The organism is Ruegeria lacuscaerulensis (assembly GCF_013031245.1).
Lineage (GTDB): Bacteria > Pseudomonadota > Alphaproteobacteria > Rhodobacterales > Rhodobacteraceae > Ruegeria > Ruegeria lacuscaerulensis_C.
In genome coordinates this window covers 1-55,444 of the sequence record NZ_WPZL01000011.1, presented here as the reverse complement: position 1 = coordinate 55,444, position 55,444 = coordinate 1, and the positions used below count along the sequence as shown (strand labels likewise).

Genomic DNA, 55,444 nt, shown 5'->3' with positions numbered 1-55,444 from the left:
TTTCAACCTCGGCCTTGTCCAGATCCTTGGCCACGCTGATTTCCGCGCGGCGCTTGCCGTTGATCTGGATCGGCAGGATGACGGTATTGTCAACAAGCATCGCCTCGTCAGCCACCGGCCAGGGGGCAACGGCCACCAGACCTTCACCACCCTGATGGGCCCAGATGTCTTCGGCAAGGTGCGGCGTCATCGGCGACATCAGTTGTGCCAATGTCTTGATTGCCTGCTTCTGGGCTGCGGCAGCGGCTTTGGATTTGGCAAGCGTATTGGTGAACGCATAAAGCTTTGCGATGGCTGCGTTGAAGCCAAAGCTTTCGACCCCGAGTGTAACGTCGCGAATGGTCTTATGCATCTCGCGCAGCAGGTCCTCGTCGCCTTCGCCTTTTGCATCAGGGTCCACGGCCCCGATCTTGTCACAGAGATTCCACACCCGGTTCAGGTGTTTATAGGCGGCCTCTGCCCCTGCGGCGGTCCATTCCACGTCCCGCTCGGGCGGCGAATCGGACAGTACGAACCAGCGTGCCGTATCGGCGCCGAAGGCCGAGATGATGCTGACAGGGTCCACCACGTTTTTCTTGGATTTCGACATCTTGGCCGACGGGATGACCTCGACCTCGGTGCCATCGGCCAGTTTGCCGTCGGTCACATCCTCGGGCAGGTGATAGACCGGGCGGCCTTTGTCGTCGCGGGTCTGGTAAATCTCATGCGTGACCATGCCCTGCGTGAACAGTGCGTCGAATGGTTCGATGGCTTTTTTCGGCAAATGACCGGTGATGTTCATCGCCCTTGCGAAGAACCGCGAATAAAGCAGGTGCAGAATCGCATGTTCGATACCGCCAATATACTGGTCGACATTCATCCAGTATTCGGCCTCGGCCAGGTCGGTGGGCGTTTCGGCGTGTGGAGCGGTGAATCGGGCAAAATACCACGACGAATCGACAAACGTGTCCATCGTGTCGGTTTCGCGCCTGGCCGGAGCCCCGCAGGATGGGCATTGGCAATCCCGCCAGGTCGGGTGGCGATCCAGAGGGTTGCCAGGGTTGTCAAAGGTAACGTCGTCAGGCAGGCGGATCGGCAGATTCTCTTTCTTTTCAGGTACCACGCCGCAGGTACCGCAATGCACAACGGGAATCGGGCAGCCCCAGTAACGCTGGCGCGACAGGCCCCAATCGCGCAGACGGTATTTGGTGACGCCCTCACCCCAACCCGCCTTTTCGGCGAAATCGACTGTGGCATCGATTGCCTCATCGCCCGTGGCTTCGGTCAGGCCCGCAAAATGGTTCACCCAGCGGACGTTTTCAGTCTTCGGGGGGACAAAGGCGATCTTGTCGACCGGCGTGTCATCATCCAGCGCAAAGAAGGTGTCGACTACGGGCAGGCCGTATTTGCGGCAGAAATCCAGGTCGCGCTGGTCATGCGCAGGGCAGGCGAAAATCGCGCCGGTGCCATAATCCATCAGGATAAAATTCGCGATCCAGACCGGCAGTTCCCAGTTGGGATCAAGCGGATGCTTTACGCGGATGCCAGTGTCATAACCCAGCTTCTCCGCCGTTTCGATGGCTTCTTCAGTTGTGCCACCCTTGCGGCATTCCGCAACGAATTCCGCGACTTCCGGGTTCCCGGCCTCCAGCATTTTGGCAATGGGATGGTCTGGTGAGATCCCAACAAAGGACGCGCCCAGCAGCGTGTCGGGACGAGTCGTATAGACCGTGATCGGCTCTCCATCATCCGTTCGTTCAAAAGCGAATTGCAGTCCGCGCGATTTGCCGATCCAGTTTTCCTGCATCAGGCGCACTTTGGCAGGCCAATTGTCGAGCGTGTCAAGCGCCTCGAGCAGTTCCTCGGAGAAATCCGAGATTTTAAAGAACCACTGCGTCAACTCGCGGCGCTCCACCAACGCGCCCGAGCGCCAGCCGCGCCCGTTTTCCACCTGTTCATTGGCCAGAACGGTCATATCGACCGGGTCCCAGTTCACCACGGCGTTCTTGCGGTAGACCAGTCCTGCGTCGAGCATGTCCAGAAACAGCGCCTGTTGCTGGCCGTAATATTCTGGGTCGCAGGTGGCAAATTCGCGGGACCAGTCGATCGACAGGCCCAGCGGCTTCATTTGGCCGCGCATGTCGGCGATATTGCCGTATGTCCAGTCTTTTGGATGGCCGCCGATGGCCATTGCGGCGTTTTCCGCAGGCATCCCGAAAGCGTCCCAACCCATCGGGTGCAGAACGTTGTGCCCGGTCGCCAGCTTATGCCGCGCGATCACGTCACCCATCGTATAGTTGCGTACATGCCCCATATGAATGCGGCCCGACGGGTAGGGGAACATCTCTAGCACATAGTATTTCGGCTTGTCCGCCTTGTGGCTGGCGGCGAAGATTCCGGCCTTGTCCCAGGCTTCTTGCCATTTTGCTTCGATTTCGGTGGCCGAGTAGCGAGACATCGTACGGTCCTTCGTGAATGAAAACGCCGGGTGAGAACCCGGCGTGGTAATATTGTGATTTTCGGCGGGTTGCTAGAGTTTGTTGTCCGCAATGCGTAGTTGACGCGCACGGGACAGGATCGCGTCCTCGACCGCACGTGTCGTCGCGGCACTCACCGGAGAGCCGCCGCTTGTTTGCAGCGAAACCGACAACGAGCGTGCTGCCAGCGCCGGGTCGCTGATGTGAACCGTCGCGCGATACTGCCGTCCTCCACCCGGTGGCGTGCCGTAACCCGTTACGATAACACCGGTAAACGGATCGACTTCCTGCACGGGCAGGAAATTCAGAACGTCCAGCGACGCCGCCCACAGGTACCGATTCACATTTGTGATCTGCTCGGCGTTGGCGTTGTCGAACACATCCCAGATGGTCGAGCGATTCGGGTCGTTCAACTCGCGCTCTTCGGTGCGGGTGCTGTCAGTATAAAGCAAATCGGGATTCGGCGCGGCGCCTCGATTTTGTCCGCAGGCCGATACGGCGGCAGTGATTATGATCAAACCGAAAATCGTCTGCAGGCGCATTGTCGAATGGTCCTATTTCACGTGGTTTAGCTTGTTAAATGCTACTCCTAGACAAGGTCCAGTTCCGCAACAACCCTATTAATGTCACATAAGGGTGGGCTTGCCAGCAGATCAGGCCACAAACGGACTGTGGCATCCTTGCACCAATTTGCCGTCAATGCAGACAACAGACCTAAGCCAAGCTTGCGTGAGGGGGGCAAAAAAAGCGAAACGGTTCCCGTGCTGAGACATGTGCTGAGGCATGTGTCGAGTAGAAAAACTTTGAAACCGAGGGAAACGAGGGAAACACCATGAAAAAGGTTCTCTTCGCATCGACCGCTCTGATCGCAACCGCAAGCGTTGCCGCGGCCGACATTAAATTCAGCGGCTACGGCCGCTTTGGTCTTGGCTACCTGGAAGACCGTTCCACCAGCCGTCCGGTAACGGCTACCACCACTTTGACCACCGCAAGCGGTGCGACAGTTACCGTAACCGCCACAGCAAACGTGTCCGACCCCAACCCGGATGACACCATCCTGGTTTCGCGCTTCCGCCTGAACATCGACGGCACCGCGGAAACCGACGGTGGTGTTGAGTTCTCGGCGCGTGTTCGTCTGCAGGCTGACGAAAACAGCAACGGCGAAGCCAACTCGGCTGGCCTGAACGGCGCACGTTTCTCGGTCATCTACGGTGGTCTGCGTGTTGACGCGGGCAACGTTGCCGGCTCCTTCGACAACCTGGCAAACTACTACGGCAACGAAGTTGGTCTGGAACTGTTCGCGGGTCAGTACTCGGGCGTGAACTATGACTTCCTGGCCTATTCGTCGACCGGTTCGGGCGCGAACGCCGTGTTCTTCCAGTACGCTGTTGGCGACTTCTCTTTCGGTGCGTCGTATGACCAGGCGCGCGTAGCGTCCAGCACCGGTGGTGTAATTTCCTTCGCGGACGGCGACCGTTGGGACATCAGCGCGACTTACGTCTTCAACAACATCACCGCGGCTATCGCTTATGGTCAAACCGACGGCGGTACGGGCAGCGACCCAAGCCTGACCGTTCTGACCCTGGGTGGCGAATGGGGTGACTTTGGCGGTACTCTGTTTGTTGCAGACGACGCCACCGAAGTAGCCTCCACCGACGGCACCGCATGGGGTCTGTCGGCTTCCTACAACCTGGGCGCTGCAACCACCCTGCTGTTCACCTACGGTGACGGTAACGCTTCTGCTGACAAACAGCAGATTGCAATCGGCGGCATCTACGACCTGGGCGGCGGTGCATCGCTGCGCGGTGGTATCGGCCGCAACGACTCCGACGCTGGTACGGACACGATCCAAGCCGACTTCGGTGCTCAGTTCAACTTCTAAGTTGATCTGAACCGCGAGGTTTAAGGGCAGGTCTTCGGACCTGCCCTTTTCTTTTGTGCCGGGATGTTGTTTTTCTGCGGGCAAAGCAGATTGAGGAACCCTATGTCGTTGCAAGAAATCAATGCCCGCATCGCCAACGCCGAAACCGCCGCAGGGCGGCCTGCGGGGTCTGTAAAGCTGATAGCAGTTTCAAAAGTGCAGCCGAATGAGCGTGTGCGGGACGTTCTGGATCAAGGGCATCGGTGTTTCGGCGAAAACCGGGTTCAGGAGGCTGCTGGCAAATGGCCGGGCTTCAACGCGCAATATTCAGATATTGATCTTCACCTGATCGGCCCCTTGCAAACCAACAAAGCCCGCCAGGCAATGGAACTGTTCAGTACGATCCACTCGGTAGACCGGCCCAAGCTGGCGAAAACACTGGCACGGCTGGCGCAGGAGGTTGGCACCTGCCCGGATCTGTTCATTCAGGTCAATACCGGGGAAGAAGAACAGAAAGCCGGAATATTACCTGACGATGCTGACACGTTCATCGCCGAATGCCGGGCACTGGACCTGCCGATTCATGGCTTGATGTGTATCCCTCCGGTCGACGAAGAACCCTCTCTACATTTTGCATTGCTGGCCAAAATTGCCGGCCGCAACGGATTGCAGGGCCTGTCGATGGGGATGAGTGGCGATTTCGAGAAGGCAATCGCGCTGGGCGCAACCCATGTGCGCGTGGGATCTGCGATTTTTGGCGAAAGGGTCAAGCCCGAGGGATAACCAGGCGTGTCCCCGGGGATACTCTGCCGGCGATCCAGAGAAGGTGGTCACGGCGAAAGGCAACGCAACCTTCTGTCGGGTATCCGGGACGCCTCCATTGATGGATAAAGACAGCCGATCCGCGACCGGGCACGGAATTGGGCCAGTTCCAATCCGTAATTAGCACCAGGTCATACAAAGGATCCGCACGGCGCAACTTTTCATGGCTGAAAGTATAGGGTGCGCTGACCATGTGGTTATAGTGAGTATCGCTGCTGTCATCCGACCAGAGATCGCCCGGACCAATCGGAATGGCCCAAGGGGCTGGCTTCTTGATCCGGTCCGGCCGGTACAGCATACCGACGATATGGTGCAGGCCGGTTGGCGTCGCACCATCTCCTTCGCGCTTGTCGTCGCTAAGCCCACCTTTACCGATAGAGCAAGGAAATAACCGTCCGGCAAAACGCATGCCGCACGGGGTCAGAACAAGATCATCAACGGTCACAGCAGGTGACCCGACTTGGCCGCCTTGGTTGCCAGATACCCCCGGTTATGCGCTGTCTCCCCCACTTTCAGCGGTACGCGTTCGGTCACCGCGATCCCCGTCTTTTCCATCATTGCGATTTTCGCTGGATTGTTGGTCAGCAGTCGAACCGAACTGAAACCCAGTGATTTCAGAATGTCCGAACCCAGCCGGAAATCGCGCTCGTCATCCTCGAATCCCAGCCGGTGGTTGGCTTCGACGGTGTCAAACCCCTGGTCCTGCAGGAAATACGCGCGCATTTTGTTGGCCAGACCGATACCACGGCCTTCCTGATTGAGATACAGCAGTACGCCCGCCCCTTCCGACCCCATCTGGGCCAGCGCGCCCCGCAACTGGGGACCGCAATCACATTTCAGACTGCCCATCAGATCGCCGGTGAAACAGGCCGAGTGCAGCCGCGCCAGAACCGGTTTATCGCGATCCGGGCGCCCGATTTCGATGGCGTAATGTTCCTCGCCGCCATCTTCCGGGCGAAAGACGTGCAACCGCCCGGCCTCGGACACCTCCATCGGCAGGCGCGCGGCAACAACCGCGTGCAAGGCGCTGCGGTCCGCCAGATGCGGCGCTGCGCGCGTGTGATCAATGCAAGTCAGTTCATTTGTTGCTGCAAAACCACGGCCATCCTCGATCGGAACAACCACGGCCGCGGGCAGCAAATGTGCCGATTTGGTCAGAGCGATGGCAATGCGATGCAGGTGCGCATTGCCCTGACGCTCAGTCATCAGGGGCCCTTTCATCGGCGTGTTCAAATCATCCGATGGATCGGCCACGGCCTGCACCCAGGCTATGTCAGCGTCCGCCGGGATGATCACGCGCGCAAGATCGCCGTCATAGGCCCGCGCCTTGAGTGTTTCGGCCCGCCGCACGGTGACCGCAACCACCAGTTCTCCCCCGAGACCACGCAAATCCGCAAGCCGTTGGGCACTGAGCGTTTCCGTCGCGATGGCCAGCACGCTGAACCCCCTGTCATCCGTCAACGCAACCGGAACCCCCATGCGCAGATCCGCGCGGGCCCGTGCCAGCAATTCTGAAATATCCGGGATAAGGCTCATCTATGTTACCCTGTAACGTTCAGACTTTCTCCTAGCCTGATCAGACGGAAATGTGAAACATTTCCTCAGCGTCAGACACGAGGGCGTGAAACGGCTGCAGTAAACCTTGTTGATTGCATATTCCGCGCGCAAGTGGTGGAAAAGGCTTAGGAGGACCGGATCATGGCTCAGCTCAAGAAAATCCTGCTGGTGGATGACGATGAAGACCTGCGCGAGGCGCTCAGTGAGCAACTCGTGATGACCGAGGATTTCGACGTGTTCGAGGCGCATGACGGTCAATCAGCGATGGAGCGCGCCCGTGAGGCGATCTACGATCTGGTGATTCTGGACGTCGGCCTGCCGGATACGGACGGACGAGAGCTGTGCCGCCTAATGCGCAAGCAGGGCGTCAAAAGCCCGATTCTTATGCTGACCGGCCATGACAGCGATGCGGACACGATTCTGGGCCTGGATGCGGGCGCTAACGATTATGTTTCAAAACCTTTCAAGTTTCCGGTTCTTCTGGCTCGCATCCGCGCCCAGCTGCGCCAGCACGAACAATCCGAGGACGCGGTCTTTGTACTGGGCCCGTATACCTTCAAGCCTGCCATGAAGATGCTGATCACCGAGGAGGATCGAAAGATCCGCCTGACCGAGAAAGAAACCAATATTCTCAAGTTCCTATACCGGTCCGCCGATGGTGTGGTCGCGCGCGATGTGCTGCTGCACGAGGTCTGGGGATATAACGCCGGTGTCACTACGCACACGCTGGAAACCCACATCTATCGCCTGCGCCAGAAGATCGAGCCCGATCCGTCCAATGCGCGCCTTTTGGTCACAGAATCGGGTGGATATAGGCTGGTTTCTTAACTGGATGTGGATTGACTTGGATCAAAGTGATACCCTGTAGTCATCATTAGGTTACTCCCAACCCGCGCATGTCCGGGTTATGACATGCACCTCCCTGTTGGACTGCCGGGCCTGATGGCCCGGCCTTTTTTTGGCGCAAAGCGGTTTGGGGCGTAAATTAACCCGTTGGTCTGAAATTGTCGGATGCTTGGGTGCGCAAATCCGGTATCCATATCTGCGGTCCCAATTCACAGGCTAGCTGGTACCGTCGTTCTCCAACACGGTGCTATAAGTGAGGCCACTGCGCAGGCTACGGAAATCGGCATAGATCTTGCCATCTTCAAAGGTTGCATCGATCAATCCGTTGACCTGGCGTTTTTCCCCGACACGGCTTTCGACCATGGCAATTGAGCCGGATCCATCGCTACTGATTGTTCCCGTCACCTGGCCTTCATTCCACCTGTCTGAGTCGGTGCGGCTCCACTTGCTGGTTCCCCAGAACGCATTGTCCTGTTGTTCTTTTATCTCAAGAACCCATTCGGATTGGTTAAAACGCGGAGCACCATCGCTGTGTTCGTTAGGCAAGGCTGCAACGGTGTGGGTGCCGCTCCATACACCGCGCAAATCGGGTGTGTCTTCAGCAACAGCGTGGGTGGCAAAGGCAAGGGTGCTGGCCAGAGCGGCGGCGCCAAGTGTCTTTAGTCTGGTCATGGTTTCCTCCTTATTCCATGCCTTAAATGTTGGCAGCCAAAGGGGTGATTTCCATATTCACCGCGGTTCATTAAGTGGAATTCACCTGTGCTTCATGTGCAGAACGTTGCAGCCGAAACCAACCACGCCACCAAGCAAATCAAAACAAACACGCCAGAATTCTTTTCCCATGGTGCCGCGCCAATCGTCGCGCTAGGTTGCGCAAATCGCGACAGAGGAATCCCATCCCATGCCCTTTACCCTTGCCACCTGGAACATCAACTCGGTCCGCTTGCGCGAGCCTATCGTGCTGAAATTACTGCGGGAAGAGGCACCGGATATTCTGTGTTTGCAGGAATGCAAGTCGCCGGTCGAAAAGATCCCGACCGAAGGGTTTGCCGAACTGGGTTACACCCACATGATCGCGCGCGGACAAAAAGGCTATAATGGCGTTGCCATCCTGTCGCGCCTGCCGATGGAAGAGGTGGGCGACAAGGATTTCGCCGGACTGGGTCATGCGCGTCATATCGCTGGGCGGTTGGCGAACGGCGTCACCATCCACAACTTCTATGTGCCGGCGGGTGGCGACGTGCCGGACCGCGACAAGAACGTGAAGTTCGGCCAGAAACTCGATTACCTGACCGACATGCGCGACTGGTTCCATGCGGAAAAGCCGGAAAAGTCCATTCTGGTCGGTGATCTGAACATCGCTCCGCGCGAGGATGACGTGTGGTCGCACAAGCAGTTGCTCAAGGTTGTGTCACACACACCCATTGAGGTTGATCACCTTGCCGAAACGCAGGATGCAGGTGGTTGGGTCGACATCACCCGCCAGGACATCCCCGAAGGACAGCTCTATAGCTGGTGGTCTTATCGCGCGCGCGATTGGGACGCAGCGGATAAGGGACGGCGGTTGGATCACGTCTGGGCCACACCGGATATTTCCAATTCCGGCCATTCCAGCCGCATCCTCCGCGATGCGCGTGGGTGGGAAAAACCCAGCGATCACGCACCGGTCTTTGCAAGTTTCGACCTGTAATTCCACAACTCGGCCCTTGGTTTCTGCCCGCAGCAGTTGCATATAGGGCGCGAGTTCGAACGAAAGAGTGAATGCAATGGATCTTCTGAACGCTGCAGCCGGCCCTGATACCACTGACCTGATCAAAGACGGGTCCGAGGCCACGTTCATGGCCGATGTCGTCGAGGCTTCGCAGGAAACCCCGGTCATCGTGGATTTCTGGGCGCCGTGGTGCGGCCCATGCAAGACCCTTGTGCCTTTGTTGGAAGAGGCCGTGACCGCCGCCAAAGGCGCGGTGAAGATGGTCAAGATCAACGTGGACGAGGCGCAGATGATCGCGGCACAAATGCGCGTTCAGTCCGTCCCGACCGTGTATGCGTTTTTCAAAGGCCAGCCAATCGACGGATTCCAGGGCGCTGTTCCGGGGTCCGAAATCAAGGCGTTCGTGGACCGAGTTATTGAAGCCGCAGGCGGCGAAAGCCCCGGTGGTCAACTGGAAGAAGCGGTGCAGGCCGCCGAAGAAATGCTGGCCGAAGGCGCAGCCGTGGACGCGGCGCAGACCTTTGCCGCCATTCTGGGCGAAGACCCAAATCATGCTGCTGCTTATGGCGGGCTGGTCCGATCCCATATCGCTTCGGGTGATCTGGAACAGGCCGAGGCCATCCTCAATGGTGCTCCGGCAGAGATTTCCACCTCGGCCGAGATTGAGGCTGCCCATGCTCAACTGGAACTCGCCAAACAGGCGGCGGATGCTGGCCCGGTTGCAGAACTGACCGCGGCGGTTGAGGCCGAGCCCGACAACCATCAGGCCCGGTTCGATCTGGCCCAGGCGCTGCACGCGAATGGCGACGTTGAAGAGGCTGTTGCGCAGTTGCTGGACCTGTTCCGCCGCGATCGTGAGTGGAATGACGGTGCTGCCAAAGCGCAATTGTTCACGATCTTTGATGCGCTCAAGCCCAATGATCCGATCGTTCTGAACGGTCGTCGCAAGCTCAGCTCGATGATATTTGCCTAATTTCCGATCAGAGCTACACTCGGATACATGATGCATCCCGCTGACCTGCCGGAAACGGTATCCGTTTTTCCATTGCCCGGGGCGCTGTTGTTGCCCCGTTCACGCCTGCCGCTGCATATTTTCGAGCCGCGATATCTGCAGATGCTGGACGACGCCCTGAAAACACGGGAACGGTTGATTGGCATGGTCCAGCCCAACCCCTGCCAAAGCGATGAGGACAAGCTGCACCAGATCGGCTGCGCGGGACGTGTCACGCAGTTTTCTGAGACAGAAGATGGCCGCTACCTGATTACGCTGACCGGGATTTCCCGGTTCCGCATCAAATCGGAACTGGACGCCTTTACCCCTTATCGCCGCTGTTCGGTTACGTGGGATGGCTTTGACCGCGATCTGGGCAAGGCGGAACATGATGACGGTTTCGATCGGGACGATTTCCTGCATTTGCTGGAACGGTTCTTTTCCTCGCGCCAATTATCCACTGATTGGGACACGCTGAAGGATGCGGATGATGAGTTGCTTCTGAACTCGCTGTCGATGCTGCTTGATTTCGACCCCGAGGAAAAACAGGCCCTGCTGGAGGCACCGTGTCTGCGCACAAGGCGCGAGACATTGGTGACATTGATTGAATTCGCCATGCGCGGCGGATCGAATGAGGAAAAACTGCAATGAGCGACCCTGAACACACCTTTGACCGTCACATGCTTGAGGCGCTGATTTGCCCGCAGACGCATACCACGCTGCATTATGATGCTGAAAAGCAGGAACTGGTGTCCAAGGCCGCAAACCTGGCTTTTCCGATCCGCAACGGCATCCCGGTGATGCTGGTGGATGAGGCGCGCGAACTGGATTAAATCGCGCGGCCTTGCAGCAGTTTCGGCAGGTCTCCGGTCAGGCCGGCGGCCTCACGTACGAACCCTCGCCGCAGACCTGGCAGTGAGCCGACGATTCCCATTCCGATGTCACGCCCGATCCGCAGCAGAGGATTGTCGTTGGAAAACAGCTTGTTGAACACATCCGTCGCCATTGCCAGCGCCGCTGTGTCGAACCTCCGCCATTCCTGATAGCGTTCCAGAACCAATATTGAAGCGATATCTTCGCCGCGCCGTCCTGCAAGCGTCAAAACCTCGGCTAGCGCGCCGACGTCCCGCAGGCCCGCGTTCAGGCCCTGCCCTGCGATGGGGTGCATGCCGTGCGCGGCGTCCCCGACCAAGGCCATTCGATCGCCGATGAAGGAATTGGCGATGGTCAGGTTCAGCGGATAGGTGAAACGGTCACCCTGCAGGCGGATATCGCCCAGAAAATCGCCGAACCGGGGGCGAAGCACCTGCAGATAGTCTGCTTCGGGCAGGGCATTGATGCGGTGCGCCATCTCGGTCCGCTCGCTCCAGACGATCGAGCTGCGATTCCCGGTCAGGGGCAGAATCGCCAGAGGGCCGGGCGGCATGAAGAACTGATGTGCGACACCGTGATGGGGCAGGTCATGCTCGATTGCGCAAACCAGAGCGGTTTGCCCGTAATCCCAGCCAGACCGTTTGATACCCGCACGGGCGGCGGTGCCGCTACGGCGCCCGTCGCAGCCGACCAACAGGTCGCCTGTCAGGGTGGAGCCATCGTTCAGTGTCAGGGTCACACCGGCCGCGTCAGCCTCCTGCGCGACAACGGTCTTGCCGCTGACCTGTGTGATGCGGTTTTCCTCGGCCATCGAATCCAGAAAGGCACGGCGCAGATGGCGGTCTTCGACCATATAGCCCATCGGACCTTCTTCGATCTCGGCGTGGTCAAAATGCATGAAAAACGGTGACGGACCTGCGCCTGCGTGCCCATCGGTGACCTTGATTTCCAGCATTGGCTGGGCGTGCTCAGCCACGCGGGTCCAGACCCCGATCGCATCCAGCAAACGTTGCGAGGCCAGTGCCAGCGCATAGGCACGCCCGTCGAAGGCAGCGTTTTTGCGCACTTTCTCGGCCAGTGCGTCGATCACGGTGACGGAATGCCCTGTCTGGGCAAGGGCCAAGGCCAGGGCCGGGCCGTTCAGGCCGCCGCCAACGATCAGGATATCGGACTTCTGTTCCATGACCCGCAATATGCGCGGCTATTCGGGATTGTCCATGCGCGGACCTGTCGCTACCGTCCAACACAGCACAATTTTCCAGAAGGGGGCAGGGATGCAGGATTGGCTGACCATGACGGCATGTGATCTGGGTCGGGGCATCGGCATGGGGCGGATCGATCCGGTTGAGTTGACTGAAACTTACCTTTCCGCCATCGACGCGCACCCCCACCTGGACCGAATCTATGCCCACGTTACCCACGACCGAGCCCGCGCCGAGGCCGAGGCCGCGCAAGAGCGGGCCAAACTGGGCCTGCGCCGGTCGCTGCTGGACGGCGTGCCGATCAGCTGGAAGGACCTGTTCGATACGGCCGGTACCGCAACCGAGGCCGGATCGGCCCTGTTGAAAGGCCGTGTACCCGAGGCCGACGCAGTCGTGGTGCGCAACGCCACCGCAATGGGAACCGTGTGCCTGGGTAAAACGCACATGAGTGAACTGGCCTTCTCCGGGCTGGGCCTGAACCCGATTACCGGAACGCCGCCTTGCATCGACGATGAAGAGGCAGTGCCCGGCGGGTCATCCTCGGGCGCTGGAGCGTCGGTGGCGTGGGGCCTGGCGGCGTGCGGGGTCGGATCGGACACGGGAGGATCGGTGCGCATTCCGGCGGCCTGGAACAATCTGGTTGGATTGAAAACCACAGCTGGCCGCGTCAGCCTTGAGGGCACCGTGCCATTGTGCCTGCGGTTTGATACGGTTGGCCCTTTGACCCGGTCGGTTGAAGATGCCGCCCATATGCTGGCGTTGCTGGAAGGGGGCACGCCGGCCGATCTGCGTGGTGCGAGCCTTAAGGGTCGGCGGTTCGCCGATCTTCAGAACGTGGCCAAAGACGATCTGCGGGACGTTCCCCGCAAAGCCTTCGACGACGCGCTGGACCGGCTGCGCGAAGCCGGGGCCGAGATCGTCCCTCTCGAAGTGCCCGAACTGAACGATGCGATGGGCCTGTCCGGCCTTCTTTATACAACCGAAGCGTATGGCCTGTGGCGCGATGTGATCGAGGCAAATCCGGAAGCCATGTATCCCGAGATTCTCGAACGGTTCCGTGCGGGCAAAAACAACTCCGGCCCCGACTACATCGCCGCCTGGTCCAAGCTGAAGACGTGTCGGGGTGCGTGGGATGCAGCCACCGCCGGATTCGATGCCGTTCTCGCGCCGACGGCCCCCATTATGCCGCCGAATCTGGACCGGCTGATGAACGACCACGACTATTACGTGACCGAAAACCTGCTGGCGTTGCGCAATACGCGAATCGGCAACCTGATGGGGCTGGCCGCGCTCACATTGCCCACCGAAACGCCCGGCTGCGGGTTGATGATGATGGGGTATCCGGGCTCGGAAGAGGCCCTGTTGCGGCTTGGATCAGCGGCCGAGGCTGCGTTGGCCTGAATGCCACAATCCCCTGATTCGGCACCTCTTTGTCTGGACGTAAGTCGGTGCCGACGATATTCTGCCAAAAAAACGGGGCGAAAATGACCCCGATATTGAGGCAGCTATTATGAAATTCCCCGAGCGGTTTTCGAACCTACCGGCTTATGCATTCCCGCGTCTGCGCGCCCTGCTGGACCACCATCAGCCGGGCGGAGACGTGATTCACATGACCATTGGCGAGCCAAAGCATGATTTTCCTGCCTGGGTAACTGATGTGATCATGGAAAACGCCGCCGGGTTTCAGGGCTATCCGCAGAACGAGGGCACGCCTGAGCTGCGTGGTGCGATTACTGACTGGATTGCGCGTCGCTACGGCGTGACGATGGACCCGGAAATCAACGTAATGGCGCTGAACGGCACGCGTGAGGGCCTGTACAACGCCGCTATGGCGCTGTGCCCGGAGCAGAAAAACGGCCAGAAGCCGGTTATCCTGTGCCCGAACCCGTTCTATCAGGTCTATATGGTTGCCTCGATTTCGGTTGGGGCCGAGCCGGTTTTTGTGCCTGCAACCGCCGCCACAGGCCATCTGCCCGATTATGCCGGTCTGCCCGAGGACGTGCTGAACCGTACTGCCGTGGCCTACATCTGCTCGCCCGCCAATCCGCAGGGGGCCGTTGCGTCGCGCGATTACTGGGCCGAGTTGATCCAGCTGGCCGAAAAGTACGATTTCCGTATCTTTGCCGATGAGTGCTATTCCGAGATTTACCGCGACGAGGCGCCGGCCGGCGTATTGACCGTTGCGCAGGAACTGGGGGCCGATCCCGAACGGATCACGCTGTTCAACTCGCTGTCGAAGCGATCGAATCTGGCCGGTCTGCGCTCGGGTCTGATTGCTGGCGGGCCAGAGACGATCAAACGGGTCAAGCTATTGCGCAGCTATGCGGGTGCGCCTTTGCCCGCGCCGTTACAGGCGGCCGCGGCAAAGGTCTGGGTGGACGAGGTTCATGTTGCCGAGAACCGCGCACTCTATCAGGAAAAATACACGATTGCCGATGAGGTATTTGCCGGCGTTCAGGGCTATATGCCGCCCGAGGCCGGGTTTTTCCTGTGGCTGCCGGTCGAAGACGGCGAAGAAACCGCATTGAAGCTGTGGCAGGAGACCGGGGTTCGGGTCCTGCCGGGCGCATATCTTTCACAAGGTGATCCGGGGCAAAACCCGGGCGAACAATTTATCCGGGTTGCGATGGTGGCCCCAAAAACTGAGATGAAGCGCGGTCTGATCACACTCCGCGACTGCATCTATTCGTGAGGTACGAGGGCAAAATGGCATCATATAACGCGCGCAACCGCGATCCATTGCTGGACAGCACGACTCAGGCCGCCATCGAACGGCGCAGCAAGGAACTGATCGGGATCGCCCTGATCCTGCTGGGTCTGGCAGCCGCCACGATGATCTGGTCCTACACGCCGGATGATCCGAACTGGATGGTCTCGACGGACGCGCCGGTACAGAACTGGATGGGTCGGACCGGTGCCTCGATCGCGGCGCCGCTGTTCATGATCGTCGGGTGGGGTAGCTGGAGCATCGCGCTGGTGCTGATCGGCTGGGGTGTACGTTTCGCCGGGCATTTTGGCGAAGAACGCGCGGTTGGTCGCCTGATCTTTGCGCCGATCTGGATTGCTGTTGTTTCTGTCTACGCGGCCACACTGGTACCGGGTGAGGCGTGGCGTACCACCCATAGCTTTGGTCTGGGCGGATTGTTTGGCGATACGGTGATGGGCGCATTGCTGACGCTGCTGCCGATTTCCTCGCATTTCATGGTCAAGCTGATGTCTCTGGCCATGGCCACCGGGATGCTGGCGCTGGGTGTGTTCGTCCTGGGCTTTACGAAAGGGGACGTTCGTAAAGGGTTCCGCGCTTTCCTGCTGGGTCTCGTCATGTCTTACGATATCCTGATGAACCAGCTGGGCCGCGGCGCCGCCGCCACAGCGCAAGCTGCGCGCGAACGCCGCTCGCAGTGGGACGAGCGCAAGGCCGCACGCGCTGAGGCTTCCGAGGCCGTGTTCGATGACGATTTGGCCTATGCGGACCCGGTTTTCGAAGATCCTGATTTCGATGAGCCCGAGCCTGCAAAACCCGGTCTGCTGGCGCGGATGCCCAGCCTGATCCGCCGCCCGGATCCGATGCCCGAGCCCGAACTGATCGATCGGGAGCCTGTGGCCGGGTTTGACGAGATGCCGGGAGAGGACCGTATCCGTTCCAAGATTTCCGCCGCCGTGCGCAACCGCAAGGTGGCAACAGGCGAGGTGACGCCTGAGCATGATCCGAACCTGCCTCTGACCAAGGGGCGAGGTCGGGGACCCGACCCGCTGATCCTGAACTCCGGCCCCGCCGGAGATCTGCCGCCCGAACCACCGATGACTGCGACCGGATTGCCGCCCGAGCCTATGCTGACAGGGGAACCTGCGCCCGAATGGCAGGAACCGCTGCATCAGGATTTTGCGCCCGAGTCCGATTACGTGGATGAGGCGGTGTTCGAGGACGCACCTGTTCCCGAACCAGCACCGCAACAGCGCCCCGCGATGAAAATCCCGGTCGCTGAGCCGCGCAAACCAGTAGTAGCGCAGCCTGTACGCCGTACCCCGCCGCCCTCGCGCCGGGCGCAGGCCGAGGCGCAGCCTGCGCTGTCATTCGAGGAAAGGCACTCGGATTTCGAACTGCCGCCGCTTGGTCTTCTGTCCAACCCGGCCAGCATTCAGCGTCATCACCTCAGCGATGAGGCGCTGGAGGAAAACGCGCGGATGCTCGAAAACGTGCTGGATGACTATGGCGTCAAGGGTGAGATCGTCAGTGTGCGCCCCGGCCCGGTCGTCACAATGTACGAACTGGAACCGGCCCCGGGCCTGAAAGCCAGCCGCGTGATCGGTCTGGCGGACGATATCGCGCGGTCAATGTCGGCTCTGTCGGCGCGGGTTTCGACCCTGCCGGGCCGTTCGGTGATCGGGATCGAATTGCCAAATGAAAACCGCGAGATGGTGGTGCTGCGCGAGATTCTCGCCAGCCGCGACTTTGGGGATGGCAACCATGCGCTGCCTTTGGCCTTGGGCAAGGATATCGGTGGTGAATCCGTCGTGGCGAACCTTGCCAAGATGCCTCACTTGCTGATCGCGGGGACCACCGGTTCCGGTAAGTCGGTGGCGATCAACACCATGATCCTTTCGCTGCTGTACAAGCTGACGCCGGATGAGTGCCGCCTGATCATGATCGATCCCAAGATGCTGGAACTGTCTGTTTATGACGGCATCCCGCATCTGTTGTCGCCCGTTGTGACCGACCCGAAAAAGGCGGTTGTCGCCCTGAAATGGGTCGTGGGCGAGATGGAGGATCGTTACCGCAAAATGTCCAAAATGGGCGTCCGCAACATCGCCGGCTACAACGGCCGCGTAAAGGACGCTTTGGCCAAGGGCGAGATGTTCAGCCGCACGGTGCAGACCGGATTTGACGATGAAACCGGTGAACCTATGTTCGAGACCGAAGAATTCGCGCCCGAAGCGATGCCCTATATCGTCGTGATCGTCGATGAAATGGCCGACCTGATGATGGTTGCGGGCAAAGAGATCGAAGCCTGCATTCAGCGTCTGGCCCAGATGGCGCGGGCCTCGGGAATCCACCTGATCATGGCGACGCAGCGACCTTCGGTTGACGTGATCACCGGTACGATCAAAGCGAACTTCCCGACCCGGATTTCGTTCCAGGTGACGTCAAAAGTCGACAGCCGCACGATTCTGGGCGAGATGGGCGCCGAGCAACTGCTGGGGCAGGGCGACATGCTCTATATGGCCGGTGGCGCCAAGATCACCCGTTGCCATGGCCCGTTTGTCTCAGACGAAGAGGTCGAAGAAATCGTCAACCATCTGAAACAGTTCGGTCCGCCGGACTACGTGAGCACTGTATTGGACGGCCCGGCCGAGGACAAAGCCGACAATATCGATGCCGTTCTGGGTCTGAACACCGGTGGCAATACCAACGGAGAAGACGCTCTTTACGATCAGGCGGTGGCGATTGTGATCAAGGATCGCAAATGCTCAACCTCGTACATTCAGCGGAAACTCGCCATTGGTTACAACAAGGCTGCGCGGCTTGTTGAGCAAATGGAGGACGAAGGCGTTGTTTCGGCGGCAAATCACGTCGGTAAGCGGGAAATCCTCGTCCCCGAGCAGTAGGATATTTAATAACAAGGGCAAAGCGCTTATCTGGTTCCTCATGAAACAGATTGCTTTTGCCCTTGCTTTGACACTGGCCGCGCCTGCGGCCTGGGCCGCTGATAAGCTGCCGCTGTCGCAAATCTCCAACTATCTGAATGGTCTCAAGACCGTTGAGACCACGTTCACGCAGGTCAATGATGACGGCTCGCTCAGCACCGGTAAGTTGTGGATGGAGCGGCCCGGAAAGATGCGGTTCGAATATGATCCGCCCAACAGCGCCGTTGTTCTGGCGCGGGCCGGAACCGTTCAGATATTCGATCCGAAATCCAATCAACCGCCCGAGCAGTACCCGCTGAAGCGCACGCCGCTGTCACTGGTGCTGGCGCGGAACGTCAATCTGGAGCAGGCGAATATGGTGGTCGGCCATGATTTCGATGGTACCGCCACGGTCGTTACGGCTCAGGATCCGAAGAACCCCGACTCTGGGCGGATCGAGCTGATGTTCACCGGAGATCCGATCGAGCTGCGCAAATGGGTCATTCACGACAACGCAGGCAATCAGACAACCGTGCTGCTGGGTCAGCTGAACAAAGGTGGAAACCTCAGTAACGATCTGTTTTCGAAATCGAAAAGAAGCGGGTCAGGCAATCGCTGACCCGCGGATCGTTCAGTAGCGGCAACCGGACAGTTGCGCCTGATACAGCTTAGCGCGCGCATCCACGTCGTTAGCGACATTCAGCAGCCAGGTCTTGCCGTAATGGCTGCCGCGGGCATAGCCGGTATGGCCTTCGTGGTAGGCCAGATACTGGTTGCGCGTGTCGCTCGGGTGAATGCCGTTCCGCTCATAGCTTTTGTTCATGTACCAGCCAATGAAATCCGACGCGTCGCGGATACGGTCGCGCTTGGCGCGGCGTTTACCGGTTTCCTTTTGGTACTGATCCCAAGTTCCATCCAACGCCTGGCTGAAACCATAGGCGCTGCTCTGCCGGCCCATCGGGATTACGCCCAATACGTATTTGTGCGGGGTCCGTGCATCGTGCTTGTAGCGGCTTTCCTGATAGATCGTTGCCATCTGAACATGGATTGGTACGCCCCACTTACGCTCAGTGCTTTTGAACGCCTTCATGTAATCGGGCCGTTCGCGCGCAATGCTGCACGCGTCATTCAATTTGCTGGGCGGTTGCTTGGATCCGCCCCCACAGGATGCCAAAAGCAGCACCCCGAAGAGTACGATAAGAATTCTGCTCATGTGCCTCGTGCCTTTTTTCTTTATTCTAGCGCAGATTGAGCCGCGAGGAAATCACAATCGTTACAGAACAATAGCTAGAATTAGCGGTAACGCGCCCACGGCCAAGGCGGTCGAGACCATAACCAGCCCTGCCACCGCGTCCGTATCCGCGTCAAAGCGTTCGGCCAGCAGATAAGAGGTAACGGCAACCGGCGTGCACATCTGCAGGACCATGACACCAAAGGCGGTTTTATCCAGTCCGAACAACAGTGCGAAACCCCAGCCCAGAACAAAGCACACGAGGAGTTTCAGGAGCGACAGCCAAACGGCCTGACCAATCTTGCGCGGCGTCAGGCGGGCGATTGCGACGCCAACCGTTATCAACATCATCGGAATGGCCATCTGACCCAGCAATTCCAGTGTGTTGGTCAGAAATACCGGCGTTTCCCAGCCACGCCACAGGAACAGAGCCCCCAACAACGTGGCCCAGACCATCGGTTCCCGTGCCGCCTTGCCGAACCCACCTTTCCCGGCGACCAGATAGATCCCGTAAGTGAAAGAAAACAATGCGGTTACGGCTAGAAAAATCACCGCAAACCCCAGCCCGGCCTGCCCAAAGGCAAATATACACAGCGGCAGGCCCAGATTGCCGGTGTTGCCGAAAATCAGCGGTGAAAGATATGTTCTCCGGTCCAGTCCCTTAAGCCGTACGAACGCTTCAAAGACGATGGCAAGCCCGACATGCCCGGTGATCGCAGCCAGCGTGAAACGGGTCAGCTCTCCTGCCGGAATTTCGGTTTGCATCAGCGCAACAAAGATCAGACTGGGGACCGCAAGGGTCACAGCCAGCCGTGTCACAAACTCCAGCCGGTACTCAAACCCAAGCTTAACCCACGTAAAACCGATCGCCGCAAGCAGAAAGACCGGAGCCACGATTTCGAACACTGTCAGCAAGAGGTTCACAGACTGTTTCCCTGATTTTCAGATCAATGATTGGCATTTCGGCCCGGAAAGAGGTAGTAAGATCCTTGGGGGCAATAAAATGTTGAAGACACACGCCAAGTACCGGCTGGGCCAGGTGGTCCGCCATAAAAAACATCCCTTTCGAGGGGTGATCTTTGACGTGGACCCGGAATTTTCAAACACGGAAGAATGGTATCAGGCCATTCCCGAGGACAGCCGCCCGATCAAGGATCAGCCGTTTTATCATTTGCTGGCAGAAAACGACCAATCCTTCTATGTAGCTTATGTTTCTGAACAAAATCTGGTTGCGGATCAATCCGGTGAGCCGGTTGAGCACCCCGATATTCCTGACATGTTTGGTCCTTTCGAAAACGGGGCATACCCGCTTCACTTTCATCTGAACTGACTTAACGAACTGGCACCTCATTCCTTAGTATCCAAGCGCACATCCGTCCTTTCGGGGGTCGCTTGCGCCCTCTAAAACGCCATTCTCACGGATTCGTATCGCCTGTGCTCCGCCCAGTGGTGTTTCCGGAATCTGAACGTTGTGACCTATTTCGGATAATTGTTGAGAAACTACTGGCGAAATACCGCGTTCCAACTTCAATACATCATTGTCGGCAAAAGCACGGGGTGCATCGATTGTGGCCTGCAGGCCAAGGCCATGGTCGGTCAGGTTGGACACAAACCGGGCGTGCCCGGTCGGTTGAAATGCGCCGCCCATTACTCCAAATGGCATCAGAACCCGGCCATTCTGTTTCAAAACTCCGGGAATAATCGTGTGCATGGGGCGCTTGCCGGGGCCAAGCTCGTTCGGGTGGCCGGCTTGCAGGGTAAAGCCGGCCCCGCGGTTCTGGAGTAGAATTCCGTATTTTTCAGACGCGATTCCTGACCCGAAGCTGTGAAAAATGGAATAGATCAGCGACACAGCCATCCTGTCGCGGTCAACCACCGTGATATAGACGGTGTCCTTGTGGATGGCCTCGGTCAGCGATGCAGCCGCGGGCATGGCACGTTTCGGGTCAATCAACGCGGCCAATTTATCGGCCACAGACTGATCCAGAAACCGATCAGCGTGCGTCGTATGATCGGGGTCGGCAATGAACCGGTTCCGCGCGTCATAGGCGAGTTTCGAGGCTTCGGCTTCGATGTGAATGCGTTCGGCCCCGAAAGGATCCATGCGTGCAATATCGAAGTTCTTGAGGATGTTCAGCAGCAATATGGCGGTCGCGCCCTGTCCGTTCGGCGGATGCTCAACAAGGTCGATACCCTGATAGATACCGCTGACGGGCCGGGTGTCAGTGCATCTGGTGGTTTGAAAATCTTCGGATGTATGCGCGCCGCCCAATTGGGTCAAAGCTGCGATCATGTCCTCGGCGATGTCACCGGTATAGAACGCATCCCGCCCTGTCCGGGCGATCTGGCGCAGAACTTCGGCTTGACCGGGTGCCCGAAAGACTTGCCCGGTTTCTGGCGCCGCGTCGTTATCCAGGTAAAAAGCGCGTGCTGCCCCCTGCAGGGTTGCAGCCCCTGTTTTCCAGTCAAATGCTACCCTTGGTGCAACCGGCACGCCGGTCTCTGCGTAGTGAATGGCGGGTTGCAATATGGCGTCCAGCCCCAGTTTCCCTTCGGTTTCCGCCAAATGGCAAAACGCATCCACAGCGCCGGGTACGGTCACCGCATCCGGGGTGTTCAGAGGAACTTCCGTCAGTCCCCGCTCTCGTAGTTTACTCGTATCGGCAGCAGCAGGCGCGCGGCCCGAGCCATTCAGGGCGCGGATATTGGTCTCACCCGCACGGTTAAACAAAACAAAGCAATCGCCGCCCAATCCGGTCATTTGTGGTTCGCAAATGCCCAATAGAACCGCTCCGGCAATGGCCGCATCCATTGCGTTGCCGCCTTGCGAAAGAATATCCACTGCAACCTTCGCGGCCAGAGGATGAGACGTTGCGCACATCCCTTCTGTCGCAAGAACTTCGGACCGGCCTGTTGTGTGAAAATCCCGCATTGCTTTGCCTTCCCAATCGAACGCGGAGAAGGTATCGCGCGCCCTGAGGTTGTCCAGTCAAATCAATGGGAAGATCCTCGGCGCCGCTCACTGGGTGGGGGCTGTGACATATGGCGCCGAGGGAAGCTATCTGAGCTACAAGGAAATGTATGCCCCTCGTTTGGGGCGCGACAATGGTTCGATCTGGGCGTTAATGTGACCATTTCTTGCCGCTAGGTCATTTCGGGGAAATCGAAACGCAGGGACAGCCTGTTGCAGCCGTCACTGCGCTCATAGCGGATATCACTGGTAAGCTCATGTATCAGAAACCAGCCAAACCCGCCTTCGGGCAACTCGTCAACGGATGATCCCAGCGGCGCGGGAACCCCTTCCGGAACGCGAAAACCCGGCAACGGATTGCCGGTGTCAGAGATTAGAATAACAAGCCAGTTCCGGTGCAGACGACACCGCACCTTGACCTTGGCAGGGGTGACGCCGGCATAGGCGTGTTCCACCACATTGTTGATGGCTTCTGCCAAAGCGATCTTCACATCGCTGGCTTTGTGAGCCGGAAGCCCCTGTGCCGCCAGGCACCTGCTGAGTTGAGCGATGCCGATACTGGCCTCGGACTCGGTGGCTGCGAAGCTCAAATCTAAACACTTGCCGTTACACATGGGCGACGCGCCTATTCAGATGTTCCCAGGGGTCATTCCGCAGTCGCCGACATGGCGTCATCCAAAGTCGGGTACAGCTTGAATACCGTGTCCATGCGCGTCAGTCGAAACACCTTTTCAACGAAAGGATGCAACCCGGCCAGATCCAGTCTGCGGTCGTTGCCAAGCTGTTTCATAGAGGCGACGATTGCACCCAAACCACTCGAATCGATAAATTCGACCCCCGTCAGGTCCAGCACCACCCGAGTGGCCCCGCCGTCAGCTTCACTGCGCATGTCTTCTTTGAATTGAATGGCCATTGCGGCATCAATCCGGTCGGAATGAACTGTTATAATCTGGGTCGCGTCGGTTGTAGTGCTGGTCAAGGCCATGCGCCACGGTCCTTTAAACTGAAATTCACTGGTAGAAATACGCTAGACGGCAATTCTTACCATTCGGTATCCATCAATCAGGAAAAGAGGAGGAGCATCCAGATGAAGCAAGTTGTGATCGCCGGCGCCGCGCGCACCCCTATGGGTGGGTTTCAAGGGATGTTCGACGGCGTGGCCGCAGCCGAATTGGGCGGAACCGCCATCCGCGCCGCATTGCAGGGCGCCGGAGCTGAAACAGTGGATGAGGTTCTGATGGGTTGCGTTTTGCCTGCGGGCCAGGGTCAGGCGCCCGCGCGTCAGGCCGGGTTTGCGGGGGGGTTGGGCGAAGAGGTGCCGGCGACAACTCTCAACAAGATGTGCGGTTCGGGGATGAAGGCAGCGATGATGGCCTTCGATCAGATTGCCCTGGGGCATGCGGACACGATGATCGCGGGCGGCATGGAGAGCATGACAAATGCACCCTACCTACTGCCGAAAATGCGCGGAGGTGCGCGGATCGGGCATGGGCAGGTGGTTGATCACATGTTTCTGGACGGGCTTGAGGACGCCTATGACAAGGGTCGTCTGATGGGAACATTCGCCGAGGATTGCGCCGAAGCCTATCAGTTCACGCGAGAAGCGCAGGACGAATACGCGCTGCAGTCTTTGTCCAATGCTCTTTCGGCGCAAGAAAACGCAGCGTTCGACAGAGAGATTGCCCCGGTCGTGACACGAACCCGCAAGGGAGAGGTTACCTTTGCCGAAGACGAACAACCGAAATCCGCGCGGCCTGAAAAAATCCCGTCGCTGAAACCGGCCTTTCGAAAGGATGGCACTGTAACGGCCGCCAACTCTTCATCGATCTCCGACGGAGCCGCCGCTCTGGTACTGGCGTCTGCCGAGGCGGCCGAGGCGCAAGGTTTGACCGTTCGCGCCCGCGTATTAGGTCATGCCAGCCACGCGCAGGCTCCCGGTCTTTTCACCACCGCCCCGGTTCCAGCGGCGCAGAAGCTGTTGACCAGTATCGGATGGTCCAATGACGATGTGGACTTGTGGGAGGTCAACGAAGCCTTCGCCGTTGTGCCGATGGCCTTCATGCATGAGATGGGCCTGCCGCGCGACAAGGTCAACGTGAACGGCGGGGCCTGCGCGCTGGGCCATCCGATTGGCGCATCAGGCGCGCGGATCATGGTCACGCTGCTGAATGCCTTGGAAAAGAGGAACCTCAAACGTGGCGTGGCTGCGATCTGTATCGGGGGTGGCGAAGGCACAGCAATTGCGATCGAACGTGTTTGACGCTTAAACCGTTTCCAAATACTCCGGGGCAGACTTTTGCCAGAGAGTATGACCATGACCGCCGACTATGACACGCTTGCCAAAACCATCGCCGCGCTGACGGAAGGCGAAACCGATGAGGTCGCATTAATGGCGACGGTTGCTTGCGAGGTGCATCACGCGGATGATCGGTTTGACTGGACAGGTTTTTATCGCGTCACCGAACCGGGCCTGTTGAAAATCGGGCCGTATCAGGGCGGTCACGGCTGCCTGGTGATTCCTTTCGAGCGCGGCGTCTGCGGCGCTGCCGCGCGGACGGGTAAGGTTCAGCTGGTGCCGGATGTCGACGCATTTCCGGGACATATTGCCTGTGCCTCGTCCACGCGATCCGAACTGGTATTGCCGGTCAGCAACGCGTCCGGCGAGATCATTGCGGTATTCGACATCGACAGCGACCGGCCGGATGCGTTTACGGCGGTTGATGCTGAAAACCTGACTGCGATTTTGTCGAAGACGTTCGCGAGCGCGTAGTTCACGCGCAAGCGGTGCTGGGTTGCGATCTGACGCGCTTGCCTCAGATTTGTTAGGGTCGGGTTATCGAAAAGGTGCGGATGCAGACATGATACCAGACCGTTTTGCCACTCAGCGGCTTTCCGTCAGCGATTGGCGCCCCGAAATCGCTGACCAGCGTCTGCGGCGTACGCTGGAAGTTGATTTGACAAAGGTGTTGACCCCAGCGGTCTTAAAGCCTTTGCCGCCGTCCATGCAGTTGGAGGGCCAGCTGGAAGGTGTCACGGCGTGGATAGATGCGCGCCATGCTGAAAGCGACGTACTGCTTGTCCGCCAACAACAAGATAATCAGTTGATCGGGTTGATGATTTTGGCCCGCAGCCCTGATGCAATGGATTCGCTGACAATCCATATCGGCTATCTGTTTGCGGAATCGGCGTGGGGTTTTGGCTATGCAACTGAGCTGCTGAACGGATTTGTCGCCGCGTGCAGCTTTGATCAAACTCTTCGCCTTGTTGCCGGAGTCGAGCACGACAATCCCGCCTCTGCCCGTGTGCTGCAGAAAACGGGATTTATGTTGCTGCCTGAACAATCTTCTGAAAGCACTGAAATGTACTTTAGGGACATTGTATAGCTGGGCCTCGGGCGCAGCTATTCGGCTTTAACCAGATCGCAATTCTGCGCTTGCGTTGTAGCGACCTAAGCCTGCCCCAGCTTGTTCATTGTTCCGAAGATGCCGACAACCGTCAGGCTTGGAGGATCTTGGCCTTTTGCGCAGCAAATTCCTCGTCGGTCAGAACGCCTTTTTCCTTTAGCGCTGCAAGTCGTTCCAATTCATCTGCCGCCGATACGTTCGCCACCGAGCGGATATACTCTTTCTGGGCGTTTTCGATCTGATTCATGGTCTCGACACTGTGCTGGTGCATTTTTTCCCCGCGCACAATCAGATAAGCCAGAACGCCCATCCAGGGAATCAGGATTACGAAAGCGATCCACAGCGCCTTGCCGCCACCGCTCAGGTCCTTCGAGCGAAAAACGTCGGCGACAACCGATATCATCACCCAGAACCAGGCCACCATCAGGAACAGCCAGAAGATCGACCAGACTATATCGAAGAAACCAATCCCATTGTCCATTTTCATCCAACCCTTTGCTAATCTGCGAGAAATTCCTGCAACGGAAACCATGCAATTGTAACAGGCGGTTTTCGACTTGGTTAGATTTATTTCACGCGTGGCATTTCGTTCATGAAATGCCGGGAAGGACTTTTGTGACCAGCAGGTAAACCAGAACCGTCTGAGCACCAAAGATTGCAAACAGATACAGGGTAAATCGACGCTTGCGCGTTTTGTGTCTGAACATCCAGCGCCCTAAAATCGCGCCGGGGCTGCCGCCCAGCAGCGCAAGCAACAGCAAACGCCGCTCAGAAACCCGGCGTTTTCGCCGCCTTGCACCCAGCTTGTCCCATCCAAAAGCCAGCAATGTCAGGCCGTTGATGGTCCAAAGATATATCACTGCAATCCACATGGCGGATGGATAGCCAAACCCAGCGAAACACCCAAGTGAAAAAATCCTTGGTTTTTTCACCGATTCGGGGCATCGTGAAAAACAGAGGATAAATTTCACGGCAATCGGGGGCAACCAGTGAACAGCCAGGCACCGCACAGCGCATCACTCGGGGCGGATATCCGTGCCTTGCGCAAGGCACGTGGGTTGACGCTGACCGAGATTGCAGAACGGCTGAACCGGTCGGTTGGGTGGCTCAGCCAGGTCGAGCGCGATATGTCCGACCCTTCGATCTCGGACCTGCGCCAGATTGCCGAGTGCCTGGGCGTGCCGATGTCGATGCTGTTTGCCCATTCGGCGGCGCCCGCAGATGAGCAGGGCTATGTCGTGCGCACCGGATCGCGCCGCCCAATGGGGTCGGGTGAGGAAGGTTTGATCGAAGAATTGCTCTCACCCGATCTGACGGATGACTTCGAGATGGTGCATTCCACATTCGAGCCGCATTCGTGCATGCAGACACCTGCAGACCGTTCCACGCAGGAAGTCGGATACATGATCTCGGGTCATCTTGATCTGATTATCGGTGGCCGCAAGTTCACCGTCGGCCCCGGTGACAGCTTTCGGATCCGGCACGAGCCTTATCAATGGTCGAACCCGTATGACGAACCCGCCGTGGCCATCTGGGTCATCGCGCCGCCGGTGTACTGATGAGTTTCGAGGCCTGGACCATATTCGCGCTGTTCTGGGTGGTGTTCGTCACCACGCCGGGACCAAATGCGGTGAACTGTATCTCGAACGGGATGAGCCTGCCGTTTCCCAAGGCCATGCTGAGTGTTCTGGCGATCCTGACTCAGGCGAGCGCATTCTTAATCTTGTCAGCGCTGGGTGTAACCGCACTGATCGCGGCGTCACCAACCGGGTTCTTCATCGCCAAGCTGATTGGTGCCGGATTCCTGATTTGGGTGGGCATTCGTGGCTGGATGAACGCCGGCAGGCCCGTGCCTGCATCTGAACGGCCCGCGCGGCATGTCTATCTGCACGCGCTGGCCGTTGCCACGATCAATCCCAAAAGCGTTGCCGGATACCTCGCCGCCTTTTCGCAGTTCGTGCAGCCGGGCGTGCCGATCTGGCAGCAGATGTCGGTGATCATGCCGACCGCTTTGGTCATCACCACGCTCAGCTACACCGGGTTTACCCTGTTGGGCGCGTTGATGGGCAAGGCCGCGCTGGGCGCGGTGTTCAACGCCTGGGTCCGCCGTGTGATGGCGACCTGTTTCATCATCTACGGCGTGTTGCTGGGGGCCAGCACCACGTCCACAGCAAGGGGGTAATCACATGCACACCGGTACCTGCCTCTGTGGCGCGGTTGCGTTCAATATAGATGGAGAGCTGTCGCCGCCTTCGGCCTGCCATTGCGGCCAATGCCGCAAGCAATCGGGCCATGTCTGGGCATCGACCTCGACTCATCAGGACAACCTGAGTTTCACCGCCAGCGACACGCTGAGCTGGTTTCGTGCCTCGGACATTGCGCGACGCGGGTTTTGCCGCTCCTGCGGTTCGTTCCTTTTCTGGCAGCACAATGATGAGGACACGATTTCGATTTCCATGGGCGCGCTGGACGCGCCCACCGGACTGAACCTCGCCCGGCACATCTTTGTGGCCGACAAGGGCGATTACTACGACATCACAGACGATCTGCCTCAAGAGGCACAGTAATAGGGATCAAACAACATGAGTGATTTTCCGACAAAAGCCCGCGTGGTTATTATCGGTGGCGGCGTGGTGGGGACCTCCTCACTCTACCATCTGGCCAAGAAAGGCTGGACCGACTGCGTTCTGCTGGAAAAGAACGAACTGACCGCAGGCTCGACCTGGCACGCCGCTGGCAATGTACCGACGTTTTCGACCTCGTGGGCGATCATGAACATGCAGCGGTATTCGACCGAGCTGTACTCGCGTCTGGGTGAGGAAGTCGACTATCCGATGAACTATCACCAGACCGGCTCGATCCGACTGGCGCATTCGAAAGAGCGCGTGCAGGAGTTCGAGCGCGCCTGCGCCATGGGCCGCTATCAGGGTATCGAGATGGAGATGTGGACGCCGGAGCAGGCCAAGGAGCAGTACCCGTTCCTCGAAACCCACGACCTCGAAGGCGTGCTGTTTGACCCGAGCGACGGTGACATCGATCCGGCACAGCTGACACAAGCGTTGGCCAAGGGTGCGCGGGATATGGGGCAGAAGATTCTGCGCTTTACTCCGGCAACCGGCGTGACTCAGAACGACGACGGCACCTGGACGGTCAGCACCGAGAAAGGCGACATCGCCTGTGAATACGTCGTGAACGCTGCCGGGTATTACGCGCAGCGTGTAGGTGAGTGGTTCAAGCCTTTCGGTGGTCGAACCGTTCCGGCAATGGTCATGAGCCACCAGTACCTGCTAACCGACGAGGTTCCCGAAATCGAGGCGTGGTCCAAAGAAAACGATGGCAAAAAACTGCCGCTGCTGCGCGATGTGGATATCTCCTATTACCTGCGGCAGGAAAAGAACGGCTTCAACCTCGGCCCGTACGAGCCCAACTGCAAGGGCCACTGGATGACCGAGGATGACCCGATGCCCGAGGATTTCTCGTTCCAGCTGTGGAATGACGATCTTGACCGGATCGAGGATATCGTCACCGATGCGATGGAGCGGGTGCCGCTGATGGCAACCTCGGGCGTCGGTCGCGTCATCAACGGCCCGATCCCTTACGCGCCAGACGGGCTGCCGCTGATCGGACCGATGCCGGGCGTCAAGAACGCCTTTGAGGCACACACCTTCACTTTCGGCATCGCGCAGGGTGGTGGCGCAGGCAAGGTGCTGGCTGAATGGATCGTCGACGGGTTCACAGAATGGGATATGTGGGCCGTCGATCCGCGCCGCTATACCGATTACACAGATCAGGACTACTGCAACCAGAAAGGTCTGGAAGTCTACGGCAACGAATACGCCATGCACTTCCCGCACCATGAATGGCCTGCGGCGCGCGACAAGAAACTGTCCCCGGTCCACGCCAAGGTCAAGGAACTGGGCGGTGTCATGGGTGCCTATAACGGCTGGGAACGCGCCAACTGGTTCGCGCAGCCGGGCGATGACGTGAGCGAGGACAGCACCCACACATGGGGCCGCTCCGGCCCGTGGGAGCAGCGGATCAAGGAAGAATGCGAGGCCGTGCGGGATCATTGTGGCGTGTTGGATTTGCCAGGCTTCTCGCGTTTCATGGTCAAAGGAGAAGGCGCCGCCGAGGCGTTGCGCGGCCTCGCAACCGGTGGGTTGCCGAAGGTCGGCCGTATGAACCTGATCTATGTCTCGGATGATCGTGGCCGCATTCTGACCGAGATGTCCTGTATCCGTCTGGGCGATGACGAGTTCATGATGATCACCGCCGCTACCGCCCAGTGGCACGACCGCGATATTCTGATCAAGGCGATGCCCGCAAGTGTTACCGTCGAGGACGTGACCACCACTCGCGACACGCTGATCGTGACCGGTCCGCAATCGCGTGAGATCCTGTCGGGTCTGACCGATGCGGATTTGTCGACCGGTTGGCTGACTCACCAGTCGGCCACCGTTGCCGGGCAGCCCGCCTATCTGATCCGTGTCTCCTTCGCCGGAGAGCTGGGTTGGGAAGTTCATGCCCTGAACGAGCACATGCCCGCGATCTATGGCGCAATCACTGACGCGGGTGCAAAACCGTTCGGTATGTACGCGCTGAACAGCTTGCGTATCGAAAAGGGTTATCGCGCGTGGAAAGGCGATCTGTCGACCGACTTCTCGTTGCTCGAAGGTGGGTTGGGTCGCTTCGTCAAACTGGACAAGCCGCAGGATTTCCCCGGCAAGGCTGCGATCCTGAACGAAAAGCAGCAGGGCGCGAAAAAACAGTTCGTCACGCTTCTGGTCGACGCCAGGGATTGTGACGCGCCCTACATGTCCTGCATCTGGCATGATGGTCAGATCGTAGGCGAAACCACCTCTGGCGCATGGGGCTACCGCATCAATGCCTCTGTCGCGCTTGGCATGGTCCGCCCTGATCTGGCGGCTCCGGGTACTGAGCTCGAGGTCGAAATCTACGGCGAAAAATGTCGCGCTGTGGTACAGGAAGACCAGCCGCTTTGGGATCCCGCGAACGAGCGGCTGCGGGCATAAGCTGCAATGAGGGCACCATGAGTACGCGATATTCCAAATTGGGACCCGGAGAGGGTCCCAACTATGACTGGGAAAACGACCATACGTTCGTCAAGGTCTCCGGTCAGGATACGAATGGCGCTTATACGCTCATGGAAGACAACCTGAAGGCCAGCTTTGCGCTTGGCCTTCACCGTCATGACAGCCATGCCGAAACCTTCTATTTCCTGGCAGGCGAAGTGGACTTCTACGTCGATGGCGACTGGCTTCGTTGCGCGGCAGGTACGACTATGCATGTGCCTGCGGGCGTCCCTCATGCGTGCCGGGTGGCGGAGTCGGCGCCGGCAAAGATGCTGATGATCTTTCAGCCTTCGGGTTTCGATGGGCTTCTCGCGGAACTTGCAACGATGAGCGAGGCTGACTTTGCGGATGAGGCGAAGATGGCTGACCTGAATGCCCGCTATGACATTGTTCCGATGGGGCCAGTTCCGCCTCATCCGGACGATCAGAGCTGAAGGCGACCTGAGATGGCACCACCCGAACGCATGTCCGGCGTCTACCTGACCCGCCATGGTGGGCCAGAGGCGTTGGAGTGGCGCGAGGATATTCCGGTTCCTATTCCGGGGCCCGGACAGGTGCTTGTTCGCGTAGCGGCGGCAGGAGTAAACAACACCGACATCAATACGCGCGTTGGTTGGTATTCTTCCGAAGTGACCGGGGCGACCAATGCGGTTGTTCAGGAAGTCGACGCCGGAGGCTGGGGCGGGGCGCTTCAGTTCCCGCGCATTCAGGGCGGTGATTTGTGCGGAATTGTCGAGGTTGCCGGACTTGAAACCGGCTTCCAGTCGGGTCAGCGGGTGACCTGCCCGATAAATTTGCCACGTCCGCGGCCGGGCAACCCGACTGGATTCATTGCTCTGGGGTCGGAAGTGGATGGTGCTTTCGCGCAGTATTGTCTGGTCGAAGCCAGTGATCTTTACGATGTCACGGCATCACCGCTGTCCGATGTGGAAATCGCCGCCATTCCCTGCGCGTTCGGCACGGCAGAGAACCTGCTGACCCGTGCGGGGGTAACCTGTGGGCATAAGGTTCTGATCACGGGGGCATCCGGCGGAGTTGGTCTTGCCGCCGTCCAACTGGCCGCGCTGCGCGGAGCAACGGTCTGGGGTGTAACCAACCCGGCCAAGGCAGATGAGGTGAAAAGTCAGGGTGCCGTTGCAACCTTCGACCGCGACGCGCCTTTGCCGGGTGGCATGTTCGATGTTGTGATTGACGTCGTGGGTGGCCCCGCGTGGCCGGGCCTGATCCTGGCCCTGAAGCCGGGTGGCCATTATGCCGTCTCGGGGGCGATTGCCGGCCCCATGGTTCAGACCGACCTGCGCGACATCTATCTGCGCGATATCACCATTCACGGCTGCACCCATCAGACCTTCGAAGTGTTCGGACGGCTTGTTGAGTTGATAAACGCGGGCAGGATCAAGCCGCTGATCGCAAGGACCTACCCCCTGAAAAATATCGCAATGGCGCAGGAGGATTTTCAATCCAAGGCGCATCCCGGAAATCTCGTTCTGGTTCCCTGAGGAGGCTGAAACATGGCAGATATCACTCTTCTGGATGGCTCAATTGGGCAAGAACTGGTCAGGCGCAGCGGTGACAGGTCGACGCCATTGTGGTCGACGCGGGTGATGATCGATCACCCGGATCTGGTCGGGGATGTTCATGCCGATTATTTCCGCCGCGGGGCAACGATTGCGACCACGAACACCTATGCTGTTCACCGGTCACGACTTGAGCGTGTGGGGCTGGAAGATCAGCTAATTGATCTGATCGAGACGGCACTGTCGCAAGCCGAACGGGCGCGCACGGCTGGAGGGCGCATCGCCGGGGCACTTGGCCCGTTGCTGGCGTCGTACCGCCCGGATCTGAACCCTGATGTCAGTGAAGCCGCAGAAAAATTCGCCGAGATCGTGCGTATGATGACCGAACGCGTGGACCTGTTTCTGATCGAAACCGTGTCGTCAGTGCAGGAGGCCGAAGGCGCTCTGCGTGGCACAATGCAGGCGGGTAAGCCGGTCTGGCTGGCGCTTTCAGTGATGGATGACGATGGCACGCGCCTGCGCTCCGGTGAACCACTGTCCGATGTCGCACCTTTGGTGGATCGCTTTGCGCCCGAAGCCGTGCTTATCAATTGCACGCGCCCAGAGGTCGTACCAGATGCGCTGAGGATCATTGCACAGATGGGGCGGCCCTTTGGTGCCTATGCCAACGGCTTCACCAGGATTTCCCAGGAATTTCTGAGAGACGCGCCGACCGTAGATGCGTTGGAACAACGTCGGGACCTCGGGCCCGAGGCATATGCCGATCATGCCATGACATGGGTTGCACAAGGGGCGACGATTGTCGGCGGCTGCTGCGAAGTTGGCCCGGATCACATCGAAACACTTGCCAACCGGTTGCGAGCAGCCGGGCACCGGATTGTCTGAGGAGATGGTCATGCGGGCACGGTCGACCCCCAAAGTTTCAACGGACCCGGATCGGCGTCATTTCGATATCCTCGTCGCACCGGGCTATGTGCTGCTGGAACTTGCGTCACTGGTCGAGGTGTTGCGACTGGCGAACCGCGTATGTCCGCACCCACCGTTCACCTTCACCTACCGGTCTCTGAAGGGTGGGCCGATTGACAGCAGCAGTGACGCGACGATCCAGACTGAAACGGTTCCGACACATCCAAAGGCAGATTACCTGTTCGTGATTGGCAATTCCGACCCGGATCATCCAGACCTTTCGCTGGGTCGCGTCGTGTCGGGTTATACATTCCGCGGGTCTCAGGTCTTTTTGCTGGCAGAAGCCGCCAGCCGTTATATCGATGAACACGGTACCGCTGATATGGCAACCCATTGGGAAAACGCCTCCTTCCTGCGCGAACGCGGCGCACGGTTCGAGGCAAAGATGTCAATTGCCACGGAACAGGGCGGCGTAGTGACCTGTGCGGGGATGGAGGCGACAACCGATGTCGCCCTGGCCGTGATCGGGCGCCATATCTCGGGGCCGGCCAAGATGACGGTCGCCGATATCATGCTGCATGAAAACATCCGCGACTTTTCCTCGATGCAGCCTTTCTCAGGAACAAAGATGACTTCGACAGGTGACGCCAAGCTGGATCAGTGCATCAAGCTGATGCAGGCCAATATCGAGGACCCTCTGCCGATCCAGCAGATCGTCGATTCGCTGCATCTGTCGAACCGGTCACTGGAACGCAAATTCAAAACCTTTTTCGGAACCACACCTAACGGATTTTACCGCGAGATGCGGTTGGCCAGAGCCAACAACCTGTTGCTGAACACCACGATGAGCGTCCGGGAAATTGGTCTGGCCTGCGGCTTTCCCAACGGATTCTCCTCGGTCTACAAAAGTTTCTTTGGCGTCACGCCTTTTGTACTAAGGCGGGAAAAGCGAGCGGCTTCACATCGGTGATTTTTGCGGACGCTCTGACGTTTTTGGTGCATTTATTGTCGATCTTTCGTGGCAATTAAGCTGAAACCTGACACAGCGGAGATTTCAGGATGGTTGATCTTCCCAGCAAGGCCCGAGTGGTCATCATCGGCGGCGGCGTCATCGGATGCTCGGTCGCGTATCACCTGACCAAAAAGGGGTGGAATGACGTAGTGCTGCTGGAGCGCAAGCAGCTGACCAGTGGTACAACATGGCATGCGGCGGGCTTGATTGCGCAGCTGCGCGCGACGGCGAACATGACCAAGCTGGCGAAATACAGTCAGGAGCTTTATGGCGCGTTGGAAGAGGAAACAGGCGTTGCCACCGGGTTCAAACGGTGCGGGTCGATCACCGTCGCCCTGACCGAAGAGCGCAGGGAAGAGATTTACCGTCAGGCCGCCATGGCCCGCGCCTTTGGCGTCGAGGTCGAGGAAATCTCGAACGACCGAGTGGCCGAACTGTACCCGCATCTGAACCTTGAGGATGTAAAGGGCGCCGTTTACCTGCCGCTGGACGGGCAGGGCGATCCGGCGAATATCGCTCTGGCGCTGGCCAAAGGTGCCCGTCAGCGCGGCGGCATTGTCAAGGAACGCGTGAAGGTTACCGATATCGTCAAACATGGCCGCAAGGTGACCGGTGTCAACTGGGTTGCCGACGATGGCAGCGCCTCGGGCCATATTGAGTGTGACATGGTGGTAAACTGTGCCGGTATGTGGGGCCACGAAGTGGGTCGCATGGCCGGTGTGAACGTACCGCTGCACGCCTGCGAACACTTCTACATCGTGACCGAAGCTATCGACGGCCTAACCCAGTTGCCGGTGCTGCGGGTGCCGGACGAATGCGCCTATTACAAGGAAGATGCGGGCAAAATGCTGCTGGGCGCGTTTGAACCGAACGCGAAGCCCTGGGCGATGGAGGGCATTCCCGACACGTTCGAATTCGACCAGCTGCCCGAGGATTTCGACCATTTCGAACCGATTCTCGAGCACGCCTGCAACCGGATGCCGATGCTGGCCGAGGCGGGGATTCACACGTTCTTCAATGGACCGGAATCCTTTACCCCCGATGACGCCTATCATCTGGGTCTGGCGCCCGAGATGGATAACGTCTGGGTCGCGGCGGGCTTCAACTCGATCGGCATTCAGTCTGCCGGCGGTGCGGGCATGGCGCTGGCAGAGTGGATGGATACGGGCGAAAAGCCGTTCGACCTGGGCGATGTGGACATCAGCAGGATGCAACCGTTCCAGGGCAACAAGCAGTATCTGTTCGAACGCTCCAAGGAAACGCTGGGCCTGCTTTATGCCGACCATTACCCCTACCGTCAGAAGGCCACCGCGCGTGGAGTACGACGGACGCCGTTCCATCACCACCTGAAGGAACAGGGGGCCGTTTTCGGCGAACTCGGTGGTTGGGAACGGGCCAACTGGTTCGCCAGCGAAGGGCAGGAGCGCGAATACCAATACAGCTGGAAACGGCAAAACTGGTTCGAAAACTCGGCCGCCGAACACCGCGCCGTGCGTGAAAACGTTGGCATGTACGACATGTCGTCCTTCGGCAAGATCCGGGTCGAAGGCCCCGACGCCGAAGCCTTCATGAACTATGTCGGCGGTGGCGACTACTCGGTGCCCAACGGCAAGATCGTCTATACCCAGTTCCTCAACCGCACTGGCGGAATCGAGGCCGACGTGACCGTCACCCGGTTGACCGAAACCTTGTATCTGGTTGTCACCCCGGCGGCGACCCGACTGGCGGACCAGACCTGGATGCACCGCCACGCAAGCAAATTCAACGTGGTCATCACCGACGTGACCGCGGGCGAGGGCGTTCTGGCCGTGATGGGCCCGAATGCGCGCGCCTTGCTGGAAAAGGTCTCGACCAATGATTTCACCAATGCCAGCAATCCGTTTGGCACCGCACAGGAAATCGAGATCGGCCTGGGCCTGGCCCGCGCCCATCGCGTGACCTACGTGGGCGAGCTTGGCTGGGAAATCTATGTCTCGTCGGATATGGCGGGCCACGTGTTCGAAACTTTGCATGAGGCCGGTCAGGGCATGGGCCTGAAACTCTGTGGTATGCACATGATGGACAGCTGCCGGATCGAGAAGGGCTTCCGCCATTTCGGCCACGACATTACCTGCGAGGATCACGTCGTCGATGCGGGCCTCGGCTTTGCCGTCAAGGTTGACAAGGGCTGCGATTTTATCGGGCGCGAGGCGGTGATTGCGCGCAAGGAAAACGGACCGAAAAACCGCCTGGTCCAGTTCAAACTGACCGATCCCGAACCGCTGTTGTTCCACAACGAGCCGATCATCCGTGACGGCGAGTATGTGGGCTATCTGAGCTCTGGCAACTACGGCCACACACTGGGCGGGGCCATCGGCATGGGCTATGTGCCCTGCGAGGGCGAAAAAGCTGCGGATGTGCTGGGCTCGGCGTACGAGATCGACGTTTGCGGCGTGAAAGTGAAGGCTGAGGCGTCGCTCAAGCCGATGTACGACCCGAAGTCCGAGCGGGTGAAAGTCTGACTTTTTGAGTTTCATAAAACTGCCGGGGCGCAACAGTGCCCCGGCTCAGTTGCAATCCGTGTTTACGGAATGCGCGACATATCAGAATTCCTGATGGCTCGCTTCACAGTTTTCACAGTTTCCAACCCGGTCTGATTTGCCGTAAAGACAAACAGTATCAGCCGGAGACTTGTCGTGGCAGACTCCCCCGTACCACCGAACAATGTGGACACACCCAGAGGATTGGCGCTGGCCGCAACAGCCTATGTCCTGTGGGGGTTCCTGCCGCTTTATATGAAGGCCATGTCACATGTTGGCCCGGTCGAGATCGTGTCTCATCGCATCATCTGGTCTGTGCCCGTCGCGGGTCTGTTACTAGTCGCTCTGGGGCGTACGCGGGATCTGAAGGCTGCACTGGCAAACCCCAGGATGCTTGGCATGGCGGCTTTGACTGCCGCGCTGATATCGGTGAATTGGGCGATCTACGTCTGGGCAATTGCTTATGACCGGGCACTGGATGCGGCGCTGGGCTATTACATCAACCCGTTGTTCAGCATTGCATTGGGCGCGGTTCTGTTGCGTGAGCCGTTGACCAGAACCCAACTGGCAGCAGTTGCGATTGCGGCGTTGGGGGTACTGGTTCTGATTGTCGAGGCCGGAAGTCTGCCCTGGCCAGCGCTGGGGTTGATGGTCACGTGGGGATTCTATGCTTTCTTCAAACGGTCGCTCCCCATAGGTCCTAATCAGGGGTTTTTGCTTGAAGTGCTGATCCTGCTGATCCCCGCGCTGGCCTATGTGACATGGTTGGGTGCACAGGGGTCGGGGCATTTCGGGGTAGGCGCAACAGATACCATGTTGTTGGCCGGTGCCGGGGTGGTGACTGCCGTTCCTCTGCTGGTCTACGCAAACGGGGCCAAGCTGGTACGCCTGTCGACAATGGGCATTCTGCAATATATCGCACCAACCATGATCTTCATCACCGCCATCACCTTGTTTGGCGAACAGATTGACCGTGGGCGCATGATTGCGTTCCCACTGATCTGGGCGGCTCTGATTGTGTACACGATCCCGATGATCCGGCAGATACGGGCTCAGGCCTGACGCAGCAGGCGGGCGGCCTCTTCGGCCCAGATGGCATAGGTTTTCGGGCTGGGGTGGTACCCGTCCAGTGCTGCCAGCGCGGGGTCGTCCGGCAAGTCCAGTGTCAGGTGCCGAGCCTGCAGAAAGCGCGTGGCCACCTGTTGCAAACCCTGGTCAAGCCGTTCGGCCTGACGCCCGAGAACCCAGGCCAGAGGTTGCGGCAAGGCAGGGAAGCGGTTCATTTGCGGCACGGCTGTTACAACGACCCGTCGAACCCCCAGTTGCCCGGTCAGCAGGTTCAGCAACCGTGTCTGCCGTTCGATGAATCGCTTCTGCGAAGCGCCTCTGGTGACGTCATTCACGCCAAGGGCGGTTACAGCCATGTCAAATTGGCCGTCCAGGCTGCAAAGCCGATCAATCATGTCCTGTGTGGTGTGCCCTGTTGCAGCTTCCAGCCGCCATTCCACCGCATAGTGTTTGGCCAACCGGGCCACGAGATGACCTGACAGCGCCTGCGCCTGTGTGCCCGCGCCAACGCCTGCGGCCGAGCTGTCGCCCGCGATCAACAGACGCAATCGGGGGCCACGTCCCTCGCGCCCTTCGCGGGGACCAATAGGCTCGGGCAGCAGTTGCGCGTTGCGGCGTACAGACAGGCCCTGCGCTGCCAGAACCGGCAGCAGGGGCAGTCGCAGAATCTGATCGGATGCAATTGGGACAGGCATGGTCAGCTCAGCGCGCTTTTGAATTCGAGAAAACGGGCATCCGCCATAACCCGCTCCATCATCGCTTCGCGCAGGGCACCGATGGTTTTGTAGGGTCGCATAACGACCTCGAACTCCTGAATCAGGCCGTCGTCGTTGAGGGTGATCAGGTCAACGCCCACCGCGTCCAGATCACCGACCTTGCACTGAAACTCCAGCGCCCAGTCCTTGCCGTCGCCCATGATCCGGCGATAGCTGAAATCCGAAAACACCTGCCCCACATGCCCCAGAACTGCTGCCACACGTGCGCGCCCAGTCCAGGTGCTGTAATAAGTCGGCGGGGAAAACCGTACATCTTCAGCCAGCAATTCTTGGATCAGGTTTTCATCGCCTTCGGCAACGACTTCTTGCATGCGCTCGATCGTGGGGTGCATGGCTTCTCCTCTGCTTTGGCCCGAGATTTGCTGAACCTATCCGTTCAGGCAAGGCCGACGTTGCGGGAGGCAGCGTGCTGCGATAGGCAGGCGCGCATGAGCGAGACCTATGATCCCCCGAAAACGCCCCTGGACGTGCTGCACGAAGATGCGCAGCTGATCGTAGTGAACAAGCCCTCGGGGCTGCTGTCTGTGCCGGGCCGAGGTGAACATCTGGCTGATTGCCTGCTGACGCGGGTACAGGCGGCGTTTCCACAGGCGCTCTTGGTGCATCGGTTGGATCGGGACACGTCAGGTGTGATGGTGTTTGCCCAGTCGCCCCATGCACAAAGGCACCTGAGCATGCAGTTTGAGAAACGACAGACCCGCAAAACCTATGTCGCCCGTGTCTGGGGGCGGGTCGAGCCGAAAACCGGAACTGTGGAACTTCCGCTGATCGTGGATTGGCCCAACCGCCCGCGTCAGATGGTGTGCCATGAAACAGGCAAACCCGCAGTTACCGACTGGCGTGTAATCAAACACGAAGGCGAGACGACCCGAGTTCGCCTGTTTCCGAAAACAGGCCGATCCCACCAGCTGCGCGTTCATATGCAGGCGCTGGGCCACCCTATCTTGGGGGATCCGTTCTATGCCGAGGGCGCGGCGCGAGAGTTTCCGCGTCTGATGCTGCATTCCGAGGAGTTACGCCTGAAGAATCCCGAAGGCGGCGTCTCGGTGAAATTCCGCGCCCCGGCTGATTTTTGACTTTAGGCTGTGCTGGTCCACAGCATCTTCAGATTACCCAGTGAAAACCGTTTTGTCCGCTTGCGCGGTGCGCACGGCTGGCGGGCAGCCATGATCTCGCGCTCAATCTCAAAGGCGCGCAGGTTGTGGTCCTGTGACCAGCGATCCAGTTTCAGGGTCATCATCACGTGGTTGTCGAGATATGGCATGGTCGAACTCCTTTCCTTTAGGGTTCAAACCTGCCGCATCACTCCTGACATCACCTTGTCAGGGGGGTGTGCTAGTGTGTCAGCAGATCACCCGGAGAACCCCATGCGTCGCTCGACCCGCCTGTTCGAAATCATCCAAATCCTGCGGTCCGCCGAAGCGCCGGTCACGGCCGAGATGCTTGCGGAAAAGCTCGAGGTGTCCGCGCGCACGGTTTACAGGGACATTGCGGCCCTGCAGGCTCAGCGCACCCCGATCGAGGGCGAGGCGGGGGTCGGTTACCTGATGCGGCGTGGCTATGACTTGCCGCCGCTGAATTTCGATGCCGAAGAGGTCGAGGCGCTTTGGGTCGGACTGTCGATGCTGGCGCGCACCGGTGACAGTACCCTGCAACAGGCCGCCGACCGGGTGTGCCGCAAGATCGAAGCCCTGCGCGTGCCCGCCGATTGGCTACAAGTTGCCCCGTGGGGGGCACCCATGGACGACCCGGCCAAAGGTTGTGTCCCCGTGGTGAATTACCGCGAGGCCATTCGGGCCGAGCGCAAAATTCGTATAACCTATGTCAATTCCCAAGGCGACCGGACTGAGCGGATCGTCCGGCCTGTTGCTCTGATCTATCACATCGAATGCACCATGCTGGCTGCGTGGTGCGAATTAAGAAGCGGGTTTCGCCATTTCCGCACCGATCGGATCTGGGCGTGCGAGTTGATTGACGACCACTTCTGTGGACAGGGCGAACCGCTGCGCGCGATCTGGCAGGAACAGAACCGCTGGGAAGAACCCGCAAACGTCAGTTGAACGGCGGGGAATTGCCGATTTCACCGAATTGTTGCTTGTGACTGCGTACAAGCGGCGTGATAAACTGCGCCAAACAATACGGGTCCGGTGAACGGACCCCGGAGCAGAAGGTGATTCCATGACGATTTCCAAGTTCGTTCTTTCCGCCGGGCTTTGCTCGGCCCTGTTTCTTGGGGCCTGTACTGACCCCGGTACCTTGAACCTGCCCTCCGACCCCAACCAGAACGCCAAGCAAGGCGCAATTCTGGGCGGCCTGGTCGGGGCGGGCGTCGGGGCCATCGCAAATGGCTCTGACCCCCTGCTGGGTGCGGTGGCCGGGGCTGCCGTTGGTGCGGCCGGCGGAGGTTTGATCGGCAATCAACTGGATAAGCAGGCGGCGGAACTGCGTCAGCAACTGGCTAATGACGGCATCACCATCGTCAATGCGGGGGACCGCCTGATCGTCACCGTTCCGAATGATATCACCTTTGACACCGACAGCTCGACCGTGCGTCCTGCGCTGCGTTCCGATCTGGTGCGGGTCGGTCAGAATCTGGTGAGGTACCCCAACTCGAACGTTCAGATTATCGGCCATACCGACAGCGATGGCGAGGCGTCCTACAATCAGGCCCTGTCCGAACGCCGCGCCCGGTCCGTGGCGGATATCCTTCAGGCCAATGGTGTGAACGGGGTGCGGATCACCACAATCGGTCTTGGGGAAAACCGGCCCGCCGCCTCGAACCTGACGCCCGAGGGCAAGGCCCAAAACCGTCGGGTCGATATCGAGATCATCCCCAACGGTCGCACGTAACGTGACGGGGCGCTTTCGGGCGCCCTTTTTTTGCACATTGACTGCGCGTCACCCGGGCTTTGGTACACGCAAGCTTTGGGCTAGCTTTTGGGAAACACCATGACGGAGTTCCCTATGTCCGAACCGATCCTGCTTGGCCTCTCCGGCTCGTTGCGCCAAAGCGCCACCAACCGCAAACTGCTGCGCGAGGCGGCGCGGTTGTTCGAGCCTGGCACGTTTATCGAGGCGGATCTGAACCTGCCGCTTTATGACGGCGATCTGGAAGACGGTGAGGGTATTCCCCAGGCTGTTCAGCTGCTGTCCGATCAGATTGCGCAGGCGCACGCGGTTATCATTTCCACCCCGGAATATAACAAAGGGCCGTCGGGGGTTCTGAAAAACGCACTGGACTGGGTTAGCCGAACCGACGGCCGCCCTTGGGCTGACAAACCGGTCGCCGTGATGTCGGCTGCCGCGGGCCGCGCGGGCGGCGAGCGCGCGCAGATGGTTCTGCGTAGCTATATGGTTCCCTTCCAGCCGCGCATTCTGCAGGGGCCTGAAATTCATCTGGCCAGCAGTTCGAACGAATTTGACGAACAGGGAAAACTACTAAGTGAACGCTATGAAAGCTCTTTGCGAACTTTGATGCAGAAACTGCGGTCAGAGGCCGGGTTTTAATCCTGTCCTGCCGCTTGCCCCCAAACGCACTGCTACCTAATCTGCCGCTATGGCGGAAGAAACTCAGACCGACGTGATAGATCCGGCCCGCGCCGCTGCATTTCAGGCAGCGCTGGGGCAGGCGGTGACGATCGGGCACGGTGCACCGTTGCCGCCGTTCTTTCACCAACTGTATTTCTGGTCGCCGCGCCCGCCGCAGGAGTTGGGGCGCGACGGGCATCCAAAGGTGGGAGGTGCGCTGATCCCGGACATGGGACTGCCGCGTCGGATGTGGGCAGGGGGGCGATTGCATTTTCACGCCCCATTGACTGCGGGCACCGGGGCCGAACGGCGGTCCGTTCGGGAAAATGCAACTTCGAAAACCGGCCGCACAGGGCAGCTGGGCTTTGTCACATTGCGCCATGAGGTTTGGCAGGGTGACACATTGTGCCTGACCGAATGGCAGGATCTGGTTTATCACCAGGATCCCTCAGCCGATGAAGCCAAGCCAGCTCCGCCGACCGCGCGAATCGACGAAACAGATCGGCGTGAGGTCACTTTTGATTCCACCCTGCTATTTCGCTATTCGGCGCTGACCTTCAACGGCCACCGAATTCACTACGATCTGGATTATGCGCGCGACATCGAGGGGTATGCTGGGCTGGTCGTGCATGGCCCGCTGCTGGCGCAGCATCTGATGCTGTTCGCCGAGAAATTGATGGGACCGCTGGAGCAGTTCACGTTCCGCGCGTCCTCACCGCTGATGCATTTCGAAACGGCATCCCTCTGCCGGAACGGTCAGGCTCTGTGGGTGCGCGGGCCCGACGGACGGCAATGCATGACGGCTGAAGCTACGCCCCTGTCAGAGTGAGGCTTCGGGTCGGAATTCCTCGGGGATGGTATCGCGCCCGTCGAGAACCAGATCGGCCATGACTGCGGCCACTTTGGGGGCCATGCCGAAGCCTATCTTGAACCCTCCGTTGGCGATGAACTGCCCCTGGTGCAGCGGGTGGGCACCCAGCATCGGCGCGCGGCTTTTGCTGCGGGGGCGCACGCCTGCCCATCTTTCAATGACCTCAGCGCCGTGCAGCAGCGGCACCGCGCGCGTGGCACGGTCCAGCACATCGTCCAATGCGGAATCGGTGCTGGTGGGGTCGTCATAGTCGCGTTCTGATGTCGAGCCGATTGCAAGAGTTCCATCTGCGTGTGGCACTATGTGGACGGCATCGGCAAACAGCTGCGGGACTTCGCCTGCGTCGAACCGCAGCAGGGCGGCCTGCCCTTTGACGCCGTTGCCGACGGTCTTGCCAAAAGCGGCGCTGAGTTCCTGCAATCCGGCCAGACCCGTGGCGTGAATGACCTGGCCACGGTCGGGCGCATCCTTCTGGACCTCAACCCCCATCACCGCCAGCGCCGAGACCAGCGCGGCACACGCTCGGCGGGGATGCATGCGGGCGCTCAGCGTATCGTGGATCACGAACCCGGTCGGGCTGGGCGGGCACCACGCGCCAATGTCAGCCGCTTCTACGACCCGCCACTCGGCCCGCCCCTGCCACAGCTCAGCCGCTGTGCCCGCGCGCGCATGGGCAAGCTCGAGCGTGCGGGCGTCCGGGATGGGCTGCAGGCGTCCCAGCCGCGCATATCCGGGTGAGACGCCACCGGTGGCTTCGACCTGTTTCCAGAACGGTTCGGCCATGATCAGGCTGTCGAACTGAAAGGCTTTCTTCGCGTTCCAGTTCTCAGGCACATGTGGGGCCAGCGCGCCCACCAACCCACCGCTGGAACCGGTGCCGGGGCCGAAGGGGTCAACAACCTGCACCTTTGCGCCGCGCCGCGCGCAGGTCCAGGCGATGGACAGGCCGAAAATCCCCGCACCGCGCACCGTTACATCGACCATTGCCATTCCCCTTATCCTTGTTCAGTGTCGCGCCGCTTAGCTACAGGATTTCCCAATGGCAGACCAGCGTGCCAAACTGACATGGACCGATGATCAGATTCCGGTCTCGGATCGTTTCGACGACCCATATTTCTCGTTGCAAAACGGGTTGGAGGAAACGCGGCACGTGTTTCTGGCGGGCAATGATCTGCCCGCGCGGTTCGCGCCGGGGTTTCATATTGCCGAGCTGGGCTTTGGCACCGGTCTGAATATGCTGACCGTATGGTCCGAATGGGAGAAGTCCGGCCGGACCACCCCCCTGTCCTTTACCAGCTTTGAGGCGTTCCCAATGGATTCTGCGGACATGGCCCGCGCACTGGCGGCATTCCCTGAACTTGCCCCTTGGAGCGAGCGTTTCCTTGCGCAGTGGCAGGGCGGAGCGTGCGATCTGGGTACTTTGCGGCTTGAAGTCGTCGAGGGGGATGCACGCCAGACCCTGCGGGGTTGGACCGGCGCAGCGGATGCGTGGTTTCTGGACGGGTTCTCTCCGGCAAAGAACCCTGAATTGTGGGGGGCTGATCTGATGCAACAGGTGGCGGACCATACGACTGTCGTGGGCACGGCGGCCACCTATACAGCCGCCGGTTTCGTGCGGCGGGGGTTGGAAGAGGCCGGGTTCTCTGTCACCCGCACCCCCGGCTATGGCCGCAAGCGCCACATGACCCAAGCGATCAAAGCATGACACAGCAGAATAACGTGCGGGCCGGAATCGGCCTGATGATCGCGGCGACGATCGTGTTTGCCCTGCAGGACGGTATCTCGCGCCATCTGGCCGGGACGTACAACACCTACATGGTTGTGATGATCCGCTACTGGTTCTTTGCCGCGTTTGTCATCACGCTGGCAGCGCGCGCGCCCGGCGGCCTGAGGGCCGCGACACGGACCAGCCAGCCGGGGTTGCAGGTGTTTCGCGGTGTGCTTTTAGCGGCCGAAATATGTGTCGCCGTTTTTGCCTTCACGGTTCTGGGCCTGATCGACACGATGGCGGTGTTCATCTGCTACCCGCTGCTGGTCGCCGCGCTGAGCGGGCCAGTCCTTGGTGAGCAGGTGGGATGGCGCCGCTGGGCTGCGATCGGGGTAGGCTGCGTCGGGGTTCTGATCATCCTGCAACCCGGGGCTGGAGTCTTTAATCCATGGGCCATCATCCCGCTGATTTCCGCGCTGATGTTTGCGCTGTACGGGTTGCTGACCCGCTATGCCGCCCGCAAGGACAGCGCCGCCACCAGCTTCTTCTGGACAGGTGTCGCTGGGGCTGTGGCGATGACTTTGGTCGGGATGTGGTATTGGGAACCGATGGCGCCCGCAGACTGGGGCTGGATGGCCTTATTGAGCGTCAGCGGTGTTTTGGGCCATTGGCTGTTGATCAAATGCTACGAGATGGCCGAAGCCAGCGCGGTGCAGCCTTTTGCCTATTTCCATCTGGTCTGGAGTGCGATTCTGGGTATTTCAATCTTTGGCGAGTCGCTGCGCCCAGCGGTTATCGTAGGCGCAGCTTTGGTCGTGGCCGCGGGGCTGTTCACCCTATGGCGCGAAAGACGCCAGGGTTGAGCCGACAAGTTCCTGCGAAAACGGGATGGGCAGCGCGGGCTGACCCAGGCGGGCGCGATAGACCGGCAGGCTTTCCGCCACGCGCATCACATAATTGCGGGTTTCGCTGAACGGGATGGTCTCGATCCAGTCGACCATGTCGATCTCGCCGGCACGAGGGTCACCATAGCGCTCCATCCAGGAAATTGGCCGACGCGGTCCGGCATTATACCCTGCGGCCATCATCACAACGTTGCCGTTGAAATCGGCCGCCAGCCCGGACAGGTAGTTTGCGCCCAGCTTGGCGTTATACTGCCAGTCCGAGGTCAGTTTCAACGTCTTGTGACCGCTGAGGATGCCCAGTTCCTTTGCCACCAGTTTGGCCGTTGCCGGCATCACCTGCATTAATCCCCGCGCACCCGCACCACTGACCACGACTGGGTCAAATTCGCTTTCGCGGCGGGCGATGGCCAGTGTCATTTCTTTGGCCATGGGCAGACCGATATCAGCCACCGGGTGCACCGGGTAGTAGGCGGCGGGTAGAACGATGCCGGTTTTTGCAGCACGTTTGGCGATCATCACGGCCAGGTGCGGCTCTTTCAGTTCGATCACCAGATCGCCAAGCTGTGTCGCCTGCACCTGATCCAGTTCTTCAACCAGATGGGTCAGGAAGCGTTCGGCCAGGTTGTCCTCACCCGCGCGCAGCAATAAAAGGCCGGCCTCCAACACGCTTGAATCAGCAAATTCGGCCTGTTTCCAGTGTGGTGCCCGGCGGGGATTGGCCAATTCACTGTCAAAGGGTCGCCCGATCCGCTCGGCCGCCAACAGGCCATAAAAAGACGTCTGGTAATCCGCGCCTTTCGCATAGGCCTCATAGGCTTTTTCAGCATCGCCTTGCGCGGCATAGGCCCTGCCCAGCCAATACCCGCCGCGCCCTTTGGAAATCGGCGATTGCACTGCATCCGAGAAGTTCTGGAAATGCCGGACCGCCGTGGCCGGGTCGTTCAGTTTGCGCAGGGCAAGAAACCCGGCCAGCCACTCCAGATCGGCATAGCCATAACCCATTTCAGGGGTCATATGATGGTTGGCGGCAATTGCATAGGCGCGCTTCGCGCCACCATTACGCATCTCCAGCCGCGCCAGACGGCGGCGCCCCTCGGCCCACTTGTCCGGTTCTCCCAGCGCATCGGGGCCGGTTGACTGAGTCAGCATCAGGTCAATTGCGCTTTCGTCCAGTTCCTTCCTGTCGCGCCAGACGAAGCGGTCGAAGGCCAGTCCGGGAGAGTCTGCGAGAGATTTCGGAACGGCAGAGACCTTACCGTCCACGCCCGGTTGACGCTTTTGCAGCGCGATCCGCGCCTCGGCCAGCTTACGCTCATCTGCGCTGACCAGCGGCAGCATCTGCCCGGCGCTGACCAGATGATTGTCCCACAGCATCCGGTCCAGTCGGGCCGCGTGATGAGGTTTCAGCAAAGTGCTGAAGTTCTCCAGGTAGTCCTTTTGCAGGCCCCTGCCCATGGGCATGGTGCGCCAAGCGGTGACAATATCGGCTTCGGCATCGCCTGGACGGCCTTTTGCCTTCAGCGCGACAGCGTAGTTCAACGCCCCTTCGGCGGTCTGCGGCGGCGTGTCGGCGTAAAAATTCAATACCCGGTCGGGGTCGGCACCGGTAAAGGCGGGCTCGCTCTTGCTCCGCAGCCAGGCCAGGCCGGGCCAGTCCGGACGCCGATCGAGAAACACCAGAACGTCACCGGAACTGCCAAAACCTTCGCGCAGCCAGTGCCAGACGATGATATCGCGGGACACAGACCCGCGTGCACCGGACACACGCAGAGCGGCATTCCAGTCGCTCTTGCGCATTTCCGTCATACCGGCGCGCAGATCGCCTGCCGTATCGGCCTGCGCCTGCCCAATTGACCCAAGAATCACCACTATCAAAAGCGTCAGAACGCGTGTCATGCCTTGCATTTCCCAACCAACCAAGGATACAGCCATTCAGGATAAACCTTGCGCCGAAGGTATCAACTCACATCGCCAAGATTGTGACGGTCCTTGGGCAAAAAAACACTAACTGCACTCTAAGGAGCGTGTCATGTTCAAAGGCTCGATGCCAGCCCTCGTCACCCCGTTCAGCAACGGCGAGTTGGACCTGAAGACGCTCAAACACTTGGTGGAGTGGCAGATTCAGCAAGGCTCGACCGGGTTGGTTCCCGTGGGCACCACCGGCGAGAGCCCGACGCTGAGCCACGAAGAGCACGAGACTGTTGTTGAAGAGGTCGTCAAATCAGCTGCCGGTCGTGTGCCCGTAATTGCCGGTGCAGGGTCGAATAATACTGTCGAGGCGATCCGGTTCGTGCGATTCGCTGAAAAAGTTGGAGCGGCCGCAGCGCTTGTCGTGACGCCCTATTACAACAAGCCGACCCAAAAGGGTCTGCTGGCGCATTTCCGCGCGCTGCACGATTGCGCGGATATTCCGATCATCATCTACAACATCCCCGGCCGGTCGGTTGTCGACATGACGCCCGAGACCATGGGCGAGCTGGCGCAACTGCCGCGCATCGTCGGCGTCAAGGACGCAACTGGTGATCTGGCCCGCGTCAGCCAGCAGCGCGCAAGCTGCGGTGCTGACTTCTGTCAACTGTCGGGCGAGGACGCGACCGCGCTGGGCTTCAACGCGCATGGCGGTGTAGGTTGCATCTCGGTCACTGCCAACGTCGCACCAAAACTGTGCGCTGAGTTCCAGCAGGCAACGCTGGACGGCAACTATACCAAAGCGCTGGAGTATCAGGACCGCCTGATGCCGCTTCACGAAGCGATCTTTATCGAGCCCGGCCTGGTTGGCGCGAAATATGCGCTCAGCAAGCTGGGTCTGTGCAGCGAAGAGGTCCGTTCACCGCTGACTCCGCTGGAGGTCAGCACCAAATCCGCAATTGATGCGGCAATGGTGCACGCGGGGCTGCTCTGAACCCAAGTATCGGGGCCTGCTGGACCCAGTGGGCCCTATCGACTCAACAGCTTCTCCAGATGCTGGGTTTTGTCGGGGTTGCGCACCATGTAGATGGTCGCAATCCTGCCCTTTTCAATCTTCAGTGACGTTGCCTGCAATGACCCGCCGGGCTCTCGGTTGAGGATCGCTGGCAAGCCGTTCAGCCAACAAAAGACCCAGGTAACGCTTTGAGCAGCGGAGGGTTTCCGCGCCAATCCTGCGAAAAACCGAATAACTTTGTCCCGACCGTAAATCGGGTTCAGGGTTGCGATGATCTTTCCACCACCATCCGAGTGCAGCTGAACATCCCGCGCGAGCAGGTTGGTCAGGTGTTTCGTGTCGCCACTTTTGGCAGCGTCGAAAAACGCCTTGGCCAGTTCTTCACCCTGTTCACGCTCGACCCTGACGCGCGGCTTTACCTGCTCAACATGTTTTCTGGCGCGGCTGACCAGTTGGCGACAGCTGCCTTGGCTGCGTTTAAGTGTCTCGGACAGGTCGTCATACGAGTGTTCGAACACGTCATGGAGAAGGAAGGCCGCGCGTTCCAGTGGCGACAAACGCTCCAGCGCCATCAGAAGCGCCACCGAAACATCGCGGTCAAGCCGTTCGGTGGCATCTTCGGTGATCAGGGGTTCCGGCAACCACTCGCCGGGATAGACCTCGCGCACGGCCCGCGCTGCGCGCAAGTGGTCGAGGCAAAGTCTAGTCACAACCCGTATCAGGTAACCCGTTTCATCACGTACCTGTTCTGTATCGACACGCCGCCAGCGAAGATAGGAGTCCTGCACGATATCCTCGGCATCGCTGACTGATCCGAGCATGCGATAGGCAACCGCAAATAGGCGCGGTTGCACGTCGACAAAAGCCCGATCTTCAGGTTGTGACTCCGACCGGGTCACGCAGCGGTGGCCTTGCTGGATTCCGGGTGTGGCATCGCAAATCCGATGGCCAGGCGATTCCAGGCATTGATCGTGGTGATCACAAGGGTCAGCGCCACCTGATCCTGTTCCGAAAACTGATCGGCCATTACCTGATAGACGTCGTCAGGGGCACGGCTGGTCTCAATCCGGGTCAGGGTTTCGGCCCATGCCAGCGCCGCGCGGTCGCGTTCAGAATATAACGATGATTCATGCCAGGCATTCAGCAAGTGCAGGCGATCTTCGGTTTCGCCATTCTCGCGGGCGTCATGTGTGTGCATGTGAATGCAATAGGCACAGCCGTTGATCTGTGAGACCCTGAGTTTAACGAGCTCGATCAGGCTGTGTTCCAATTGGGACGCGCGCAGGCGCTCCTCCATGTCAAGCATGGGCTGAAGCAAGGTCGGTGCAACGGCAAAGTGATTGATCCGCGGTGACATTGAATTCTCCTGTTTTGGAAGTGAACAAAAACAGGACGGATGAGTCACCGGGTTTGTGACATGGTTCGAAAAAAAGAGCCTCGGGAGGAAGGCTCTTTTTTGGTCAGCGCTTGCCGTAATACAGCCCGACCACGTGCTCGGCCTGCGCGAAGAACAACCACCGAGAGATCACGACGCCAGTCAGATGCGACAGTACGGCAAACAGCGCAAAGATGTGTTTGATCACAGCACCCGAGACCGGTGTCAGGATCAACAGCAAGGGCAGGACAAACGCCAGTATGAACGATATCGTCCGCAACTTCTGCGCATGTTTACGGCCAACGACATGTACGAATTCACGCAGCAGATAGTTGGTTCCTGTATGCGGCGGTTCGAACGCGCGGACAGCACCGCGGCGTCCTAACCCTGTGGCGGTACCCAGATTGGTACCGGAACTTTCCAGCGCACGGTCGCCTTTCGCCCAATATGCAAGCTGTACAGCACCTGCGACGGCCAGCAGCCATGGGGCCAGAGTTTCGGCTCCGGACAGCAATGCACCGCCTGCAAGACTGAAGGACAAAAACACAGCCGGTGTCAGGTTCATGTTCCAACGCGGGATGGTCCTGAGCTGGGTATAGATCATCGAGGTGGTAAAAACGGTGGCAAGGCTGAGTATTGCACCGATCCAACCCAACAGTGACCAGTGGCTTTGCAAAAACACAGCCCCAAGAGCGTATAGCCCCATGACGATGAGCGCAGCAACCGCGCAGACCCCTTCACGGCTGAGCCAGCTGGACTTCCATTGGCTGAATGCTTTCCACGCCCGTTCCGGGTGACCCAGGTGGAAGGTCGACGCCAACAGACCTCCCACCGCCAGCGCATAGGCGATAGCGTAGAAAACGAAGGCGACAAACCCCGTTACCGGGGGTTGGCCGAGGCCCAGGAAAAAAAGCAACCCAAAGCCCAGACCCGAAAATGTCGTGAAGATGATTACAGAAGGGGCCGGATGCATCAGAGCTTCTCCAGTGTCTTGTCGAGCCAGCCAAGGAAGCCTTTGGGTTCTTCGGCAACCGGGGCCAGCAGGGGGGCCAGGATGTCGATCTGGTCCTCGATTTTGTCCTTGGGCCGCGGTGGCAGGTATTTGTTGACGGGTTTGGTGCCCATTTCGGGCATCAGGTCCATGCCCTCACGTTCCGCGACCAGTTTGCTGACATCGCTGTTCGGGTCACCCAGATCGCCAAAGTGGCGGGCGCCTGCGGGGCAGGTGCGCACGCAGGAGGGAATGCGATCCACTTCGGGCAGATTTTCATTGTAAATGCGATCAACGCAGAGGGTGCATTTCTTCATCACGCCCTCGGCCATGTCCAGCTCGCGCGCGCCATAGGGACAGGACCACGCGCACAGGCCGCAGCCGATGCAGTCGCTTTCGTTGACCAGAACGATGCCGTCCTCGACCCGCTTGTAGCTGGCCCCGGTGGGGCAGACGGTGACGCAGGGCGCGTCCTCGCAATGCAGGCAGGATTTGGGGAAGTGGATCAGCTGCGCGTGACCCTCGGCGGGTTGCACTTCGTAAGAGTGGACCCGATTCAGGAAGGTGCCAGACGGGTTAGCGCCATAGGCGTCCTGATCGGACAGGGGTGCGCCGTAGTTTTCCGTATTCCAGCCCTTGCAGGAAATCACGCAGGCATGGCATCCGACACAGGTATCCAGGTCGATGACCAGACCCATCTTGCGGTCAGTGGACTGAGGGAGTTGGGTCATTTGCCTACCTTCCACGCCAGATCTTTCGGGCCGGTGCCAACCGGTGATTCGATGGGTGCGAATTCTGGCTGGCTTTCCGCGTCTGACGGAGGATCGGCTTTCTCAATATTCACTTTTAGGTCGAACCAGGCGGCCTGACCGGTCACCGGATCGGAATTGGCCCACCGCATTCCGTCGCCCTTAGGTGGCAGAAGTTCGTGGATCAGGTGGTTCAGCAGAAAGCCTTTGGTCGCCTCGGGCGCGTCCTCCTGCAAAGCCCAGGCGCCCTTGCGTTTGCCAATGGCGTTCCAGGTCCAGACGGTGTTCTCGTTCAACGCCGCCATTTCCATGACTGGCACCGTGATTTCACCATGCGGAGAACTGACCTTGGCCCAGTCGCCGTCCTGCAGCCCATGTTCCCGCATCAACTTGGTCGGCACATAGAGCGGGTTGCGCCCGTGCAACTGCCGCAGCCAGGCGTTCTGGGTGCCCCAGCTGTGATACATCGCCATCGGGCGTTGGGTCAGGGCGTTAACGGTGAAACCTTCGTTGCCCTGCTGATCGGTTTCGTACCAGATCGGCAGAGGGTCCATTGTGTTCTTGATCCGTTGACGCAGATGCTCGGGCGGTTGGCGGTCGCCATGCCCTTCGGCGGCCAGTTGGAACTTGCGCATCGGTTCCGAGTAGAGCTGGAACAGGTAGGGCTGAGGGCTGTCGTAGATGCCCATTCCGACCGCCCAGTCCTGATAGGCCGTGTTCCATGGCTTGTAATAGTCGGCCCCCTCAGGGATATGCGCGACGTAGAAACCACCGTTTTCGATATAGCGGTTCAGCTGGTCAGGGTTGACCTCTCCACGCCCTTCCTTGTTGCCGTCTTCACCGCGGAAACCCGCCAGCGGGCCGATACCCGGCTTGCGCTGGTGGTTGACGATGTAATCAGCGTAGTCTTTCCATTTGGGGCTGCCGTCTTCGTTGGTGAAGCCCGGCAGACTCATGCGGTTGGCCAGTTCGATCAACACCGACTGGAATCCGCGCACGTCCCGGTCGGGCTCGATCACCGGCCAGCGGATGGCGTCGGCGGCGGCGTCGGCCTCGCAAATCGGGCGGTCCAACAGTGAGATACAGTCATGCCGCTCCAGATAGGTTGTGTCGGGCAGGATCAGGTCGGCATAGGCGACCATTTCCGAGGAGTAAGCATCCGAATAGATGATACGCGGGATGGTGTATTTGCCGTCCTCATTGCGGGCGGTCAGCATCTCCATCACGCCTTTGGTGTTCATGGACGAGTTCCACGACATGTTCGCCATGTACATGAACAGCGTGTCGATCTTGTAGGGATCACCGGCCGCGGCGTTCGAGATCACCATGTGCATCAGGCCATGGGAAGACATCGGGTTTTCCCAGGTGAACGCCTTGTCGATGCGCTGCGGTGTTCCGCAATCGTCCAACAGCAGGTCGTCAGGGCCGCGCGGGAAGCCAAGATGCGGGCCTTCCAGCGGGCGTCCGGGGCGGCGGTCACCATGCGGGGTTGGATGCGCTTCTACCGGTTTGGGGTAGGGCGGCTTGAATCGGAAACCACCGGGGACCTCGACCGTGCCCAGCAGGATTTGCAGTATGTGTAAGGCGCGACAGGTCTGGAACCCGTTGGCATGGGCCGAAATACCACGCATGGCGTGGAAGCTGACCGGTCGACCGATCATCTTGCTGCGCGTCTCGCCCCGGAAATCGGTCCATTCCTGATCCAGCTCGATGGCCTCATCAAAGGCCACGCGGGCGATCTCGGCAGCAATAGCGCGGATGCGGCTGGCCGGGATGCCGCAGCGCTTGGCCACAGCCTCGGGCGCATGATCGTCTGACAGGTACTTCTCGGCCATCAGGTGGAAGACAGGTCGGTGGGTGACGCCATCTTTTTCGTAGGTCGCAGACAAATCAGGGCGTACACCGGGTTTGTCAAAGGCCGTGGGTTTCCCCGTCGCCCGGTCGATTACCAGCGGCTTGCCATCTTCGTCGCGCAGAAACAAACCCTTTTCAGGGCCTTCGGCGGCGTTTACCAGAACCGGCGCGTTGGTATAGCGGCTGAGGTACTCAAGGTCGATCTTGCCTGCTTTCATCAGCACGTGGATCAGAGACAGGATGAACAATCCATCTGTGCCGGGCGTGATCCCGACCCAGTCATCCGCCACGGCGTTATACCCCGAGCGGATCGGGTTCACCCCGATCACTCTTGCCCCGCGCGCCTTGATCTTGCCGATGCCCATCTTGATCGGGTTGCTGTCATGGTCTTCGGCCACACCGAACAACATGAACAGTTTCGTGTGATCCCAGTCGGGTTGACCGAATTCCCAGAATGCGCCGCCCATCGTATAGATGCCGCCCGCCGCCATATTGACGGAACAGAACCCGCCATGTGCCGCATAGTTCGGCGTGCCGAAATTTTGCGCCCAGAAGGATGTGAAACTCTGACTCTGATCGCGGCCTGTGAAAAACGCCAGCTTCTGTGGTGCGGTTTCGTGCAGTTCATTCAGCCAGCCGACCGCCGTGCTGATCGCCTCGTCCCATTCGATTTCGCGGAATTCACCGGAACCGCGCGGCCCGACCCGGCGCAAGGGCTTGCGCAGACGTGACGGTGCGTTGACCTGCATGATCCCGGCGCTGCCCTTGGCGCAGAGCACGCCCTTGTTGACGGGGTGGTCACGGTTGCCTTCGATATAGGCAACCTTGCCATCCTTCATGTGGACATTGATACCGCAGCGACAGGCGCACATGTAGCAGGTCGTCTTGCGGACCTCGTCCGAGACTTTGGGCGAGGTTTCAATAACTGGCTGGTTCATATGCGTCCCTGTAGCTTGTAATCCGATCATTCTCACATTTTGGGGCCAATCGGAATTTTATTTTTACCCCGCCATTCAGATGCGATTAATTTTCTGCCTCGCCATGTTGGGCCTGTACGGCGGTTACAGCGATCATGTGCAGAACGTCCTCGGCGGAACATCCGCGTGACAGGTCATTTGCCGGTTTCGCCAGGCCTTGAAGGACCGGTCCTATGGCTTCGGCTCCGCCGATCCGTTGGGCGATTTTGTAGCCGAGATTGCCAGCATCCAGATTTGGGAAGACAAAGACATTCGCTTCACCCTTCAGCGGCGAGTCCTTGGCTTTCTTGGCTGCCACTTCGGGAACGAAGGCCGCGTCGAACTGCAACTCGCCATCGATCAGAAGATCGGGATTGGCAGATTTTGCAATCTGTGTCGCTTCGACGACTTTAGAGACCCGTGGATGATTTGCGCTGCCGCCAGTGGAAAAGGACAGCATCGCCACGCGGGGTGTTTCACGGGTCAGAGTCCGGTATGATTCGGCCGACGCTCTGGCGATTTCCGCAAGTTCTTGTTCGTTCGGATCGACGACCAACCCGCAATCAGCAAAGATATGTGCGCCGCGAACGGTGTGGTGGTCCCGGCAATAGAGCATCAGAAAGAAACTGGATACCATCTTGGCATCCCTAGCTTTGCCGATGATCTGCAAGGCGGCCCGCACGGTGTCCGAAGTGGTTTCAACAGCCCCACCTACGGTGCCGTCCGCCAGGCCTTCATGCACAAGCATGGCTGCATAGTTCAGTCGGTTGTGGATTTGTTGCTGCGCCTGTTCAAGGGTCATCCCCTTGTGTTTGCGCAATTCGTAAAGTGACGCGGCGAAGCCCTCGTTATGGAGTGAATCACTTGGGTCGTGAATGTCGATCCCTTTGACATCCGCACCGCCACGCTCGGCCAATAACGCGGTTACCTTGTCACGGTTTCCGACCAGGATGATCCGGGCAACGCTTTCGGCTCGCGCCTTCAACGCACCGTCTACGACACGAGGATCATCGCCCTCAGCGAGGGCGATGATTTTGTCGGAGCTGCTTGCAACCCCGAGGATTGTACGCAGAGGCTTCACGCCATTACGCCTCTTTTTGGGGTGTCATGTCTGCGTCTGAGATGCCTGCGACGGCGACGGGT

57 protein-coding genes (1 of these 57 cut by a window edge) are annotated in these 55,444 nt (G+C 59.3%); 33 read left to right on the top strand and 24 right to left on the bottom strand.

Annotated features, from left to right (window positions below):
- Positions 1 to 2,437: the 5' portion of a leucine--tRNA ligase gene (leuS, locus tag GOX66_RS14305; protein WP_170763414.1), read on the bottom strand. Its footprint begins 101 nt before the window's first position; 2,437 of the gene's 2,538 nt are visible here — the first part of the coding sequence; it begins with the start codon at positions 2,435 to 2,437; its stop codon lies off the left edge, out of view.
- Between the two features lie 72 nt (positions 2,438 to 2,509).
- Positions 2,510 to 2,998, bottom strand: a complete 489-nt coding sequence (locus GOX66_RS14300) for a DUF3576 domain-containing protein (protein ID WP_170763413.1) — start codon at positions 2,996 to 2,998, stop codon at positions 2,510 to 2,512.
- A 290-nt stretch (positions 2,999 to 3,288) separates the two neighbouring features.
- Here GOX66_RS14300 and GOX66_RS14295 point away from each other — a divergent pair, with 290 nt between their 5' ends.
- Both GOX66_RS14295 and GOX66_RS14290 read left to right on the top strand, forming a co-directional pair.
- On the top strand, positions 3,289 to 4,338 hold the full coding sequence (locus GOX66_RS14295; RefSeq protein ID WP_170763412.1) for a porin: 1,050 nt from the start codon (positions 3,289 to 3,291) through the stop codon (positions 4,336 to 4,338).
- A gap of 102 nt (positions 4,339 to 4,440) precedes the next feature.
- Positions 4,441 to 5,100 carry a YggS family pyridoxal phosphate-dependent enzyme gene (locus tag GOX66_RS14290; RefSeq protein ID WP_170763411.1) on the top strand — a complete coding sequence of 220 codons (660 nt, stop codon included), beginning with the start codon at positions 4,441 to 4,443 and terminating at the stop codon, positions 5,098 to 5,100.
- On the opposite strand, the gene GOX66_RS14285 is transcribed toward GOX66_RS14290, so the two are convergent.
- Positions 5,084 to 5,584, bottom strand: coding sequence for a L,D-transpeptidase family protein (locus GOX66_RS14285; RefSeq protein ID WP_170763410.1), 501 nt, complete (start codon positions 5,582 to 5,584; stop codon positions 5,084 to 5,086). The two genes, GOX66_RS14290 and GOX66_RS14285, sit on opposite strands and share 17 nt — an antisense overlap.
- Entirely contained in the window at positions 5,581 to 6,675 is a 1,095-nt protein-coding gene (ribA, locus tag GOX66_RS14280) for a GTP cyclohydrolase II (protein WP_170763409.1), read from the bottom strand. The genes GOX66_RS14285 and ribA overlap by 4 nt, the downstream gene beginning before the upstream one ends.
- 162 nt (positions 6,676 to 6,837) lie before the next feature.
- Between ribA and GOX66_RS14275 the strand changes: the two genes are divergently transcribed.
- The gene (locus GOX66_RS14275) at positions 6,838 to 7,524 is read left to right on the top strand and encodes a response regulator transcription factor (RefSeq protein ID WP_170563518.1); all 687 of its coding nucleotides are present in this window, start codon (positions 6,838 to 6,840) and stop codon (positions 7,522 to 7,524) included.
- Positions 7,525 to 7,758: 234 nt separating this feature from the next.
- Here GOX66_RS14275 and GOX66_RS14270 read toward each other — a convergent pair whose 3' ends face one another.
- A complete protein-coding gene (locus GOX66_RS14270) occupies positions 7,759 to 8,214 on the bottom strand; it encodes a hypothetical protein (protein ID WP_170763408.1) in 456 nt (151 codons plus the stop codon).
- Positions 8,215 to 8,443: 229 nt separating this feature from the next.
- Here GOX66_RS14270 and GOX66_RS14265 point away from each other — a divergent pair, with 229 nt between their 5' ends.
- From GOX66_RS14265 to GOX66_RS14250, 4 genes are all read left to right on the top strand, one after another.
- Positions 8,444 to 9,232: an exodeoxyribonuclease III gene (locus GOX66_RS14265; RefSeq protein WP_170763407.1), complete on the top strand. Its 789-nt coding sequence runs from the start codon at positions 8,444 to 8,446 to the stop codon at positions 9,230 to 9,232.
- Between the two features lie 76 nt (positions 9,233 to 9,308).
- Complete coding sequence (locus GOX66_RS14260; protein WP_170763406.1) at positions 9,309 to 10,226, top strand: thioredoxin family protein; 918 nt, start codon at positions 9,309 to 9,311, stop codon at positions 10,224 to 10,226.
- A gap of 27 nt (positions 10,227 to 10,253) precedes the next feature.
- The gene (locus GOX66_RS14255; RefSeq protein WP_170763405.1) at positions 10,254 to 10,895 is read left to right on the top strand and encodes an LON peptidase substrate-binding domain-containing protein; all 642 of its coding nucleotides are present in this window, start codon (positions 10,254 to 10,256) and stop codon (positions 10,893 to 10,895) included.
- A complete protein-coding gene (locus GOX66_RS14250) occupies positions 10,892 to 11,077 on the top strand; it encodes a Trm112 family protein (RefSeq protein ID WP_170763404.1) in 186 nt (61 codons plus the stop codon). Before GOX66_RS14255 ends, GOX66_RS14250 begins: the two co-directional genes overlap by 4 nt.
- Here the strand turns inward: GOX66_RS14250 and GOX66_RS14245 are convergent.
- Complete coding sequence (locus GOX66_RS14245; RefSeq protein ID WP_170763403.1) at positions 11,074 to 12,300, bottom strand: FAD-dependent monooxygenase; 1,227 nt, start codon at positions 12,298 to 12,300, stop codon at positions 11,074 to 11,076. The genes GOX66_RS14250 and GOX66_RS14245 overlap by 4 nt on opposite strands.
- A gap of 91 nt (positions 12,301 to 12,391) precedes the next feature.
- Between GOX66_RS14245 and GOX66_RS14240 the strand changes: the two genes are divergently transcribed.
- From GOX66_RS14240 to GOX66_RS14225, 4 genes are all read left to right on the top strand, one after another.
- On the top strand, positions 12,392 to 13,720 hold the full coding sequence (locus GOX66_RS14240; protein WP_170763486.1) for an amidase: 1,329 nt from the start codon (positions 12,392 to 12,394) through the stop codon (positions 13,718 to 13,720).
- 109 nt (positions 13,721 to 13,829) lie between these two features.
- Positions 13,830 to 15,011: an aminotransferase class I/II-fold pyridoxal phosphate-dependent enzyme gene (locus GOX66_RS14235; protein ID WP_170763402.1), complete on the top strand. Its 1,182-nt coding sequence runs from the start codon at positions 13,830 to 13,832 to the stop codon at positions 15,009 to 15,011.
- A gap of 14 nt (positions 15,012 to 15,025) precedes the next feature.
- Positions 15,026 to 17,926, top strand: coding sequence for a DNA translocase FtsK (locus tag GOX66_RS14230; protein ID WP_170763401.1), 2,901 nt, complete (start codon positions 15,026 to 15,028; stop codon positions 17,924 to 17,926).
- Between the two features lie 40 nt (positions 17,927 to 17,966).
- On the top strand, positions 17,967 to 18,563 hold the full coding sequence (locus GOX66_RS14225) for a LolA family protein (RefSeq protein ID WP_170763400.1): 597 nt from the start codon (positions 17,967 to 17,969) through the stop codon (positions 18,561 to 18,563).
- Between the two features lie 12 nt (positions 18,564 to 18,575).
- On the opposite strand, the gene GOX66_RS14220 is transcribed toward GOX66_RS14225, so the two are convergent.
- Both GOX66_RS14220 and GOX66_RS14215 read right to left on the bottom strand, forming a co-directional pair.
- On the bottom strand, positions 18,576 to 19,157 hold the full coding sequence (locus tag GOX66_RS14220; protein WP_170743170.1) for a transglycosylase SLT domain-containing protein: 582 nt from the start codon (positions 19,155 to 19,157) through the stop codon (positions 18,576 to 18,578).
- Positions 19,158 to 19,217: 60 nt separating this feature from the next.
- Positions 19,218 to 20,099 carry an AEC family transporter gene (locus GOX66_RS14215; protein WP_170763399.1) on the bottom strand — a complete coding sequence of 294 codons (882 nt, stop codon included), beginning with the start codon at positions 20,097 to 20,099 and terminating at the stop codon, positions 19,218 to 19,220.
- Between the two features lie 79 nt (positions 20,100 to 20,178).
- On the opposite strand from GOX66_RS14215, the gene hspQ reads away from it, so the two are divergent.
- Positions 20,179 to 20,505 (top strand): heat shock protein HspQ, encoded by a 327-nt coding sequence (gene hspQ, locus GOX66_RS14210; protein WP_170743172.1) that lies wholly within the window; start codon positions 20,179 to 20,181, stop codon positions 20,503 to 20,505.
- Between the two features lie 24 nt (positions 20,506 to 20,529).
- Here the strand turns inward: hspQ and GOX66_RS14205 are convergent, their stop codons facing one another.
- The 3 genes from GOX66_RS14205 to GOX66_RS14195 form a co-directional block, all read right to left on the bottom strand.
- Positions 20,530 to 22,107, bottom strand: a complete 1,578-nt coding sequence (locus GOX66_RS14205) for a gamma-glutamyltransferase family protein (protein ID WP_170763398.1) — start codon at positions 22,105 to 22,107, stop codon at positions 20,530 to 20,532.
- Between the two features lie 212 nt (positions 22,108 to 22,319).
- Positions 22,320 to 22,736 (bottom strand): ATP-binding protein, encoded by a 417-nt coding sequence (locus GOX66_RS14200; RefSeq protein ID WP_237212613.1) that lies wholly within the window; start codon positions 22,734 to 22,736, stop codon positions 22,320 to 22,322.
- A 56-nt stretch (positions 22,737 to 22,792) separates the two neighbouring features.
- Positions 22,793 to 23,131, bottom strand: a complete 339-nt coding sequence (locus GOX66_RS14195) for an STAS domain-containing protein (RefSeq protein ID WP_170763396.1) — start codon at positions 23,129 to 23,131, stop codon at positions 22,793 to 22,795.
- Between the two features lie 102 nt (positions 23,132 to 23,233).
- Here GOX66_RS14195 and GOX66_RS14190 point away from each other — a divergent pair, with 102 nt between their 5' ends.
- From GOX66_RS14190 to GOX66_RS14180, 3 genes are all read left to right on the top strand, one after another.
- Positions 23,234 to 24,406: a thiolase family protein gene (locus GOX66_RS14190; protein WP_170763395.1), complete on the top strand. Its 1,173-nt coding sequence runs from the start codon at positions 23,234 to 23,236 to the stop codon at positions 24,404 to 24,406.
- 54 nt (positions 24,407 to 24,460) lie between these two features.
- Positions 24,461 to 24,916, top strand: coding sequence for a GAF domain-containing protein (locus GOX66_RS14185; RefSeq protein WP_170763394.1), 456 nt, complete (start codon positions 24,461 to 24,463; stop codon positions 24,914 to 24,916).
- Between the two features lie 88 nt (positions 24,917 to 25,004).
- Positions 25,005 to 25,529: a GNAT family N-acetyltransferase gene (locus GOX66_RS14180; RefSeq protein WP_170763393.1), complete on the top strand. Its 525-nt coding sequence runs from the start codon at positions 25,005 to 25,007 to the stop codon at positions 25,527 to 25,529.
- A 112-nt stretch (positions 25,530 to 25,641) separates the two neighbouring features.
- Here GOX66_RS14180 and GOX66_RS14175 read toward each other — a convergent pair whose 3' ends face one another.
- Together GOX66_RS14175 and GOX66_RS14170 are read right to left on the bottom strand one after the other, a co-directional pair.
- Complete coding sequence (locus GOX66_RS14175) at positions 25,642 to 26,037, bottom strand: SHOCT domain-containing protein (protein ID WP_170763392.1); 396 nt, start codon at positions 26,035 to 26,037, stop codon at positions 25,642 to 25,644.
- Between the two features lie 103 nt (positions 26,038 to 26,140).
- Complete coding sequence (locus tag GOX66_RS14170) at positions 26,141 to 26,410, bottom strand: DUF1294 domain-containing protein (RefSeq protein WP_336509481.1); 270 nt, start codon at positions 26,408 to 26,410, stop codon at positions 26,141 to 26,143.
- Between the two features lie 129 nt (positions 26,411 to 26,539).
- Between GOX66_RS14170 and GOX66_RS14165 the strand changes: the two genes are divergently transcribed.
- The 10 genes from GOX66_RS14165 (at position 26,540) to rarD (ending at position 37,659) form a co-directional block, all read left to right on the top strand.
- Entirely contained in the window at positions 26,540 to 27,109 is a 570-nt protein-coding gene (locus GOX66_RS14165) for a helix-turn-helix domain-containing protein (RefSeq protein ID WP_170763390.1), read from the top strand.
- Positions 27,109 to 27,732 (top strand): LysE family translocator, encoded by a 624-nt coding sequence (locus GOX66_RS14160; RefSeq protein WP_170763389.1) that lies wholly within the window; start codon positions 27,109 to 27,111, stop codon positions 27,730 to 27,732. The genes GOX66_RS14165 and GOX66_RS14160 overlap by 1 nt, the downstream gene beginning before the upstream one ends.
- Before the next feature lie 4 nt (positions 27,733 to 27,736).
- On the top strand, positions 27,737 to 28,117 hold the full coding sequence (locus tag GOX66_RS14155) for a GFA family protein (RefSeq protein ID WP_170763388.1): 381 nt from the start codon (positions 27,737 to 27,739) through the stop codon (positions 28,115 to 28,117).
- A 15-nt stretch (positions 28,118 to 28,132) separates the two neighbouring features.
- Positions 28,133 to 30,583: a GcvT family protein gene (locus GOX66_RS14150; protein ID WP_170763387.1), complete on the top strand. Its 2,451-nt coding sequence runs from the start codon at positions 28,133 to 28,135 to the stop codon at positions 30,581 to 30,583.
- Positions 30,584 to 30,600: 17 nt separating this feature from the next.
- Positions 30,601 to 31,077, top strand: coding sequence for a cupin domain-containing protein (locus GOX66_RS14145; protein WP_170763386.1), 477 nt, complete (start codon positions 30,601 to 30,603; stop codon positions 31,075 to 31,077).
- A gap of 12 nt (positions 31,078 to 31,089) precedes the next feature.
- A complete protein-coding gene (locus GOX66_RS14140) occupies positions 31,090 to 32,142 on the top strand; it encodes an alcohol dehydrogenase family protein (protein ID WP_170763385.1) in 1,053 nt (350 codons plus the stop codon).
- Between the two features lie 12 nt (positions 32,143 to 32,154).
- Complete coding sequence (locus GOX66_RS14135) at positions 32,155 to 33,045, top strand: homocysteine S-methyltransferase family protein (protein WP_170763384.1); 891 nt, start codon at positions 32,155 to 32,157, stop codon at positions 33,043 to 33,045.
- A gap of 10 nt (positions 33,046 to 33,055) precedes the next feature.
- Complete coding sequence (locus GOX66_RS14130) at positions 33,056 to 34,036, top strand: GlxA family transcriptional regulator (RefSeq protein ID WP_170763383.1); 981 nt, start codon at positions 33,056 to 33,058, stop codon at positions 34,034 to 34,036.
- A gap of 89 nt (positions 34,037 to 34,125) precedes the next feature.
- On the top strand, positions 34,126 to 36,579 hold the full coding sequence (locus GOX66_RS14125; protein ID WP_170763382.1) for a GcvT family protein: 2,454 nt from the start codon (positions 34,126 to 34,128) through the stop codon (positions 36,577 to 36,579).
- A 174-nt stretch (positions 36,580 to 36,753) separates the two neighbouring features.
- Positions 36,754 to 37,659: an EamA family transporter RarD gene (gene rarD / locus GOX66_RS14120; protein WP_170763381.1), complete on the top strand. Its 906-nt coding sequence runs from the start codon at positions 36,754 to 36,756 to the stop codon at positions 37,657 to 37,659.
- Here the strand turns inward: rarD and GOX66_RS14115 are convergent.
- The gene (locus GOX66_RS14115) at positions 37,650 to 38,360 is read right to left on the bottom strand and encodes an SGNH/GDSL hydrolase family protein (protein WP_170763380.1); all 711 of its coding nucleotides are present in this window, start codon (positions 38,358 to 38,360) and stop codon (positions 37,650 to 37,652) included. The genes rarD and GOX66_RS14115 overlap by 10 nt on opposite strands.
- A gap of 2 nt (positions 38,361 to 38,362) precedes the next feature.
- A complete protein-coding gene (locus tag GOX66_RS14110) occupies positions 38,363 to 38,773 on the bottom strand; it encodes a nuclear transport factor 2 family protein (protein WP_170763379.1) in 411 nt (136 codons plus the stop codon).
- Positions 38,774 to 38,869: 96 nt separating this feature from the next.
- On the opposite strand from GOX66_RS14110, the gene GOX66_RS14105 reads away from it, so the two are divergent.
- Positions 38,870 to 39,517, top strand: a complete 648-nt coding sequence (locus GOX66_RS14105) for an RluA family pseudouridine synthase (RefSeq protein ID WP_170763378.1) — start codon at positions 38,870 to 38,872, stop codon at positions 39,515 to 39,517.
- Between the two features lie 2 nt (positions 39,518 to 39,519).
- Here GOX66_RS14105 and GOX66_RS14100 read toward each other — a convergent pair whose 3' ends face one another.
- Positions 39,520 to 39,705 (bottom strand): hypothetical protein, encoded by a 186-nt coding sequence (locus tag GOX66_RS14100; RefSeq protein ID WP_170763377.1) that lies wholly within the window; start codon positions 39,703 to 39,705, stop codon positions 39,520 to 39,522.
- A gap of 103 nt (positions 39,706 to 39,808) precedes the next feature.
- On the opposite strand from GOX66_RS14100, the gene GOX66_RS14095 reads away from it, so the two are divergent.
- The 4 genes from GOX66_RS14095 to GOX66_RS14080 all read left to right on the top strand — a co-directional run bounded on the left by GOX66_RS14095 (position 39,809) and on the right by GOX66_RS14080 (position 42,798).
- Complete coding sequence (locus GOX66_RS14095) at positions 39,809 to 40,501, top strand: helix-turn-helix transcriptional regulator (RefSeq protein ID WP_170763376.1); 693 nt, start codon at positions 39,809 to 39,811, stop codon at positions 40,499 to 40,501.
- A 118-nt stretch (positions 40,502 to 40,619) separates the two neighbouring features.
- Positions 40,620 to 41,291: a YiaD family glycine zipper/OmpA-like lipoprotein gene (locus GOX66_RS14090; protein WP_170763375.1), complete on the top strand. Its 672-nt coding sequence runs from the start codon at positions 40,620 to 40,622 to the stop codon at positions 41,289 to 41,291.
- A gap of 114 nt (positions 41,292 to 41,405) precedes the next feature.
- A complete protein-coding gene (locus GOX66_RS14085; protein ID WP_170763485.1) occupies positions 41,406 to 41,948 on the top strand; it encodes an NADPH-dependent FMN reductase in 543 nt (180 codons plus the stop codon).
- A gap of 49 nt (positions 41,949 to 41,997) precedes the next feature.
- Positions 41,998 to 42,798 (top strand): HTD2 family dehydratase, encoded by an 801-nt coding sequence (locus GOX66_RS14080; protein WP_170763374.1) that lies wholly within the window; start codon positions 41,998 to 42,000, stop codon positions 42,796 to 42,798.
- On the opposite strand, the gene GOX66_RS14075 is transcribed toward GOX66_RS14080, so the two are convergent.
- Entirely contained in the window at positions 42,790 to 43,830 is a 1,041-nt protein-coding gene (locus GOX66_RS14075; RefSeq protein WP_170763373.1) for an NAD(P)/FAD-dependent oxidoreductase, read from the bottom strand. The two genes, GOX66_RS14080 and GOX66_RS14075, sit on opposite strands and share 9 nt — an antisense overlap.
- A gap of 49 nt (positions 43,831 to 43,879) precedes the next feature.
- Between GOX66_RS14075 and mnmC2 the strand changes: the two genes are divergently transcribed.
- Positions 43,880 to 44,545: a tRNA (5-methylaminomethyl-2-thiouridine)(34)-methyltransferase MnmC2 gene (gene mnmC2 / locus GOX66_RS14070; protein ID WP_170763372.1), complete on the top strand. Its 666-nt coding sequence runs from the start codon at positions 43,880 to 43,882 to the stop codon at positions 44,543 to 44,545.
- The gene (locus GOX66_RS14065; protein WP_170763371.1) at positions 44,542 to 45,411 is read left to right on the top strand and encodes a DMT family transporter; all 870 of its coding nucleotides are present in this window, start codon (positions 44,542 to 44,544) and stop codon (positions 45,409 to 45,411) included. Before mnmC2 ends, GOX66_RS14065 begins: the two co-directional genes overlap by 4 nt.
- On the opposite strand, the gene GOX66_RS14060 is transcribed toward GOX66_RS14065, so the two are convergent.
- Positions 45,385 to 47,349: a lytic transglycosylase domain-containing protein gene (locus GOX66_RS14060; RefSeq protein WP_170763370.1), complete on the bottom strand. Its 1,965-nt coding sequence runs from the start codon at positions 47,347 to 47,349 to the stop codon at positions 45,385 to 45,387. The two genes, GOX66_RS14065 and GOX66_RS14060, sit on opposite strands and share 27 nt — an antisense overlap.
- Before the next feature lie 133 nt (positions 47,350 to 47,482).
- On the opposite strand from GOX66_RS14060, the gene dapA reads away from it, so the two are divergent.
- A complete protein-coding gene (gene dapA / locus GOX66_RS14055) occupies positions 47,483 to 48,355 on the top strand; it encodes a 4-hydroxy-tetrahydrodipicolinate synthase (RefSeq protein ID WP_170763369.1) in 873 nt (290 codons plus the stop codon).
- Between the two features lie 35 nt (positions 48,356 to 48,390).
- On the opposite strand, the gene GOX66_RS14050 is transcribed toward dapA, so the two are convergent.
- From GOX66_RS14050 to pta, 6 genes are all read right to left on the bottom strand, one after another.
- The gene (locus GOX66_RS14050; protein ID WP_170763368.1) at positions 48,391 to 49,275 is read right to left on the bottom strand and encodes an RNA polymerase sigma factor SigJ; all 885 of its coding nucleotides are present in this window, start codon (positions 49,273 to 49,275) and stop codon (positions 48,391 to 48,393) included.
- Positions 49,272 to 49,733, bottom strand: coding sequence for a carboxymuconolactone decarboxylase family protein (locus tag GOX66_RS14045; RefSeq protein ID WP_170763367.1), 462 nt, complete (start codon positions 49,731 to 49,733; stop codon positions 49,272 to 49,274). Before GOX66_RS14045 ends, GOX66_RS14050 begins: the two co-directional genes overlap by 4 nt.
- A 103-nt stretch (positions 49,734 to 49,836) precedes the next feature.
- Positions 49,837 to 50,724 (bottom strand): dimethyl sulfoxide reductase anchor subunit family protein, encoded by an 888-nt coding sequence (locus GOX66_RS14040; protein ID WP_170763366.1) that lies wholly within the window; start codon positions 50,722 to 50,724, stop codon positions 49,837 to 49,839.
- Positions 50,724 to 51,473, bottom strand: coding sequence for a 4Fe-4S dicluster domain-containing protein (locus tag GOX66_RS14035; RefSeq protein WP_170763365.1), 750 nt, complete (start codon positions 51,471 to 51,473; stop codon positions 50,724 to 50,726). Before GOX66_RS14035 ends, GOX66_RS14040 begins: the two co-directional genes overlap by 1 nt.
- Positions 51,470 to 54,283: a molybdopterin oxidoreductase family protein gene (locus GOX66_RS14030; RefSeq protein ID WP_170763364.1), complete on the bottom strand. Its 2,814-nt coding sequence runs from the start codon at positions 54,281 to 54,283 to the stop codon at positions 51,470 to 51,472. Before GOX66_RS14030 ends, GOX66_RS14035 begins: the two co-directional genes overlap by 4 nt.
- A gap of 85 nt (positions 54,284 to 54,368) precedes the next feature.
- Complete coding sequence (gene pta, locus GOX66_RS14025; protein WP_170763363.1) at positions 54,369 to 55,382, bottom strand: phosphate acetyltransferase; 1,014 nt, start codon at positions 55,380 to 55,382, stop codon at positions 54,369 to 54,371.
- Positions 55,383 to 55,444: the final 62 nt, after the last annotated feature.

Excerpts from the sequence above, each read along its gene's own strand:
- GOX66_RS14300 (WP_170763413.1), bottom strand. The coding sequence starts at position 2,998 with ATGCGCCTGCAGACGATTTTCGGTTTGATCATAATCACTGCCGCCGTA.
- GOX66_RS14295 (WP_170763412.1), top strand. The coding sequence starts at position 3,289 with ATGAAAAAGGTTCTCTTCGCATCGACCGCTCTGATCGCAACCGCAAGC.
- GOX66_RS14290 (WP_170763411.1), top strand. The coding sequence starts at position 4,441 with ATGTCGTTGCAAGAAATCAATGCCCGCATCGCCAACGCCGAAACCGCC.
- ribA (WP_170763409.1), bottom strand. The coding sequence starts at position 6,675 with ATGAGCCTTATCCCGGATATTTCAGAATTGCTGGCACGGGCCCGCGCG.
- GOX66_RS14275 (WP_170563518.1), top strand. The coding sequence starts at position 6,838 with ATGGCTCAGCTCAAGAAAATCCTGCTGGTGGATGACGATGAAGACCTG.
- GOX66_RS14270 (WP_170763408.1), bottom strand. The coding sequence starts at position 8,214 with ATGACCAGACTAAAGACACTTGGCGCCGCCGCTCTGGCCAGCACCCTT.
- GOX66_RS14265 (WP_170763407.1), top strand. The coding sequence starts at position 8,444 with ATGCCCTTTACCCTTGCCACCTGGAACATCAACTCGGTCCGCTTGCGC.
- GOX66_RS14260 (WP_170763406.1), top strand. The coding sequence starts at position 9,309 with ATGGATCTTCTGAACGCTGCAGCCGGCCCTGATACCACTGACCTGATC.
- GOX66_RS14255 (WP_170763405.1), top strand. The coding sequence starts at position 10,254 with ATGATGCATCCCGCTGACCTGCCGGAAACGGTATCCGTTTTTCCATTG.
- GOX66_RS14250 (WP_170763404.1), top strand. The coding sequence starts at position 10,892 with ATGAGCGACCCTGAACACACCTTTGACCGTCACATGCTTGAGGCGCTG.
- GOX66_RS14245 (WP_170763403.1), bottom strand. The coding sequence starts at position 12,300 with ATGGAACAGAAGTCCGATATCCTGATCGTTGGCGGCGGCCTGAACGGC.
- GOX66_RS14240 (WP_170763486.1), top strand. The coding sequence starts at position 12,392 with ATGCAGGATTGGCTGACCATGACGGCATGTGATCTGGGTCGGGGCATC.
- GOX66_RS14235 (WP_170763402.1), top strand. The coding sequence starts at position 13,830 with ATGAAATTCCCCGAGCGGTTTTCGAACCTACCGGCTTATGCATTCCCG.
- GOX66_RS14230 (WP_170763401.1), top strand. The coding sequence starts at position 15,026 with ATGGCATCATATAACGCGCGCAACCGCGATCCATTGCTGGACAGCACG.
- GOX66_RS14225 (WP_170763400.1), top strand. The coding sequence starts at position 17,967 with ATGAAACAGATTGCTTTTGCCCTTGCTTTGACACTGGCCGCGCCTGCG.
- GOX66_RS14220 (WP_170743170.1), bottom strand. The coding sequence starts at position 19,157 with ATGAGCAGAATTCTTATCGTACTCTTCGGGGTGCTGCTTTTGGCATCC.
- hspQ (WP_170743172.1), top strand. The coding sequence starts at position 20,179 with ATGTTGAAGACACACGCCAAGTACCGGCTGGGCCAGGTGGTCCGCCAT.
- GOX66_RS14205 (WP_170763398.1), bottom strand. The coding sequence starts at position 22,107 with ATGCGGGATTTTCACACAACAGGCCGGTCCGAAGTTCTTGCGACAGAA.
- GOX66_RS14195 (WP_170763396.1), bottom strand. The coding sequence starts at position 23,131 with ATGGCCTTGACCAGCACTACAACCGACGCGACCCAGATTATAACAGTT.
- GOX66_RS14190 (WP_170763395.1), top strand. The coding sequence starts at position 23,234 with ATGAAGCAAGTTGTGATCGCCGGCGCCGCGCGCACCCCTATGGGTGGG.
- GOX66_RS14185 (WP_170763394.1), top strand. The coding sequence starts at position 24,461 with ATGACCGCCGACTATGACACGCTTGCCAAAACCATCGCCGCGCTGACG.
- GOX66_RS14180 (WP_170763393.1), top strand. The coding sequence starts at position 25,005 with ATGATACCAGACCGTTTTGCCACTCAGCGGCTTTCCGTCAGCGATTGG.
- GOX66_RS14175 (WP_170763392.1), bottom strand. The coding sequence starts at position 26,037 with ATGAAAATGGACAATGGGATTGGTTTCTTCGATATAGTCTGGTCGATC.
- GOX66_RS14160 (WP_170763389.1), top strand. The coding sequence starts at position 27,109 with ATGAGTTTCGAGGCCTGGACCATATTCGCGCTGTTCTGGGTGGTGTTC.
- GOX66_RS14155 (WP_170763388.1), top strand. The coding sequence starts at position 27,737 with ATGCACACCGGTACCTGCCTCTGTGGCGCGGTTGCGTTCAATATAGAT.
- GOX66_RS14150 (WP_170763387.1), top strand. The coding sequence starts at position 28,133 with ATGAGTGATTTTCCGACAAAAGCCCGCGTGGTTATTATCGGTGGCGGC.
- GOX66_RS14145 (WP_170763386.1), top strand. The coding sequence starts at position 30,601 with ATGAGTACGCGATATTCCAAATTGGGACCCGGAGAGGGTCCCAACTAT.
- GOX66_RS14140 (WP_170763385.1), top strand. The coding sequence starts at position 31,090 with ATGGCACCACCCGAACGCATGTCCGGCGTCTACCTGACCCGCCATGGT.
- GOX66_RS14135 (WP_170763384.1), top strand. The coding sequence starts at position 32,155 with ATGGCAGATATCACTCTTCTGGATGGCTCAATTGGGCAAGAACTGGTC.
- GOX66_RS14130 (WP_170763383.1), top strand. The coding sequence starts at position 33,056 with ATGCGGGCACGGTCGACCCCCAAAGTTTCAACGGACCCGGATCGGCGT.
- GOX66_RS14125 (WP_170763382.1), top strand. The coding sequence starts at position 34,126 with ATGGTTGATCTTCCCAGCAAGGCCCGAGTGGTCATCATCGGCGGCGGC.
- GOX66_RS14115 (WP_170763380.1), bottom strand. The coding sequence starts at position 38,360 with ATGCCTGTCCCAATTGCATCCGATCAGATTCTGCGACTGCCCCTGCTG.
- GOX66_RS14110 (WP_170763379.1), bottom strand. The coding sequence starts at position 38,773 with ATGCACCCCACGATCGAGCGCATGCAAGAAGTCGTTGCCGAAGGCGAT.
- GOX66_RS14105 (WP_170763378.1), top strand. The coding sequence starts at position 38,870 with ATGAGCGAGACCTATGATCCCCCGAAAACGCCCCTGGACGTGCTGCAC.
- GOX66_RS14100 (WP_170763377.1), bottom strand. The coding sequence starts at position 39,705 with ATGCCATATCTCGACAACCACGTGATGATGACCCTGAAACTGGATCGC.
- GOX66_RS14095 (WP_170763376.1), top strand. The coding sequence starts at position 39,809 with ATGCGTCGCTCGACCCGCCTGTTCGAAATCATCCAAATCCTGCGGTCC.
- GOX66_RS14090 (WP_170763375.1), top strand. The coding sequence starts at position 40,620 with ATGACGATTTCCAAGTTCGTTCTTTCCGCCGGGCTTTGCTCGGCCCTG.
- GOX66_RS14085 (WP_170763485.1), top strand. The coding sequence starts at position 41,406 with ATGTCCGAACCGATCCTGCTTGGCCTCTCCGGCTCGTTGCGCCAAAGC.
- GOX66_RS14080 (WP_170763374.1), top strand. The coding sequence starts at position 41,998 with ATGGCGGAAGAAACTCAGACCGACGTGATAGATCCGGCCCGCGCCGCT.
- GOX66_RS14075 (WP_170763373.1), bottom strand. The coding sequence starts at position 43,830 with ATGGCAATGGTCGATGTAACGGTGCGCGGTGCGGGGATTTTCGGCCTG.
- mnmC2 (WP_170763372.1), top strand. The coding sequence starts at position 43,880 with ATGGCAGACCAGCGTGCCAAACTGACATGGACCGATGATCAGATTCCG.
- GOX66_RS14065 (WP_170763371.1), top strand. The coding sequence starts at position 44,542 with ATGACACAGCAGAATAACGTGCGGGCCGGAATCGGCCTGATGATCGCG.
- GOX66_RS14060 (WP_170763370.1), bottom strand. The coding sequence starts at position 47,349 with ATGACACGCGTTCTGACGCTTTTGATAGTGGTGATTCTTGGGTCAATT.
- dapA (WP_170763369.1), top strand. The coding sequence starts at position 47,483 with ATGTTCAAAGGCTCGATGCCAGCCCTCGTCACCCCGTTCAGCAACGGC.
- GOX66_RS14045 (WP_170763367.1), bottom strand. The coding sequence starts at position 49,733 with ATGTCACCGCGGATCAATCACTTTGCCGTTGCACCGACCTTGCTTCAG.
- GOX66_RS14040 (WP_170763366.1), bottom strand. The coding sequence starts at position 50,724 with ATGCATCCGGCCCCTTCTGTAATCATCTTCACGACATTTTCGGGTCTG.
- GOX66_RS14035 (WP_170763365.1), bottom strand. The coding sequence starts at position 51,473 with ATGACCCAACTCCCTCAGTCCACTGACCGCAAGATGGGTCTGGTCATC.
- GOX66_RS14030 (WP_170763364.1), bottom strand. The coding sequence starts at position 54,283 with ATGAACCAGCCAGTTATTGAAACCTCGCCCAAAGTCTCGGACGAGGTC.